Genomic DNA, 57,268 nt, shown 5'->3' on the forward strand with positions numbered 1-57,268 from the left:
TTATCCCGGAGGACGCTCATTTAGACTGGATCAGTTTTCGGGGGGCAGGTCAGTCCCTCCCGAGCATTGTGCACGACTCAACCTGCTCTATAACGTCACTGTTCTGCCATACCACAACGACAGTGGATCACACAGAGAGCTCGTGAGGATATTCGAGGCTCTCTCCAGCTTCATTACCGATCGGCCGGCACCTCGGCAGAGTCCGGAGCTAGATCGCAGGCGGGCACAAAGCTTATACCTGTGGTCGAGGTTCGGGCTCGCGCCAGACGCCGGACCGGCGTACGTCGACTCCATGAAGTCCCTCGTCCTCAATGTGCTACGCGATAGCCCGATGGACTCGGACGGCGTTGAGGGGCAAGTTAGCGAGATTGTGGGCCTTGTGGGCTCGCTCCTGAAGGGTGCGGTGGGCGCGTGCTTGAGGGGCCTATCAAACGACGGCTTGGTGACACGCGACGACGGGCTATACCAGGTGACACCGGCCGCCGCGAGCCTGATCGATAACGCTGCAGCGCAGCACCGACGCCTGTTTGATTTGTTTCGTGATCAAACCCGGCTCGATCTGGAACGAGAGTGGGCTGACGTCGACGAAGCGTCACGAGAAAGGGCAGTCGATACGGCACACGAAGCGCTAATCAGCGTCTTTGACGAGCGCGGGGTCGAGATCGTCAATGCGGTGTTCGGAGTAGCACCGGTGGCGCGGCGCGGTTCGGCTAGTCTCTTCTCGACGCTCGCGGCTGCAGGCTCGACGTTGGGCTCAGATGAGCTACGATATCGATTTGTTGCGTATATGGCACGCCTGTTGACTGACCCTGCACCTTCACAGCGATCGTACGTCGAACATCTCGCCATCTCGTTCTTCAGCATCCATGCGCTCGCCATGGACCCGGAGGGTCACCGGTTTCAGTCCGAGTACCTGAGCGGGAGGACGTTACTGGTGGACTCAAACGTGTTGATCCCTGCCGTGCCCGCATCGGGGACCTTTTCGCCTCAGATGCGCTCGCTGCTAGCGAGCGCCAAGACGCACGGGGTGCCTCTGATCACGATCCAGGGGTTCGTCGATGAGGTCTTCCGTCACGCCATGTGGGCCCATGACTTGGTCGAAGCGTATGGAGATGATTCGGTCGAAGTCTTGCAAGCGGCGCGAGGTGAGGGGTTCCGGCGTAACACATTCTTGGATGGGTTTGTGCTTCACGCTGTCGGCAATCCCAGGCCAAAATTCCGCGCCTACCTCCGGCATTGTCTCGACGGTAACGACTTTACTCGAGAGAACTTGGCGCAATACATACAGGACGTCCTCGGAGTCGCAACGTTCTCGTTTGAGACGATTACAAAATCGCACCACCAAGCCTTCGTTGACCGAGACGAAACCGAGGAGTTCATACGTGAGTCCGCGGCCGAGCGCCTGATTGAGAAGAGCGACGTCCGAATCAAGGCCGAGGCTGAGGCGTACGCCACCGTCGCCAATTGGGACGCGCTCAAGGATGAGAAAGAGGAAGATCCGACTCGGGCGTGGGACATCGCGGTGTTGTCTCAAGGCGGATTCCTGAACCGCGTAGCTCGGTTCGGTCCTCGACCGATCGACCGTTACGTCGTCGTTGCCCCCGACGCGCTCTATGGCTTCCTACTCCGCAGTGGAACGCGACCAAGCTCTCGATCTTCCTTTCGCGAGCTCATCGTGTCACCGTTATTCGACTCAAGCGCACACTTCGTTGACAAGCAAAAGTATCGAGAGTTCTTTGCTCGACTAATTTATGACGCAGACCGAGAGTTCCGAGAGCACCTGAACGAGTTCCAGACAAAGATCGACTCGGAGCTTAAACCCGAATTCTTCGATGAGATCGAGCCGTTGGACAGGCCATACTTCCTGTCGAGTCTGACTGCGCAATCCCAACGAAGAGATCTAGTGGGTACGAATCAGCAACTGGCGGTCGAGCTCGGCGAAGCCCAGCGGACTATCAAGAAACAGGACAAACTGATCCGTAATATCGAGTCCGCCGTGGCGCGAAAACACCGCAAGAAGGCAGCGCGCGAAGCGCTAGCTACCAGGTCCGGAGGCGCCGGCGCCGGCGGTCACGAGAACAAAAGGAAAAAAGGAAGCAAACGTAAGCGGTGAGCCGCACCCCGCGTTCGGGCGGCTGTTCTGCGTCAGTTCGGCGTAGCCGACACGCCTGGAACCGTGTACCACCGGGGATTCAGCCAATCCCCCGGTTATACGCTCGGATTGAAGAGCTCTTTTATCGGCGATACCGCGCAGGAACTGTAACTGACCATCAGCCGGCGGTTCGAACAACGCTGGCGTGAGCGTTCGCTCCGCTGCCTACGCTAGGCATGAATATCGACACGATGTGGCGATAGTACTCACGACATGTGCAGCTTCCGTCGAAGCGCCTCGAATTGGTCTTGGACATGGCCGTACATCCACGCTGCTTCGCGCAACAATTGATCGCGGCTTGGCATGTAGATGGCGTCGTCCCACTCCATCATGCGTTCGAGTAGGTCACGATGCGCGTACTCCTCCTTCCCTTGGATGAGCGTTTGCGCACGTTCGAGGTATCCAGCCAACGTGTCGTTCTCCGCGTCCGCGAACGTTTCGATCGGCGATAGAGGTCGCGGATCGACCACCAACTGTTGATAGAGAGGCTTGTACAGGCCATTGAAGGCCGCAAGGTTCGCCTGGCGAACAAGTTGCCGTTCTTCAGCAGCCTGCCCTACTGCGCGTTTCCAAACCCATCTCACTGGCGCGAACAGGAATGAGGCGATGGTCGCAACCAGACTGGCCAGCGTTTCCAACCTAACCGGCCTCTGCGTTCGAACTAGGCAGCACCTGGACGGCGAGATCTGTACGTATGAGTTCGAACTGCTCCAGCGCTGCACCCAGATCCTCGATGATCTCTGCCGCGATCACGTCGGGCTCCGGCAGATTCGACGCGTCCTCCAGGCTCTCGTCCTTCACCCAGAAGATGTCGAGGTTCGCCTTGTCGCGCTGCGCGATCTCGTCGTAGCTAAACGCCCGCCAGCGGCCTTCCGGCGTTTCCTCCGACCACGTCGGCGTGCGCTCGTGACGATTCTCGGCGTGATAGCACGCGACGAACTCGTCGAGATGCGCCCGCGTGAGCGGGTTCGTCTTCAGCGTCATGTGCACGTTCGTCCGGAAGTCGTAGATCCACAGCGTGCTCGTCGACGGCGTCGCGCTCGCCGCTCTTCGATCGAAGAACAGCACGTTCGCCTTCACGCCCTGCGAGTAGAAGATGCCCGTCGGGAGCCGCAGCAACGTATGTACGTCGCACTCGTGAAGCAGCTTCCGGCGGACCGTCTCGCCGGCCCCGCCCTCGAACAGCACGTTGTCGGGCACGACGACCGCCGCCCGGCCGTTGATCTTCAGCAGCGTCTTCACGTGCTGCACGAAGTTCAACTGCTTGTTGCTCGTCGTCACCCAGAAGTCTTCGCGGACGACGGTCAGGTCTTCGCGCTCCTGCTCGCCCTCCGCGTTGACGATCAGCACGCTCGACTTCCGTCCGAACGGCGGATTGGTCAGCACCACTTCAAAGTGGTCGGAGGGCCCTGTCGCGAGCGCGTCCGCCTTCTCCACCGGCGGCTCGCCCTCTGCCGTCGTCGGGCCGATGCCGTGCAGGTAGAGGTTCATCGCGCACAACCGCACGACGCTGTCGACGATGTCGCCACCGCGCAGGGCGTCGAACTTTAGGTGCCGCCGCTGGTCGGGGTCGAGCTGCGGATGCTTCTCGACGATGTAATCGTGCGCGTTGAGCAGGAACCCGCCCGTCCCGCACGCGGGGTCCGAGATCGTCTCGCCGGGCGCCGGCCGCACGCACTCGACGATCGCCTGGATCAGCGGCCGCGGCGTGAAGTACTGGCCCGCGCCGCTCTTCACGTCCTCCGCATTCTTCGCCAGCAGCCCCTCGTACGCGTCGCCTTTGACGTCCGCTTCCAGCGTCGTCCACGTCTCGCGGTCGATCAGGTCGGCGATCAGCCGCCGCAGCTTCGCCGGGTCCTGGATCTTGTTCTGCGCCTTGCGGAAGATGATCCCGAGCATGCCCGGCTCTTTCGCCAGCTCCTCCAGCAGGTGCCGGTAGTGCGTCTCCAGGTCGTCGCCGTCCCGCCCCGTCAGGCTCGGCCAGTCGAACCCCTCTGGGATGCTCGACGCCCGGTTGTAGGGCGCCAGCGTCTGCTCGTGCGCCATCTTTAGGAACAGCAGGTACGTCAACTGCTCGATGTAATCCAGGTACGAGAGTCCGTCGTCGCGCAACACGTTGCAGTAGTTCCAGAGCTTCTGGACGATCTGCTGCGCGTGATTGTTGCCGTTTCCGTTATTCACGCCCGCGCCTTTCGTCGAATTAGCTTCTTCGATCGAGCGCCGTTCGACGCCCGCGCCGCGCGCTCGGCGCGGATGCGTTCGAGCAGCATCGATGCGGGTGCGTCGTTCGGGTCTTGCGGCACCAGCTCGCCAGCGAAGGCACGCTTGAGGATCGACTGTCGCAGGGCGGCTCCGCGCCTGAGCGCGTCACTGGCAACGGCGTCGAGCTTGTCGGCGAGCGAAAGGCGCCGTTCAACTTCACCGACGATACGGTGCTGTTCGGCGAGCGGTGGGACGGGAACAGGTAGAACCTTCAATGTCTCGATGTTCAGACCGCGGTAAGTGATGCCCTTCGTGTTCGCAACTATCCATCGCTGGAGATGAGGCGACGCGATGAACGTTGCCAGAGTCTGCGCTATCGACGCATTGCGCGCTGGAAGGACCGCTACCTCGCGGGACACGTTGAATCCAGCGACCGATCCAGGTGCGACGACCACCCCACCGAGCGTCCCGCGGACCGTGATGAGAACCTCGCCACCTCGAAGAAAAGTCCTCCGATAGTTCGCCGCTATCGCCGGATCTATCGTCTTGACACGTTCTAGGTTCAGCCTAAGACTCCGAACGTCGCTCGACCGCAGGGTCGCGACTCCGCCTGGGATTCCGTCTCCTAGTTTGATCACGCCGTACGTTATTGACCGCGAACCGTCGCATAGTTCTAGAGGCGTTGACCAAGTCCATCCGATAGGCAGTTCATAAGGGTGTCTCAGTGCTGTGTTAACCGGCTGGCTTGCGTTCGATCGTGCGCCCAATCGAGCGAGCAAACGATCCGCGTCCTCATACTCCCGCTCCTCAGCTCGCGCCAACTCAGCCTCTGTCGGCACCAGCCGTCCCTCGCACGCCGCGGCCAGCGTAGCCGCGCGATAGCGCTTGATGTTCGCCCGCACGCGTTCGAGCGCGGCCATCGCCGCATCCAGCCGCGTGAACTGCTTCTCGATCTCCGCGACGATACGATGCTGTTCTTGGAGCGGTGGCAGCGGCAATGGAATCTCGTGGGCGCTCTTCCCCGAGATCTCTGCAAACGTCGTCCCGCTTGCCAACTCGAGTGCCAGTTCCTTGCCGCGTTGTAGGTAGTAGTAGACGTAGTCGGGGAAGAGTGCTGGGTCTAGAACGAAACTCTTGAAGCCTTGGTTGGTGGAGAGGGCATTCGCGGCGATCGCGACATACCCGATCGGGGCGCGCGAGCTGAACAAGACAGTTCCTGCCGGCATCATCCGCGCGCCAGAACTCATCAAACCGCGCTCGGTGATGGAACGTTTTCCGGTCGAGATGAACTTGTCCCGGTAGCCTGAGAGATCTGCTGGCGTAATCCATGGAACCGTGCCGTTCTCGAAGTTGGCGGAATCGGCCGTCGATGGCGTGCTTCCGCCAATCACCACGGATACCTGGCCCATCCTTGTCCACGACCAGCTTTCGGGAATCTCCCAAGGCTCGTTGCTCAAGCGACCAACACCTCATTCAGCTCATCGAGGAGCTTTGGCAACTCTTCTCCGAAGAGCTCGTACGCCTTGCCGAGTCCGCCTTCCTGCACGAACGGCGAATACTCGAAGTCGTCGGCGGCGATCATTAGACCGCCGGCAACGTGGTCGCGGATGCGCTCAAGCCAGGCGCGCTGTTCCAGCGTGAACGCGTGCCCCGCCACCTCCTGCATCGCTAGCCATCGCTCGAAGCGCGCCTCGACGTCCTCCGCGAACGGCAACAACTCGCCGTCCTGCTGCAGTGCGAACCGCACCAGCGACACGATGTCCGTCAGCATCCGCCCGCCCGCCCCGCGCACCTTCGATTGGTCCAGGATCTCGTACGCCCGCCAGAGCTGCTCCGGCACCCAGTTTCGTGGAGGCGCGCTCAGCGTATCGGCCAGTGCCTTGATGTCCGCGAAGCGCAGCCGCTCCTTGTACGGCCTGCTGTAGAGCACCTGCAGCGCCGTGATCTCGTCCTTATTCTCGCGGATGAACGCCTCGAACGATGTGACGATCGTCCGCGCCCGCTCCCTCGCTTCGTCAGAGAACTCTGCGAACAGCACGAAGTCCTTGCTCACCGTGTCGATTGTCTGTTCGTACCGCTGCTTCATCGCGACGATCTCGTTGCGGAGGCCCGGGTTCGTTGCCAGCGGCGCCGCTGCTGCTCCTAGGAGTCGCCGCGCCGCAGCCTCGATCTGTTCCGGCGATGGCTCAGCATCCTGTGCGAGGCCCGCCTCTGCCCGCGCAACCTCACGCTGCAGATCAGGGTCCAGCGCTTCGACGATCCCCGCCGCGATGTCGCCGGGCTTCTTGCCGTCTGCGAGGTCGGTCAGCTTCTTCCGGTCTTCCGCGCTGATCTGCCGGTCCAGCCGCGCCAGCCGCCCCGCCAGCGTCGACAGTACGTCCGGGTCAGTGCTCCCGAACGATACGGCCTGGATCAGTTTCTGCAACGGCACCGCCGGCTTGCGGTCGAGTGGCCTCGTGTCCGTCAGGTTGCTCTCGCACAGCCCCACCGCGTCGACGATCACGAACCGCGTCTTCGCCTCCGCGTCCGGCGTCACGCCTTTCAACGTATGGCTATCGATCACACGCACTCCGCGGCCCTTCATCTGCTCGAAGAAGATCCGGCTCTTCACTTCCCGCATGAACATCACGACTTCCAGCGGCTTGATGTCCGTGCCCGTCGCCAGCATGTCCACAGTCACCACGATGCGCGGGTAGTAGCTGTTGCGGAACGCGGAGAGCAGGTCTTCCGGCTTTTGGCCGCTCGCCTTGTAGGTCATGGCGCCTGTCTTCGGGTCAACGACCTTGTTGACACTCGTCCTGTACGTGATCTTCTGAGCGAAATCGTTTCCCTTGCCGAACTCCTCCCGCACGATCTGCACGATGTCATCAGCGTGGCTGTCATCCTTGGCATAGATCAGCGTCTTTGGCACTTCCGTGCGCCCCGGGAACATCTCGGAGAACAGCCTGTCGCGGAACGTCTTGACGACGGTCCGAATCTGATCGATCGCCACCACGCTGCGGTCCAGGTCCGTCGAGCCGTACGTCAGGTCATCGTCCAGCAGCGACCACCGCACGGCGCGCGTCAGCCGGTCCCGCCGGTCGACGAAGTAGCCAGCCTCGACGGTCGAGCCCGCCTGTGTGATCTGCGTGCGAATGCGGTACACGTCGAAATCGACGTTGACGCCGTCGGTCACCGCCTGCTCGTGGTTGTACTCCATCACCAGGTTCATGTTGAAGAACCCCAGCGTCTGTTTCGACGGCGTCGCTGTCAATCCGATGATATGCGCATCGAAGTACTCCAGCACTTGCCGCCACAGGTTGTAGATCGAGCGGTGGCACTCGTCCGTGACGATGAAGTCGAACGTCTCGATGGGTATCGCCGCGTTGTACGCCACCGGCGCCGGCTCAGGCATCAACGGCGCGCCGCTGTCCCACTGCGACGCCTCGTCGTTCTCTTCGGGGAACTCCGCTTCGCCCTTAAGCATCGAGTACAGCCGCTGGATCGTCGTGATACACACCCTTGCCACCGGGTCGATCTTGTTCGAGGTCAGGTGCTGCACGTTGTACAGCTCGGTGAACTTGCGTCCGTCATCAGGCGTCGTGTACTGCTGGAACTCACGCAGCGCCTGCTTGCCGAGGTTAGCGCGGTCCACCAGGAACAGGACCCGCTGCGCGCCGCCGAACTTGATCAGTCGATAGATGGCCGTGATCGCCGTGAACGTCTTGCCGCTGCCCGTCGCCATCTGGATCAGCGCCCGCGGCCGGTCCCCGCTCAGCGAATGCTCCAGGTTCTTCACCGCCGTGATCTGCGGCGACCACAAACCCGTCTCGATCAGCGACGGCATGTTCGTCATACGGCTGCGCAACGTCGATGTATGCCTCTCCGCGACCTTCTTCTGCGCCTGGCCTGCCAGGCCCAGCCAGTCGGCAAGGGTCTCCGGTCGATGGAAGCTGAACACACGCCGGCTGCGCGGCTCTGGGTCAAGCAGATTGGTGAACCGCGTCTCGACCCCCGTACTTTCATAGAGGAATGGGAGCGGCCGCGTCGGCGCGGGAATCACATCCGGCAGCCCGGTGCTGTACTTCTCCGATTGCATTTCCACGCCCGTCAGCGTCATGCCCGCTGGCTTCGCTTCGATGGCGCCTACGGCGTAACCGTCCGCGTAGAGCAGGTAATCCGCAAACCCATGCCCAGCCTTCAGCGTAAACTCGCGCACTGCGACGCCGCGTCCGGCGTTCAGGTTCACCGCCTCGCGGTCCTGCACCTGCCACCCGGCCAGGCAGAGCAGCTCATCGATTCGTCGCCGGGCTTCTTCCTCGGGCTTCGGCATGGTGTGAAGAGTATACGTCAGGTGCGAGGTATACGAACCAATCAAGGTTGTCCTTGACATCCATCCAACCCCCAGTGAGGTGCTGGTGAGATAATCTCCCCGACCATGCCCAATGGTGAGACGGAGTTCCTCGAACACGCCGCCATGGTGCGCGACTACGCCTCGATGAATCTCAGCGAGGCGGACACGCGAGCGCACCTCATTGACCCCGTGCTCACCTTGCTCGGGTACCGGGGCGTGGATGCGCTCCGACGCGAGGTGCCTGTCGCGGCGACGCGGGAGTTCATCGACTATGAGCTTCGTGCGGGCGGCGAGCCGCAAGCCCTGGTCGAAGCCAAGGCCGTGCGCCATGCCATCACGGATCAGCACGCTGCCCAGTGTGTTCAATACGCCAGCGTGTTGGGCGTGCGCTGGTGTCTGATCACGAACGGCGTGTCCTGGACAATCTATGACGCTCACGCGAAGGGGGCGCTCGCAGCGAAGCATGTCGCGGCCGTTCGTCTCGACTCGGATGCCCAGGCGGCGGCGAAGGCCTGGGCCGTCCTCTCCCTATTTTCGCGTGATTCTCTTGCCAGATCTTCGCCGCTCACTAAGCTTCTGATCGAGCGAGTGATCGCGGACGAGCTCGCACGGCCGGACTCTCCTGCGATCAACGCGCTGCGTCGCGCGGTCAAAGACCGGTTCGGAGAGACGGTTACGGGACAGGCGGTCCTCGACGTGCTCACCGAAGCCGGCGTAGAGGCAACGACCGCCGATCTCGCAACGAATGAGGATTCTGCGGCGCCAACCGATGTACCAGCCCAAGTGCGAAAGCCTCGGCGTGAAGCTACAGGCGCACGGTCCGGCCTCACCGAACTAGTCGACGCCGGCCTTCTACCTGCGGACGCCGCGCTCGAGTGCACGCTTTACAGGCAGACGTTCGCCGCGCGAGTGCGCGATGGCGGGATCGAACTCCAAGGTAAGTTGTACGCGACGCCCTCGGCTGCGGCCGCCGCCCTTCGAGATGGAAAGGCGTCCAACGGCTGGGTGATCTGGAAATACAAAGGTCGGCTCCTCGCGGATCTGCGCGCGCAGCTGTCCGGGTCCGCGACTCAGCCGTCGTCCGCCGCTGACCCCTCATGACGTCAATCTCGCTGCGAGTTCCGCTCACCAGCGAACAGATCCATGCGGCCACGCGCATTCACGACCGGCTCGTTTCGTGGAAGGCGACTGACGCCGCGCTCGATGAATTGGCACGGAGCATGCCAGGCTTCTCCTTGGGCGAGTGTCTGGTGAAAGCATCGGCAATCAATCAGCTTTACGGGACCAACGTCTATGCACTCGGACGAATGGCCGAGCACATTGAACAGGTGTTGTCGGAGGAACAATCCGTCGATCTCGTGGAGCGGCTGGCTACGTTGAACACCAATGGGAAACCACGCCGCCATCTGAGCTTCGCCTCAAAGTTCGCACACTTCTACATCGACAAGGATCGCTTTCCGATCTTCGGCGGCTATGCGATTGAGCGGCTACGGTTCCATCTGTCGAGCGTCAACCTCCCGACGGACAATCCGCCCCTATTTGCAGACTATGTGGCTGCGCATAGCGCGCTGATCGCGCTCTGCCGTCTCGGCTGTACGGGACGAGAGCTCGATCGGTACCTCTGGCTCGGCGGCCTGTACCGCGCCTGGTCCCGCAACCCCAATGCGCCGATCAACGTGGAGGTACGCACGCTCTTCCTCAAGTCGGATGAAGACGGAACGCTCCGCCACGATCTGAACGAGCTTCAGCCGACTGCTTGACCCCGTTCGACACTACGCCAATATGATGGGCAAGCCGGTCGGCTCTCGATGTAGATACGCGCTATGGGGAGACGAGTGCTAGATCAATTGGGCCGCGCCCAGGCTTCGTCGGAGCCGCTCATACCTCTCACTCCGTTCAGAGCCTGACGTCGACGACGGTCCTAGGAACGGCTCCACCGACTCCTCATAAACTCGCCAAAGCATCTGGCGGAACTCGTTCGCGGAGATCTCCTGCCGGGTCGCAAGAGTGGCGGCCGTCTTGACGATCGTCGCGAGCGGGCGCTTGGGCCGGGACACATAACTCGCGAAGTCGCCCTGGACTTGTGCGCGGGCCTGGCTGCTCGCGGAGATCGCTACGTCCACCTAAGGCTCCTTCTCGTCGGACAGCGGGTGGGTCGTCTCAGGGCTAAGGCATTAGACGGTGGCTCGTCAAGCGGAATCCTCCCACGAGCGAAGGAGCGCTGCCCGGCGTGCCCGACTTGATGTCGTCCGACGATACGCCATCATAGTGCCGCCTTCAATGAAAGGAGCCGCACCATGGTCGCAGAACGAGTCGTGCCCACCGAATCCGATGAGTCTGTCTCAGGCTGGGATCGCGCCCTCTATGCCTTCCTCGCCGAGAAGGAGCGCCGCTCCGGCTCCGGCCGCACGGTCCAGGCGTACGCCAGCATGCTGCACCACTTCTTCGGCGCAACTGGCAAGCCGCCCGACCGCATCGCGAGCGCAGACGTGTTCGCCTGGGCGTACGGCGTTGGGGCGTCTGGCAAGCAACCTTCCGCCACGACGATCGGCGCCCGCGTGGCGTGTCTCAGCAGCTTCTATCGATTCCTCATCCGGCTCGGCGCGACGACATCCAATCCCTGCGATGCGCTCGAACGTCCGCGGAAGGATCAGGCGGTGCCGCGCGGCCTGAGTGCGGACAACGTTCGCCAGTTCCTCGCCGCGATCCCCGACACGCCCGCTGGGCTCCGCGACCGCGCGATCGTCCTTACGCTCGTGCTCACCGGCCGAAGACGCACCGAGGTGCTGTCACTGACGCGAGGCGACCTGATCGAAGACGACAGACGGATCTACTACGCCTACAAAGGCAAAGGTGGAAAGCGCGGCAAGCGCGAGCTTCCTGCACCCGCCTACGAGGCGACTGTCGCGGCGCTGGCGGCACTCGGGAAGGACATGGCGACGATGGCGCCCGACGAGCCGCTGTGGCAAGCACACGCGGACGGGAAGGCCCTCACGAGCGGGACGTTCTACGCTCGGCTGCAGCGGTACTTCGTGGCAGCGGGTCTGCCGCGGGCCGGCGTGCACATCTTCCGGCACTCCGCCGCCAAGCTGCGACGCGACGCCGGCGAGAGCGTCGAGGACGTGAGCCGGTTCCTCGACCACAGCAGCCTCGCGGTCACGACGACATACCTGCGGCGGTTGGAGGGCGAGGCGGACACGGGATGGGCGAAGGTGGCGGAGGCGATCGGAATCAAGAGAGGGAGCCCGTCCGACGAGGAGTAAGAATCGGCGCTCACTGACGGGATACAGTCAGGTGACCGCGGCACTGGACCGCGGTTTTCGTACGCCTGTGCTAATCTAGCCTCAAGGGAGCGTGCCGGGAATGGATCGCTACACCGAGATTGTGCTCCGGGCGCAACAGCTTTCGGGCCGCGACATCCAAGCCTCAGTGTTGGCAGCGGAACGAGCTAGTCGTCGATTAGAGATCTCCGCCTTGTCCACCGGATTTGGGGTGTTCGGAGTCACACAGGCTCTGGTGCACGATTTACAGCAGTCGTGGATGAGCCAACTTGACGAGGTGTCGAGACGCTATTTCATGACCTTCGAGGCTGGATTCAATCGAGGAGGCCTTTCAGACCGGCTGTCGCAGATATCAAGGATCATCCCAGAGAACTTCGCGCAACAGCTAAGCCCGTTCCTTGATTCGTTTTCGGCGGCTATGCGCCGCGCGAGCGAGCAGTGGGCTCAGGATTTCGCGCCGGGGACATTTCTAGGCGATGTCCTTATCGCGGCCGGCGGAGAGAACTCAGCGGACGAACAACTGGCCGCTATCGACCGCCTGAGCGAGAACTGGTTCCGATCGCCCTTGCACCCGGCGCGGTTCCACCATGTGCGACCAGAGTTGCGCGCGCGCGCCGCGGACAACGGGACAACCGCGCGTCAGGAAATGAAGATGTCGGTTCGTCAGAGCCTACCCTTAGCCCTCCAAGAGCACCTGGACGGCACTCCTGTGCCCGATCTCCTCAGGGCCTGCCGTGCTTCGTTGGCGAACTATCTGATGGACGACCTCGCGGGGCCTGGATGGCGCCAGCGCGAACGGGGAGTAATCTACTCCTTAGATCACACTCACGCCGACGTCGAACGAGATCTCACCAGCCAATATGACATGCAGCTAAAGGAACTCCAGCTCAGTTTCTGGGCTGCCGTCGCAGAACTTCCCGAAGCCCAACGGGACGCATTGATCGCCCGGATCTCCGGCGAGCGACCGCTGCGCAACGCGGAGCATCAGGCGGTGTTCCGAGCCCGAGCTTCGTCGTCCATGCGCGCTCTTCTGAAGGACGTCTCGTAGGCGGATCGTAAGAGATCGCCTGTTCGGACGGGTTTTGAGCGAGGGCGTTCGGCTTAGTGGGCGCCTTGATGCCGCTTACATGGAGGACGGACAACGTGGCGACGGTCGATAACAATTCGGCTGAGCAACAGATCGAAATCACCGATCGGTTCCTATCGATCGCGCCAGTGTTGTCCACTGGCGCATTCAGTCCGGCCGAGCTTGAGATGCTGAGCGAGCGGCTTCACATGGAGCGAGCGCGCGACTTCGTATTATCGATCCGGCCTGCCAAGTTCGAGCTAGCTTACTTTCAGCGTATGATTGCCGCTGCGTCGTTGGACAGTCTGTTAAGCACGATCTGGCGAGTCCATACCTTCACGAAAAAAAGAATACATTGGACGCTCAACTTCTTTGATGACCTGATTGCAGATCTTCCTGTTGCTCCGGAGCTAGGTTCGGTGGTCTGGAAGGTCTTCCAGCCCGGCACGTTCCTCGGCGATTGGGCGATCGTAACGAGCGTCGATACGAATCAACAAGAGAAGTGGGAGGCGATCCAGCGCCTGACAGATGAATGGTTCAATCGCCCCATTCATTCCCTCAGGTGGCCGCTTGCAAAGTCCGAGCTGGTACGACGAGCGGGTGATGCAGGGTCCTCCGTTGACGTCGAGTTGCGAAATGCTGTTCTGCAGTGCGTGCTACTCGCGGCGAACGACGTGGCGAGCGAGCAAGCGCCGATAAGTGGAATGTTCCGTTCAACACGCGCCGCTCTCTCGAATCGATTGATGGATGATCTCGCGGGCCCTGGATGGCGACGGAGGCTCGAAGGTCGTGAAGTTGCGTTGAAGGCTGATCAACTCGAGGATCCGCTCGATCTCGCGTACCATGCCGAGATTCGCGCCTTGCACGCGAACTTCTGGCAGAGCCTAGTCGGCATTCCACGTTCTCAACGTGAGGCCCTTCTCGCAAGGATCGAAGGACGTCCTCTCACTAATGCGCAGCATCAAGCTTTGTATCGCCTGCGTGGTTCAGAGCGGTGGCGAAAGCTCGATTCGGAAGTGCGGGTAGCGTAAGATTCCTCGCCGCGCGGCGGGATATGTGAGAGGGCCGCTAGCAAGCGGCTCGTTAGAACTTCCTAGGAGAACTGAGATGAACTCATACGTTGTCGTGTTTAGAGGGGATGCCGTCACTGGCGGCTTCCCGATCGCGATCTCGGGTGACCGTGAATCGGTTCGCGTGGCGCTGAGAGCGGGTCTGAGTGAGGCGTGGGCGTTTGCTCAAGATCACGTCGCCGATCCCGTGATACGCGCTAGGGCAAGGGGAAGCATCGCTGCAATCAACGAGGCGCTGTCTGAAGTGAACGTCGTTTTCCAAGGGGAGTGGTAATCCGATGACCGAGCGAGAAACTCCGCGTGACCTTCCCACACCGGCTGATCGAGCAGGGCGAATTAAACAGGCTATCCAAGAGAAGCTAGAAGAACACGAAGCTCTCTTGGGGCGCTGCCGACTTGGTCGGCTTACGTTCCGCATCGCCGCAGGCGGCAGGATTGAAGTGGAGTTCACGCCCACCGTGTGAGTGGCCTGGCCGTCGTGAGTCGCTCGGAGCGGCGTAGAGGCTCCCGGCGCGCCTGGGAAGGGCGTGCGGGGAGCCTTTGTCGTTGGAGGAAATTGGGAGTGGATACATCGGCGAAGGATATGGCTGTATGTAACCCAGCGGAATCGGACCGCTGGCAAAGATTGAGGGAACTGCTGGTCGCGTCATGGCGAAGTCAACTGCTCGAAGGCAACAAGACCAGCCGCTGAGGGCCGCATTGCTCTTGCGCGTCAGCGACCAGCGCCAGGCCGAGGCCGACGCGTTCTCGCTCGACGCGCAACGCGATGCGGCGCGAGCCCTTTGTCTGCGGCGCGGATTCGTCGTCGTGCGCGAGTACGTCGGCGCCGGTGAGTCGGCCTTCACGCGCGAGATCGACAAGCGCCAGACCGTGCGTTCGCTGCTCGCCGACGCAACTTCAGAGGTGTTCGACGTCCTCGTGGTTCATGACCTCTCCCGATACGCACGTGATGAGGAGCTCGGCCATAGCGTCCTCAACAACCTCCAGATCCTCGGTATCAAGCTGATCAACGCTTCGAACGACGTGGACTACGACACCCCCGAAGGTCGCTTGATGTTCAGCATGGAACTGGGGTTCAGCGCCGCCAGTTCCCGCAAGGCCAGCTTTCACATCAAGAAGTCCAAGCAACGAAAGTTCGACATGGGCCTCCACATCGGCGATGTGCCCTTCGGCTACCGGAAGGGCGCCACGAACAAGGACCCGCTCACTCCCATCCCGGAAGAAGCTGTAGCCATCCGTGAAGCCTTCCGCGACCGCGTCGGCGGGGCCGGTTACCGGGAGATCGCGCGGCGATGGAACGCGATGGGAATGAAGCCTCGCTCCAAGCAGGGGAATCACGTCTTCACGCATTCCGCAATCCAGTCGGTCGTGGAGAACGACTTTTACGCGGGCTTCATACATCACAAGGGCGAGCGCCGCAGAGGCATCCACGATGCGATCATCTCGGAGGAGTTGTTTCTCACCGCGCAGGCACAGGTGAGGAAGCAGCCGAGCCATGCTCGCCGACCGCGGATGCTCGCCGGCATCGCCACGTGTGTCCACTGTGACGGCCCGATCTGGCAATGCAAGTCGGGCAAGCAACTGGAGTACGTCTACTACCGCGAGTCGTCGAGATGCCGCGAGCGAGCATGTGTTGCAGAGGGACGAATGTGGCAAGCCCAGCTCGCCGAACGCGAGGTCGACGAGGCGATCGCGGGCATGGGCATCGACGCCGAGTGGCTCGCCCAGGTGGACGCTGAGGCGCGAAGGATACCACCGGCCGACGACGGGCAAAGGGCGAAGCTGCTGGAGCGCAAGCGGCGCGTGACGAAGGCATTCATGTCCGAGTCGCTCGGCGACGACGAGTGGAGCCAGGAGATCGAAGCGATTAACGACCAGCTTTCACGCATGCCCGCCGTGGTGCCTGCGGCGCTCAGGGTGAGCAAGGAGCGGCTCGTCTCCATGCATCAGGTGTGGCGGGGCATGACGAACGACGAGAAGCGAGAGGCCTGTCGCATTCTGTTCGAGCGCGTGCGCATGGACACGCTTGGGAAGCAACTATGGTTGCACCCGTGGCCCGAGTTTCAGCCACTATTTGCTAACCGGCGTGAGTGGTGTAGGCCTGGTACCCCCGGCAGGACTCGAACCTGCGCACATGGTTTAGGAAACCACTGCTCTATCCTCTGAGCTACGGGGGCGCGCGTTCAGGATAGCGAACAGCCCGCGTCGTGCGCGCCACGCCGTCCGTTTGGGCGAGGCGCCCGCCTGACGTAAGATCACCCTCGTGTCTCGCTCCCCGGTCCGTCTCGCGCTCGCCCTCACGGTTCTCGTCGTCGCCGCGGTAGTCGCCGCAGTTGCCGCGGTCGCCATCGACCGCAGCCTCGACGATGGCGGCGCCGTCGTGGAAACGCTCGGCGCCGCCGTCCAGCCGATGCCACAAGCTACGGGGATCCGACGCGATCCGCCCGTCATCTTCGAGGGGCTGCCGGCCGGCTATCGGATCGAAAACCTGGTCAGCGGCCTCGAAGCTCCCGCCGCGCTCGATGGCGCACCGGACGGCCGCATCTTCTTCGTCGAGCAGGTGTCGGGGCGCGTGCGCGTCATCGAAAACGGCGCCCTGCGCGCTGCGCCGTATTACGTCGTGCCGGACCTCTACGTGCAGACCAGCGAGGCCTTCGTCTCCGAACTGGGACTCGTCGGCGTCACCGTCGATCCCAATACCGACGAGGGTGTCGCCGTCTATATCTACTACTCAGCGCAGTCGAGCGCCGGCGTCCGCACGACGAAGCTCGTGCGCCTGCGCGATGAACGGGGCGCCGGGGTCGATCCGCAGACGATCTTGGAGGTCGCAGCCGCGCCCGAATGCTGTCACATCGCGGGGTCGCTGACGTGGTTGCCTGACGGGACGCTGCTCGTGGGCGTGGGCGATCACGAGACGCCCGATGCGGCGCAGGACGTGGCTTCGCCGCTCGGCAAGCTGCTACGTATCGACCGCAATGGCGGGGCGCCCGCGGACAATCCGTTCACCGGCCGCGAAGGCGCCGATCCGCGCGTCTATGCCGTCGGGCTGCGTAACGCGTTCGGGGTCGCCGTCGATCCGCAGGGACCGATGTTTGTGCTCGACAACGGGGAATTCGGCTTCGACACGATCCATCGCCTCGAGGCCGGCGCCAACTACGGGTGGCCGGCGAGCGCGGTCGACGAGGCGTCGGAGGTGGCGACGCCGCTCCTCACCTATCTTGAATCCAACGGGCTTGCCGGCGCCATTGCCTACCGCGATGGCCCGCTCACCGCCTTCGACGGCATGGTCCTCTTCTGCCAGTTTCACCGCGGCGGCGCGTTGCACCGTTTCGCGCCGCAACCGGCCAGGCTGCAGGCAGACGATGTGATCCTCGCGCCGGGCTGTTCGAGCGGCATCCGCCAATTCGCCGACGGCTATGTCTACTTCCTGGACTACGTCAACGGCGCCCTGCTGCGCATCGCCGACGAGGATGCACCGCCGCTGCGCACGCGCTGACGTGAGGCCATTCCGGATCGTCGGTATCACCGCACGCATACAGGGAATTCCCTGATCGACCGATAACTAAACCAAGTATGTGGAGGACGGCCGCAGGGGTGGGCGACCGCCGGCAACTTGCACGCAAGTTCGGGCCGCTCCTTTTCGGATCCGCTACGTCCGAAGAACGAGACACCCGTTTCCTTCGTGCCGGTTGCCTAGTTAAGACATCGATACCGCCCGCAGTTCTCGCGGTGTCGTTTGAGTTAGCTGCATGAACGCAGAGATGAAGGCGGGTGGGCAATGCTTCGGAGAATAACCAGAGGCGAACGTGCGCAGAGCCTCGTCGAATTCGCGTTCGTCGTGCCCATGCTGCTGATCCTGGTGTTCGGGATCATCGACTTTGGTCTCGGCCTGCGGGCGTACATCAGCGTGTCGTCGGCGACCAGGGAAGGTGCGCGGTACGCGGCGGTCGGCAACCCCGCTGGAACGTTCTCTTCCGGCGGATCCGGCGAGTGCAACGGCTCGACGACGACCACTGTTGTTGGCAAGACCTGCAACACACTCAAGGGCCTCGATCTCGCGAACATCAACGACGTCACGGTCACGTATCCGGCCGGCAAGTCGCCCGGCGAGTCGGTGATCGTCGAGATGGACTACGAGTACAACTACATCACGCCAGTCCAGCGGATCGTCAACTTCATGTCAGGTGGCAGCATCTCCGACAGTCTGACGATCACCGCCCGGACCGACATGCGGCTGGAGTAAGCATATGAAGGCGTTTCGAAGGCTGATCCGAAAGTTAAACGAACGTGGCCAGGTGGCGATGATCGCCGCCGGTCTCTTGCCGGTCCTGCTCGGCATGACGGGATTGGCGATCGATGTCGGCACGTACATGAGCGACCGCCGGCATCTCCAGAACTCCGCCGACAGCATCGCGCTCGCCGGTTCCCAACTTTTGCCAGACGAAGACGCCGCGCGTGATGTTGCCGAAGAATGGGCGGTTAAGAATGACATCGACCTCGCCGACGTCACGATCACGATTGACATCACCGGTGACGTGCCGGAGATCGTGGCCGAGATCAGGCGCCCCCATAATTTCGTCTTCATGAGGGTGCTCGGCGTCGATGAACGTGACGTTGGCGCGCGCGCCGCGGCCGTGAAGGTCTCGTTCGGCGGCGGCTCCGGTATTGTGCCGTGGTCGGTCACGCAGGAGACCGTCGACAGCTCAAACGGTCTGCCCATCGCGATGAAAGTGGACGCAGGCGAATCGGTCACCGGCAACTTCGGGATAATTCGCATCGACGGGCCAGGTGCGGGCGAGTATGAGGATGCCGTGATGTTCGGCAGCGTCACGACCGCATGCGCTCAATCGGCGCCCAACTGCGCACCCGGATCCTGTCCCGGCCAGTATCCCGAAGTCTGCGGAGAGACCGCTCCCGAATGCATTGGCGCCGTTTGTGAGTCGGAGCCCGGCAACGTCATTGGCAAGACCAGGAATGCTGTGTACTTCCGCCTTGACAATACCTGCGACACGTCAAATCCGTGCGGCACACAGTCTTGCGACACGTTTGAGGACACCTTTGGCACGCCGGATGCCAACGGCAAATACAACCTCCACCCTGATTGCAACCCGTGGACGGATGGTCCCGGCCACTGCACGAGCACGACGGATGTCTGCAGCCGGCGCATTATCATCATTCCAATCATCGATGGCACAGGAAACGGCGCCTCAGGGGTGACCATTGAGCGGTTCGCTCTGATGTGGCTTGATGGCTTCGATGAGAACGACTGCCCGAATGGAGACGACTGTGTTGTGCTCGGCCGGTTCGTCAAAGCGGACCTTACGACGAACGCGCTCGCAGGGGTCTTCGACGAGGACGCCTCCATCCACTTCACGAAGCTGAGCGAGTAGCTGCCCGCTCTTGGAAGTTTCTCGAAACCGGGTCCCGACAAGGGACCCGATTTCGTGCTGTCCGTTCAGCGTGCCCGCAGGCTAAGATGGCGCCTGTCAATTCGACGCGGGCGATCAGGCGGGCCATCCGTATTGCCGACACTTATGAGAGGGCATGTCGCCCTCTCTCACGGTTCAGATCGAATCTAGGGCGTATCCTTTTGCACTTCCGAACAGATAAGCCAATGGAGCAGATACAGACGGGCGTACATGACAGCCCGGATGTGCTCGCGAGCGCTGGAGAAGAAGAGCTTGTCGATGCGGCGCGTTCGCTGCGCGAAGATGCATGGGCCGAGATTTACCGGCGCCACGCCGAGCAGGTGTACTCGTACATCTTCTTCCGCTTGGGTGACCAGCACGCTGCCGAAGACCTCAGCGCGGATGTCTTCGTCAAGGCCATCAGCGGGATCAAGGGTTATACATACCGGGGGACGCCGCTTCTCGCCTGGCTGTACCGTATCGCGCACAACGTCACGGCCGACTACCGCAAGTCCGCAACGCGGAGGATGCAGCATCACTCCGCCGATCTCGCGGAAAACATCGAAGAGCGCGAAGACGCGATCAGCCTTCTGCACGAGCGTAGCGACATGTTGAGCGCGATTCGGGGGCTCACAGAGGACCAGCAGCAGGTGATCATCCTGCGTTTCTACCAGGGGATGAGCAACGCCGACGTGGGACGCGTCATGGCCAGGCCGGAAGGCGCCGTGAAGGCGCTCCAGTCACGCGCGCTTCGGTCGCTGCGGCGGATCCTCGACGAAGATGCGAGGCATACAGCATGACCAGGGTCGAGAGCTTCGACGACGTGCTTGACGCCACCATCGACGAGGTGCGCGGCGGCCGCCCGCTAGCCGAGGTGCTCGCCGCGCACCCGGGCCACGCGCAGGCGCTCCGCCCGTTGCTCGAAGTCGCATTGCGGGCCGGCGACACCGCCCGTGGTGCGGGAAGCATGCCCGTCGCACTTGCCGACAACTTTACGATCGTCCGCGCTGCACTGGAGCGCGAACGCATGGCGCAACCGGCACAGCCGCGCCCGCGCGCCGATCAAGGCTCGTCGTGGTGGCAACGCCGCTGGAGCATCGCGTCGTTGTCGGTCCCTGCCGGCGTACTCGCCTTCGCGCTGTTTGCGGCTGCGGGCGGCGCCGCCGCGGCGACCGTCGCCGCGACCAAGAGCGGCGTCGTGACCGGTGTAGCGGCGGCAGTGACTCCCGACTGGGCTGAAGGCGCCGTCCGATCAGCGCTGCGGAATGATGTCGGCAGCGATGGCGGTAAGCAGCCAGGTGCCGGCGGCATCCAACCGACGGCCGTCAGTGCCGGGGCAACGCCCGGAGAGACGGCATCGGTGCCCGGCGACACAACGAAGGCGTCGATCACGCTGAGCGGTGTCATCGCCGACGTGAAGGGCAGCACGTTCACGCTGTCGTCGGGTGACGACCAGTGGAAAGTGCAACACGACGCGAACACGGAGATCTCCGGCGCGATCACGGAAGGCGCAACGGCGACCGTCACCGGCGTGCAAACCGGCATTCAGACGCTGCACGCGGATGAGATCGTCACTGACGCGGCGCCCATCGACGCGCCAGCACCTCATCCGGGCCGAACAGGCGATGGTAACGGCAACGCCGGCAACAACGCCGAGGATGGAGCCCCGGACGACCCGCCGGGAGGTGGTAACTCCGGCAACGGCACCGTTCCCGACGGCAATAGCCCCGGCGGTAACGGCAATGGTCCGGGCGACAGTTCCGGCGGAAACAACAACGGGAACGGCAACGGCCCCGGCGGGGGCAATCCGCACAGCCAGGAGACGCCCGAAGACGCCATCCAGAGTGCCGTCGGCGGCACGGGTCCACCCGGACACGCCAACGGTTCGTCTGGTGCGACCCGGGCGGCAGCGGGAAGCGGTAACGCCGACGGGAGCAGCAACAAGAGCAACAGCAACGGTGGGGGACCGAAGGAGCCCCTGATCGCGGCTCCTGTGCCATTTCCTGGCCCTGCAGCTATTGCCTTAACCTCTCCTTAACCTATCTCGCATCCCCATCGCGGATGATGCGGAAGTGCATTACATAACTGTTGCGCTCGTCCCCTCACGACAAGATCCCCTGACCGGAGCAGCGCGTTGATCCGGTCGGTGCCTCGCGGGGCGGGGTACCGCGCGCTTCTCTCGTTCCGCTCGTATCGTCTGTACTTCGCCTCCAGCACGCTGGGCGCTTTCGCGTCTGCGGTGCAATTCCTGGCGCAAGGCTGGTTGATGGTCGAGATCGGCCCCGCGGCGTGGACGCTGACGGTGTTCCTGGTCGTCCGCATTGGAGTGAAGTCCCTCTTAGCGGTGCCGGCCGGACTGCTCGCTGACCGGATACCCCGCTCGACGCTCTACGCCTGGATGCGCGTGGCATCGGGCGTTGCGTCGATCGTAACAGCGCTCGCGCTCGTTTCGCCGGCACCGCTGGCCGTAGCCATAGCGGGCGCCGTGATCGCCGCCGCCGCGCACGCGATCGATCTTCCCGCGCACCGCGCGCTCATGGGCCAGGTCCAACCGGACGAATACCTGGAGCGAGGGCTGGCATTCGGCACGGGCGGCTTCCACATCGCATCCCTGCTCGCGCCGATCGCCGCATTGCCGCTCGCCGCCGCGTTCGGCGCACCGTTGCCGCTGGTGTTGTCGGGCGCGATGTTCGCGGCCTCCGCGGTCCCCGCATTCCTGATTCCGCCCACCCGTTGCGCACGCGATTCCTCCCGCGCGACGCACGACGTGTCGGCCGCGCTCCGCTTCCTCGCGCAGACTCCGATCGTCGTAGCGCTGTCACTGGCGATCACGTTGCCCTCGGTCATCGACAAGGCAGTGGTGGTCATGTTGCCGTCGCACTCCGGCGACCAGCACGCACAGACGATGGGCTTCGTGCTTGCCGCGCCGGAGCTGGGCGCAATCGCGATCGGATTCCTGCTTGCAGCCGTACGATGGCAATTCGCGCCGTGGATCACGCTGGTGAGCGCCGCTGCCTACGCGACGGGCATCGCGACGGCGTCATTCGCGGGCGTAGCGGTGGGGATTGAAGCAATAGCGGTGGCGCTGTTCTTAGCCGGCTGCGCCAAGACGACGCTGATCACCAGCGCGCTCGCGGGCCTGCAGCGGCACGTGCCGGACCACATGCGCGGCCGCATCATGACGATCTAGCGGGTTAGCCGATGACTCCGCGCTCGCGCAGCTTCGCCGTCGTCGCCTCGTCGTAGCCGATCGACTGCAAGACGGCGTCCGTATGCTGCCCGGGCAGAGGCGCAGTCGATCGGACCTTGCCGGGCGTCTCCGAGAGCTTCGTGCCGATGCCGAGTTGCTTCACCTTGCCCAGCGTCGGGTGGTCTACCTCGACGACCATCTCCCGGGCGAGGTTGTGCGGATCGTTCAGCGCCTCTTCCAGCGAATACACCGGGCCGGCGCAGATGTCCGTCTGCTTCAGCACTTCGAACCATTCGTCTCGCGTCTTCGACTTGAACTGCGACCGAAAATGCTCCGAGATCTCCTCGCGCTTCGATGCGTCCCACTGGTGCGGGATGAAGTCCTCGCGCCCCATCGTCTTGCACAGGTTCACGAAGAAATGCGGCTCCAGGCTGCCGATGCTGATCCAACCACCATCCGCGCATTCGTATACGTTGTAGTGGGGCACGGAGCCGTTGAGGATCGTGGCGCCGCGCGCCGGCGAAGCGCCGCCGGCAAGCACGCCCCCCGTGAGACTCGCGAGCAGATACATCACGCCGTCCGACATGGCGATATCGACGTGTTGCCCCTTGCCCGTGCGCTCGCGCGCCAGGAGCGCCGTGAGAATGCCGAAGGCGGCGTGCAGCCCGCCGCCCGCGAAATCGGCGATGATGTTCATCGGGATCGCGGGCGGCGTGTCGGGCCAGCCGACCATGCCGAGTGCGCCGCCGATCGAGATGTAGTTAATGTCGTGCCCGACGAGTTGGCTGTACGGTCCCGTCTGTCCGAACCCGGACAGCGAGCAGTAGACGATCCGCTCGTTGCGCTGCCGCAGCGTCTCGTAGTCGACGCCCAGGCGTTTCACGACGCCCGGCCGGAATCCCTCGAGCACCACATCGGCGTCCGCGGCAAGCTTGTAGAAGATCTCGCGGGCGTCGTCTTCGCGCAGGTTGAGGACGATGCTCCGCTTGTTGCGCGATAGCGTGTTGTACGCGGCGGCCTTCTCGGCGTCCTGGTTGCGGCCACCGCCGATCGCAGGCGCCAGCTTACCGCCGGCGGGCGCCTCGATGAGCAACACGTCCGCACCCATGTCGCCGAGCAGCATCGAGCAAAACGGGCCGGGGGCTAGCCGTGAAAGGTCCAGGACCTTGATTCCTTCCAGGGGAAGCATGCACCTGCCTTTCCGTGATCGCGTGTTCGCGGGAAGCGTGTCCGAGGGGCGCGACTGCGTCAAGGGGACTACGTGAGGCGCTCGAGCATGATCGTCGCGAGGCCCAGGAAGATCAGGAACCCCATGATATCCGTGATCATCGTGTCGAAGACGCCGGCCGCGGTCGCCGGGTCAAGCTTCAGGCCGTAGCGCAGCGTCATGGGGATCAGCACGCCCGTCACGCTCGCCACGATCATGTTCAGAAACATGGCTGATGCCACGATGAGCGCGAAGGTGCCATTCTGCTGCCAGGCGAACGCGATCGCCCCGATGACCGTGCCGAAGATCATCCCCTTGACGATGCCAAGCTGCACTTCCTTGAACAGCACCCGCACCATATCGCTGATGGTGATCTCCTCTAGCGCCAGCGCGCGCACGATGATCGTCGAGGTCTGCACGCCCGCGTTACCGCCCTGCCCGGCGATCACCGGCATGAACACCGCCAGCGCAGCGACCTCCGCGATCGTGTGCTCGAACCGGCTGACGACGAACGCGGCGACTAGCGCCACCATGCCGTTCACCGCAAGCCAGGGCAATCGCCGCTGCAACGATTCGCTGAGCGGGCTCAATGCCCGCGCCTTCACGCCGATGCCCGCGAGCTTGTAGATGTCCTCGGTCGCTTCTTCCTCCACGACGTCCAACACGTCATCGACGGTGATCACGCCGACGAGGCGGTTCTCCTCATCGACCACCGGCAGCGCCACCAGGTCATAGCGCTGCACGAGCCGCGCCATCTGCTCCTGGTCCATGTCGTCCCGTACAGAGACGACGTCCGGCGACATGATCTGGCCGAGCTGTGCGTCAGGGTTGGCGATGATCAGGTCGCGGAGACTGACGATCCCTTCGAGTTTCCCGTCGCTGTCCACGACGTACAGGTAGTAGGCCGAATCGGCGTCCGGTCGCACGCGGCGCATGTACTGGATGGCACGCTCAGCCGTCCAGCCGCCGTGGAGCGAGACGAACGCGCGCGTCATGTGTCCGCCGGCCGTCTCGTCCGAGTGACCGAGGAGCGGCGCTATCGCGGCGGCCCGCCGCATCGAGCGCAGCGTCTCTTCAGCGCGCTCCCCCGGCATCTGATGCAGGATGTCGACGGCGATGTCGTCGTCGACCTCATCGAGCACCGCCGCGAGTTGCTGTGACTCGAATGCCTCGATGATCTCCTTGCTTGCCGACTCGGGCAGATACTCGACGATGCGAGCGAGCGTGCCGCGCGGAATCACCGCGATGATCTGCTCGCGCTCCTCCCTATCGAGATGCGCGATGGCATCGGCGGCGTCGGCGGGGTGCGCGGCCGCCAGCCGCTCCGCGGCCTCACCCATCCGGCCGGATTGGACGAGTTCGCGGATTTCGGGAGGGGCGAGGATTGCTTCCTCTTCCATGCTCTTACTTCCACTGGTGACGCCGCACATCGCGCGCAGCAAGGCACGCGCCGCGGCCTCGCCGCAATGTAGGCGGGCGCTATCGACAGGTCAACGAGCGTCCGTCAGTTGGAAACGAGGAAGTCGATGATACGCCGCTCGAGGTCCTTGCCGTGCGGGCCCGCGAAGATCGCTGTGCCGTGCGCATCTCCCTCGTAGATGTGCTGTTGCTTTGGCTCACGCGCCAGTTCCCAGAAGGTCTCTTGGGTGCGCGCTTGCGGGACGTCGTCCTCGCTTGTGATGAACAGTTTCGGGGCGGTGATATCCTCCACGGTCATCTCAGCGTCGATCGGCGGGAACTGGCCCGGCGCCGAGATCGAGACCACTCCCGCCACGGGCACGCGTGCGCCGACCACCAGCGATGCGGTACCGCCCATGCTCGACCCGACGAAAAACACCTTGTCGATGTCAAGTTGATCCCGCATGTAGTCGTACGCCGCCCGCAGGTCTGTGTCGATGCGGTCGAACTGCTTGTCGCCGGTCGATTCGCCGAAGCCGCGAAAGTCGAACGTCATGACGGTGTAATCGCCCGTGTCAGCGAGTCGCTGCGCGAATGGATACCACGCCGTCTGTTCATCGAGGCGCATGTGCGAGAGAATGACGCCGACATCGCCCGAGCCGAAGACGCGCCCCTCGAGCACAAGCGGATCCTCGGGCTCATCGGTGGTCGGCGTCGTGCTCGCAGGTGCGGTGATCGTGATCTCGCGTGCCTCGGCCTCCGCAGTAGCGACGACTTCCGGCGAAGGCTCGCTCGTCACGGAATCGCCGCATGCGCCGAATGTCGCCGCGAGTGAGAACAGGAGTGCCAGCAAGAAGAGACGGGATTGCATGAAGACGAGCATCAGGTGCCGGGTTGCTGTTCCGGTCCCGTCCCAAGCTGAAACGGCTCGCTTCCTTCCGCCAGGAGCTGCGCGCGTGCTTGCTGTGATACCGGCAGCCCCCAGATCTTGATGAACCCGACTGCGCTTCCCTGATCGTACTGGTCGCCCCGGTCGTACGTCGCGAGGGCGTAGCTGTACAGGCTGCGCGGCGACTTCTTGCCCACGGCGACGGCTTGCCCCTTGAACAGCCGCATCCTGATCGCACCGGTGACGTGGCGTTGCGTGCTCTGGACGTACGCGGCCAAATCCTGGTGGTGCGCGGTGAACCACAGCCCGTTGTAGATCAGGTCCGCATACTCCTGCCGCAGGGATTGCTTGACGCGCAGCTGGTGTTTTGAGAGCGTGAGCTGTTCCAGCGCCTCGTGCGCGTTGTGCAGCGTCCACGCCGCCGGCGCCTCATACACCTCGCGCGACTTGATGCCGATGAGGCGGTCTTCCACCATGTCGGTTCGCCCGACGCCATGTTCCCCTGCGCAACTATTGAGCGTCTGCACGAGCGTCACTCCGTCCATCTCCTGCCCGTCGAGGCTCACCGGCCTGCCGTGTGCAAAGCCGATCTCCACCTCACGTGGCGTATCGGGTGAGACCGCCGGTGACCGCGTCCACGTGTAAACATCCTCTGGTGGCGCCGTCCACGGATCTTCGAGGACGCCCGCTTCGATACTGCGTCCCCAGAGGTTTTCGTCGGTGCTGTAGGAGCTTTGTTTCGTCACGGGGACCGGTACGTCGCGTGCCGCCGCCCACTCGATCTGCTCTTCGCGGCTCATGCGGTGTTCGCGCACCGGCGCGATGATCTCGAGATCAGGCGCCAGCGACTGGGTGGCAACGTCGAAGCGCACCTGGTCGTTGCCCTTGCCGGTGCAGCCGTGCGCGATCGCCTGCGCGCCCTCTTCGCGCGCCACATCGACGAGCATCTTGGCGATCAGCGGCCGGCCGATCGCGGTCGCGAGCAGGTACTGCCCTTCATAGACGGCGCCCGCCATCAGCGCCGGAAACGCAAAGTAGTCGATGAATGGCTGCTTGCCGTCGCGCACCAGCGCCTTGGCGGCGCCGATCTTCAACGCGCGCGCCTCCACGGTCCGCAGATCCTTCTCGTTGCCGAGGTCGATCGTCAGGGCGATAACGTCGAACCCGCGCTCTTCTTGCAGCCACCGGATCGCGACGGACGTGTCCAGCCCGCCCGAATAGGCGAGCACGACGTTCTTGGCCATGTTGCGTCGCTCCTGTAGCGCCGGGACGGCGGCGGTGCATGCCCCAGCACGCGCCCGAGATGCGATCATTTGTACGGGAAAGCCCTGCACGGTGCAAACGAGCGAAGCGTCACGTCAAAGAGCTCACAACAAGTCCGGTCGGAAGCTTGGGATGGAAGTAGGTCGACTTCTGCGGCATGCGTCCGCCCGCATCGGCGACGGCCAACACCTGTTCGACGGGCGTTGCGTTGAGCAGGAACGCCAGTTGCGCTTCGCCAGCCGCTACGGACCGCAGCGCCTCGCGTTCGTCCTGCGTGTAGCTCACGGACGCGCCTGCCTTCAACCGTGCGTCGTCGATGCCGAATACGTCCTGCAGGATTCCGTATTGGAGCACGTTCACATCGAGCCGCTTCCATGCGTGCGGTTGGTCGCCCGGCATCATCGCCTCAATGGCGCCCCGGTCACGCAGGGTCAGCAGGTACGCGCCTTCCGGCAGCCCGGCGACGACGAACGCCGCGGTCTCCTGTTTCGCTTCCTCCAGCGACAGTATCAGCGTATCGGCGTCTGCGGTATCGACACGGTGCGTATCGAAACGCGCTGCGATGCGGGAAAGTGCATCATCGGGCAACGACGGCAGATGCACCAGACGGTGCGTCGGTAGCACGAGCAGGCCGGGGTCGCTGTGGCGCGTCAGGGCCATCAGCACGAAGTTCTCCGGTTCGTCGCCGGTCCACGGGGCGCTACGCCCGCGCACCTCGTCTCGATAGGCCAGCGCCGTCTCGTAGCGGTGGTGGCCATCCGCGATGTAGACGTCCGACTCCTCGATCAGCCGGGCGAAGTCCGCGATCGCGATCTCGTCGGTGACGCGGTCGATGAGATGACGTTCGCCGCCCCCGTCGATCGCGATCTCCGCATGTTCGGGATGCTCGAACCAGAGCCCGTCCGACTTCCTGGGGCGGAAGACGCTGTACACGGGGCTGACCTGCGCCTGCGTGGCGCGGATCAGGTTCATGCGGTCGGCCTTCGGGTGCGAGAGCGTGTGCTCGTGCGGCTTGACGACGCCAGCCTCCCACTCCTCCAGCCGCACGGCGCCGAAGTACGCGGTGCGCTCGTAGCGAGTGCTGTTCCACTCGAACCGCTGTCGGTACACATAGATCGCCGGCTCCGGATCGAGCGCGAGCACGCCCTTCGAGCGCCAGTCACGCAGCTCCGCGGCCGCGCGTGTGTACCTGTTCGCGGCCTCGCTGTCGCCGGACTGCTCGCGACCGTACTCGATGCGAATGATGTTGTGCGCATCGCGGTCGTAGAGTTCCGTCTGGAGCGCGGGCGAGATCACGTCGTACGGCGGGGCGATCGTGCGCGATGGATCGGCGACAGCCGGGTCGTAACGAAGGGCGCGGAAGGGTCGGACCTCAGCCATGTTGGAGTATAGGTACGCCCGGCGTGAGCCGCACAGTCATCGCACCGGAGCAGCGGGTAGGTCCGAGGCGAGCGAGGCGTCATCCTGAGCGAAGCGAAGGATCTCGTCGTGCAAACGCACCGCCCGCAAGATCTATTCCCGTCCGTGAACCATCTGTCTTCGTCGCAACCTCCGGCTCGTGTCCCTGATCTGGGATCAAGTTGCGAGCGGCCCTATCATGTCGCCGCATGTCGTACTGCGTCTTCTGCGAGATCATCGCCCGGCGAGAGCCTGCTCGTATCGTCCACGAGGATGATGACGTTGTCGTCTTCTGGAACGTCCTCAACTGGGTGCCCGTCATGCTGCTCGCCGTGCCGAAGCAACATATATTGCAGGGCGATCTCTGGTGCTCCGACATTTTTACGAAGGTCACGAAGGCCGCCGTCGAACAGGGCGAGAAGCACTGCCCGCGCGGCTTCCGCATCCTCAGCAATTTCGGTCCTGATGCGATGCAAAGCCAGCCGCACGGTCACGTCCACATCATCGGCGGGACGTTCCTCGGCGAATACGCGTAGACGGGTCTGTCAGTCGTTCGATCTGTCAGTCGGTCGGGTCGCCGGTGTTGGGCGTTGCCTGGCGGCTCTGACAGCGACTGCGGCGGACCCGAGCAGGCTCGTGATCGCCAGCGCCATCAGGATGATCCACACCCAGTCGGGGAGCAGCGGCTCATCGCAGCCGCAGCCGTGACGCAACCAGTCGATGCTCGCGTACAACAGCGACGCGCCCGCGATCGCGAGCACGAGCGCGCCGCCGAGCAGCGTCTTCGGGCCAGCGCCGCGCCGATCGCGATGATCCAGCATGACAGCTATAGCTCGAGGCCGATGCTGGTGAGCGCCGCCCGCTGGACGCCGTTCAACTCGCGGATGCCGCCCGCCGCCAGGTCGACGAGCCGGTCCATCATCGCGCGGTCGAACGGCTCGCCTTCCGCCGTGCCCTGCACCTCGACGAAGGCGCCGGCCTCCGTCATGACGACGTTGAAGTCGACTTCCGCCGACGAATCCTCGACGTAGTCGAGGTCCAGCACGGGCTCGACGCCTACAACCCCGACGCTGACCGCCGCGACGAGCCCGCTCATCGGGACTGCGGCGACGGTGCCGGCCTTCACGAGTTTGTCCAGCGCCTGCGCCAGCGCCACGCAGGATCCCGTGATGGCAGCCGTGCGCGTCCCGCCATCGGCCTTCAGCACGTCGCAGTCGACGATGAAGTTGCGCTCGCCAAGCAGGTCCAGCTTGGTCACGCTGCGCAGCGCCCGTCCGATGAGCCGCTGGATCTCCTGCGAGCGGCCGCTCTGGCGCCCACGTGCGGCTTCTCGCTCAGAGCGTGTGTTCGTCGAGCGCGGGAGCATGCCGTATTCGGCGGTGACCCAGCCGCTGCCGGTGCCGCGCAGAAATTGTGGCACCCGCTCCTCCATGCTGACGGTGCAAACGACCCACGTCTCGCCGAACTTCACCAGCGCCGACCCCTCGGCCTGCGGCATGAAGTTCGGTTCGATGCTCACGAGGCGGAGCTCGTCCTTGCGGCGGCCATCGTGTCGCGCGGTCACAGGCGTCCTTTCGTGCTCGAACGAGCGTAACCCTATCGCGGCCCTGCACGGCGCGGAAGCGCGGCTCGCCTATCGGCGGGGGCCTTGCCCACTTCCAGTCTGTGCCGTGTGGCGAATCTTCGACTCATCCAACTGTCATCGTCCGGCAGGTCGCCACTGCTCGGGGGGTGCGGCGTCGGCCGGCCAGATGCGAATCGCCACGCGCGTGATCTCTCGGTACGCATAGATGAAGAACGCGAGGAACAGCGGGAATCCCAGTGCGCGGCTCGCGACGACATATTGATTCTCCGTCAGCGCATCGAGCAGGAACAGCCGCCCGACGCCCGTCACGAGGTTCACACCGACGTTGATCAGCGTGAGCTTTACGAACACCGCGTGGTCGATCGGCATCACGGGCTTGATCGCCGGCACCATCTCCCGTGCGATTGCGCCGATCATCGGCCGGCCGATGAGCACCGAGCCCAGAAAGATCGCCGAGATCAGAAAGTCGTCGATCAAATTCTGCGCGACAAACGCCTTGCCGCTATCGAATACGAGGCCCACCACTGCCGATACGAACACGACCGTGAACGAGATGATCGTCAGCGCCCGGATGACGCCGTTACCGGGATAGCGCACGACCACGACGGCGGACACCAGGAACGACACGGCGATCGCGATCTGCGTCGAGGTGACCGAGTTCAGCACCAGGAACGCGACGGTAGGGAGGATGCCCACGAACACGTGAAAGTCCGGCCGCAGGTAGCCACGTCGCATCCGGTCTTCGGACATGTCGTCGAACTCGGGTTCGTTGGTCGCCGGGGCTTCGGGCTGCTCCGTCATCCGTAGATCATAGCGGCGCCACAGACGCCGCGGTGGGGCGTACGTAAGCTTCGGACCGACTCTGGGCTTCCGCATCGCGTCGATGCGCTTGATGCAGCCCCGGTATCGAGATTCCGCCTGGGCAAACTATGATCTACTCGATGGAGGACCTCGATCGTCACGCCAACGCACGGCGACTCGATCACCCGCGTCGCCACATCACCCGCAGCGATGCCCGCATCGCGTTTGCGCTTGAAATGCTGCCGTTGCCCGTATTTGGCGCCTTCTACGGTATGGCGCTCGCCGTCGGCGACGGCCCGGAGGCGGGATTCTTCGCCGCGATAGGATTGGTCAGCCTGATAGCGTCGGGCCTCGGCTGGAGCTATCTCGGCGAGTCGGTTACTGCCGCGAAGGTGTTCGTGGCGCGCCTGCTGTGCATCGTCGTTGCGACCGTCGCCGTCATCGGCACGTCGTTCACGCCGCTCGGCGTCATACTTGCCGGCGCCGGCTTCGTCATCGCGCTTACGACGCCGGCGCTCTCCGCGCTCATGCTGTCACTAAGGTGGTGGCCACGCACGAACGAGCCGGTGTGAGGTGGGTGTTGCTCGAATGTCCTGGACGCACCCGGAGCCGCGCGCTAGCAGCCGCCTGTGAACGGCTTGGCCGGCGCCCACATGTTCCAGCGGGCGGCCTGCGCCCAGGTCTGCGACGCGAAGGCCCAGTCGCGGAAGGTCGTGTTGTTGGCGCCCACGTCGGCGGCCTTCGCGAGGCCGACGTAGACCATGAGGACCGCGATGTTGTAGTCGACGCCGTCGTTGCCGCGCCACAGCGGCGCGGCGAGCGTGCGCCCCTGGGCGTCGCCCCTCGTGACGTCGGACCGTAGATACACGGTGCGGCCAGGCGTCAGGAAGATGTAGCGCAGGGCATCGAGCGCCCACTGGCCGCCGCACTGGCCGAGGTCGGGAGCGTCCATCTGGAGCATACGGACCTGGCGCCCGCCAGAGCAGGAGAACGAGTCGCCATCATGGACTTGCGCGATGACGCAGGCCTCGCCGGGAGGGCGGCCTTCGCGCACGGACGCGAGCGCAGCGAGCATGTTGATGCGGCCGGCCCCGGCCCAGTTCGGCGCGCTGCCGGGAATCAGCGGCGTCGCAGAGTTGCGGATGATGTCGGCGACCTGGAAGCCGTTAAGCCCGGGGTTCAGCGAGTAGATGAGCGCGGCGAGTCCGGAGACCTGCGGCGTCGAGAACGAAGTTCCGGCGCTGGATCCGTAGGGCTGGCCGCTCATGCAGGGGATGATGACGCCGCACTTGTTGGCGCCGATCGTCCCTACGATACCCTCGCCGACGGCGACGACGTCGATCTCAGGGCCGTAGCTCGAAAACGCCGCGCGACCATCGCCGCCGACGTTGGCCGCGCCGACCGCCAGCGCCTCCGGGAATGCGGCGGGGAACGCAACCCCGGGCCCGCCGCTGTTACCGGAAGCGGCGATCACGATCGCGCCATGTACGTTCATCGCCTCGATGATGGCGCCGCGCATGACCTCCGCCCGTTCGAAACCGCCCAGGCTGAGATTGATCACCTTGGCGCCGTTGCGTGCGGCGTACAGGATGCCGCGCGCTGCCGCGATGGAGTCCCCCGAGCCATAGCAGTCGAGCACCTTGACCGGCATGATGCGGACGCCGCGCGCTACGCCGATCATGCCCTGCCCATTGCCCGCGGCACCGATGACGCCTGCGACGAACGTCCCGTGGCCGATGTCATCGTGGACGAAACCGTTGGTGATGTTCTGGCAGCCCGGGCTGCCGTCGCTGACGAAGGCGCAGCCGTTGATGTCATCGACGCAGCCGTTGTTGTCGTCATCGCGGCCGTTGTTCGGCACCTCGCGCTGGTTGAGCCATATATTCGTCCGAAGGTCGGGATGCTGCACATCGACGCCGGTGTCGACGACCGCGACGATAACGCTCGGCTTCCCTTTTTCGATGTCCCAGGCAGCCGGCGCGCTCACGCGCTGCAGGTACGACGACTGCAGGCTGTAGAGAGGATCGGTCGGCTGGTCGGCGCTTATCACGCGCGAGACTCGTTCGGCGTAACGTATGCCGTCGATCGCGGCGAGCGTCTCAAGATCCCCGGCTGACGCCGCGACCTCGATGGCGTGGAGATCATCGAAGACGCGGGTGACTGTGAAGTGCGAGCGTTGAAGATTCTCCGTCGCCATCGTCGTTGACGTCGACGGCTCAAGGCCGAGGACGAATCTGACATCCGAGGCGGGCGCGGAAGGCTCAGTCACCAATATGGAGGCTGCTGCGACGGCGGCGAAGAGGGCTAGTCGAACGCTCATGCTACTTTTCGCTCGGAGACGCTTGAAACCTTCAAGGATGAGGCGTATGATACCGCAACCTCGCTAGCGATGCCCCGGCAAATCTCGACGGAGATTCAGCGATCTGGAGCGGACATGAACGTCCCCAAGAAGGTGCAAGGTCTCCGTTTAACTCGCGTCCTATTGCTCACGGTGGTCGTATCACTCGGCGTCGCCGCGATGGGCGCGCGCTGCATCGAAAAGGCATATGTGTATGTCGATGCTGACGGCTACACGCACATCACCGGCAGGATGGTGAACGACACCGACATCCAGGGCGCGCAGTTGATGTTGCGCGGGACGCTGTACGACGCGAACAACAACGTGATCGCGACGAAGGATGCGCCGCCGTGCCCGCCGGACCTGAAGCCGTACAGCGAGATCATCTTCGACATACGCTTCGACAACCCGGGCATACCGCCCCATGCGCGGTTCGACGTGCGGCTCGTCGCAGGCCGCGCGCTGCCGGCGCCCAAGGCCGATCCCAACATCGTGCTGTTTTCGAAGGAAGCGATCAGGTTCACGAACATTCCCTTCGTGCCCGGCATCCTTCCCTTTGACGAGGAAGACGTCTTGTTCGGATTTGAACTCAGAAACCGGACCAATAACTCGTACCCGGTCCAGGGGTGTTCGGCGGTCTTCGATAACCAGGGCAACATCATTCACGCTGAGAGCGTCGAACTGGTGCAGTTCGATGAGGACTTCAATATCTCGCCCGCGGTGTTGCGGCCACAACAGCTGACGTTCGTCACGATGATCGCCGATAACGTGCCGCGTGGACCGGTCCAGGTGCGGGCGTGGCTGTGGTTTGGCAACAAGGGTGAGCCGACATCAGATTGGCAGTACGTCGACACGGGCTATATCACGATTCAGACGATCAACTGGTAACTGACGACGCCGGTCGAGCCTGCCGCGCCCGCGCGCTACTTGTCGAGCCGCAGCACCGCCATGAACGCTTCCTGCGGGATCTCGACGTTGCCGACGCGTTTCATACGCTTCTTGCCTTCGGCCTGCTTCTCCAAGAGCTTGCGCTTGCGGGTCACGTCGCCGCCGTAGCACTTCGCTAGCACGTTCTTGCGCATCGCGCGGATCGTCTCGCGCGCGACGATGCGCCCGCCGATCGCCGCCTGCAGCGGCACATCGAACATTTGGCGCGGGATCAGCGACCGCAGCTTCTCGACGAGCACGCGCCCGGTCACCGCTGCGTTCTCGCGGTGCGTGATCAGCGAGAGCGCATCGACCGGCTGCCCGTTGACGAGAATGTCGAGCTTCACGAGCGCCGCTGCCCGGTACTCGGAGAAGCTGTAATCGAGGCTCGCGTAGCCCTGGGTGCCGGACTTTAGCTGATCGTAGAAATCGACCAGGATCTCCGACAACGGGATGCGGTACTCCAGGAGCACGCGCCCTTCGCCCTTCGTCGTGCCGTCGTCCTGCAACACGCCATGCTGCAGGTACTCCATGCGCTTGAACTCGCCGCGGTTGCCTGTCACAAGCTCCATCACGACGCCGATGTAGCGGTCCGGGCAGACGACCGAGATGTCCATCCACGGCTCGCGGATCTGTTCGATCTCCTGCGGCGGCGGCAACTCGGCCGGGTTATCGATGACGATCTCGTCGCCGCTGGTCTTGGTTACCTGGTATTCGACGCTCGGCGCCGTCGCGAGCAGCGCGAGGTCGTATTCGCGCTCGAGCCGTTCCTGCACGATCTCCATGTGCAGCAGGCCCAAAAAGCCGCAGCGGAACCCGAACCCCAGCGCCGTACTCGACTCCGGCTGGTACACGAGCGACGCGTCGCTGAGTTGCAGCTTGTCGAGCGCGTCGCGGAGCAGCGGGTACTCGTTGCCCTGCTGCGGATACAGCCCGGCGAAGACCATCGGTTTTGCGGGGCGGTAGCCCGGCAGCGGCGCCGATGCCGGCTTGCCGTCGTCGGTGATCGTGTCGCCGACGCGGCAGTCCTTGACGTTCTTCAGCCCGGTCGCGACGTAGCCGACCGCGCCGGCCGTCAACTCCTGCACCGGCGTCAGCGTCGGGCGGAAGACGCCGACCTCCAGCGCTTCGATGCTCATGTCGCGCACCATCAGCCGCAACTTGCGGCGCGTATCGGCGATGCCATCGACGATGCGGACGTAGGCGATGACGCCCTTGTAGGCGTCGTACTTGCTGTCGAAGATCAGCGCCCGCAGCGGCTTCGAAGCGTCGGCCTTCGGTTGCGGCACGCGCTCGACGACGGCCTCCAGGATCTCGTGTGTGCCCTGCCCCTCCTTGGCGGAAGCGAACATGATCTCGTCGCGCGAGAAGCCGAGCGAGTCGACTAACTCCTGCGCGACGCGTTCCGGCTCCGCGGCGGGGAGGTCGATCTTGTTGATGACGGGGATCAGCGTCAGGTCGGCCTCGAGCGCCAGGTAGACGTTCGCCAGCGTCTGCGCCTGGATGCCCTGCGCCGCATCGACGATGAGCAGCGCGCCCTCGCACGCTGCCAGCGCCCGCGACACCTCGTAGCCGAAGTCGACGTGGCCGGGCGTGTCGATAAGGTTCAATTCGTACTCGATGCCGTCCTTCGCGGAGAACGCCATGCGGACGGCCTTTGCCTTGATCGTGACGCCCTTCTCACGCTCGAGGTCCATCGCGTCGAGCACCTGCTCGGACATCTCGCGCTTCGAGATCGTGCCGGTCTGCTCGAGGAACCGGTCAGCGAGCGTCGATTTGCCATGGTCGATGTGGGCGATGATGCAGAAGTTGCGGATCCGCGATGCTTCCATGTGGGTACAGGGTAGCGGTTGGACGCGGGAAGCGAGACGCGGCGAGTGGGGCGGAAAACCGCGCCCCTAGACCACAGCGACGAAATCGGCCACGATCGCACCCCTCGACGTAACGGAAGGATCCGGACGGATGAAGCTTGCGTGGCTGGCTGCGGCATGGATCGCCGGTGTCGCCGCCTATGCCACCTTCGACACTGACGCGTGGCTGATTGCCGCCGCGCTGCTGCTCGCTACCGCCGCGATCGCCGTCGCGCAACGAGATGTGAGGCTCGCGATCTACGCGCTTGCGCTGCCGGCATTGTTCGCCGTCGCGATCGTGCGCGCTGACGCCGCCGAGCCGCGCCTCGCCGAGGACGCGGCGGCGCACTACAACGACGGCGTGGCGATGCGCTTCCGCGGCGTCCTGCGCGACGATCCCGAGACGCGCGACACCTCACAGCGCTTCGCGATCTCGATCAGGGAAGTGCAACTGCTGGGCGAGTGGCGCCCGGCGTCGGGCGGCGCGCTCGTCCGCGTCGGGCTGCTGCCGTCATACCGCGCCGGCGACGTGGTCCAACTCGAAGGCGCGCTCGAAGAGCCGCCCGCGCTCGACGGCTTCGACTACGCCGACTACCTGGCGCGACGCGGCATCCAGAGCGTGATGCAGTACCCGGAGGTGCGTCGCATCGGCCACGAAGGTCTGCCGTGGCATCGCGAGATTACCCTCGATGTTCGCCGCAAGCTTTCGCACGGGCTCCTACTGGCGCTGCCGGAGCCGCAAGCGTCGCTGGCGCAGGGCGTGCTGCTCGGCGAGCGCTCCGCCTTGCCGCCCGATCTGATCGAAGAACTGAACGTCACGAACACGTCGCACCTCGTCGTCGTGTCTGGCTCGAACGTTGTGCTGGTGGCGTCGTACGTCACGCTCGCGCTGGCGTGGATCGTCGGCCGCCGCCGTGCGATGTGGCTTTCGATCGCGGCGGTGCTGGCGTACGCGACGCTCGTCGGCCTGTCGCCGCCGGTCGCCCGCGCGACGATCATGGGGTTGCTGCTTGTCGTCGCGCAGCTCTCCGGTCGCCGCACCGACGGCTTTACGTCGATAGCGCTCGCCGCTGCGCTGATGACCGCGCACGACCCGACGGCAGTCCGCGACGTGTCGTTTCAACTCAGCTTCGCCGCCACGGCGGGCATCGCATCGCTCGCGTCGCCGTTGCGCCACCGGATCATCGCCGCGCTGGCGTGGCTTGCGCGCCGCGACGAACTGCCCCGGTGGACGGCGCCGCTGGTGGCCGAGCCGCTGGCCGTCACGATCGCGGCGATCGTCGCGACGACGCCGCTGCTGGCGCTGAACTTCGAACGCGTGTCGCTCGTCGCGGTGCCGGTGAACATGCTGATCGTGCCGGCGTTCCCGCTGATGCTCTGCTTCTCGGCGCTCGCGGCGGTCGGCGGCCTGATTCCGCACGCGCACCTCGCGCTCGCGACGCCGGCGTACCTGGCGTTGTCCTACTGGCTCGCCGTCGTCGGATGGTTCGCGGATCTGCCAGCCGCGGCCACGTCGATCCGCGGCTACTCAACGCCGATCGCCATAGGTACGTATGCGGCGCTGTTCGCCGCGATCGTCGCCGCCCGGCGCTGGCTGCGAATCACCGCCGTCGCGCGGCTCGAGGAGTCGCGGCCGTTCAGTCTGCGCGGCGTGCGTCCGCTTGCGGCCGTCGCCGTGCCCGCGTGCGTGCTCGTCGCGACGGTCGGCTTCATCGCGCGTCCCGGATCCCCGGACACGCTCTCGGTGACGGTGCTCGACGTCGGTCAGGGCGATGCGATCCTTATCGAGACGCCCGCAGGGCACGACATTCTCGTCGACGGCGGTCCGGGCGCCGCCGTCGTCCGCGCGCTGGGCGAAGAGTTGCCGTGGCATGACCGCTCGATCGACATCGTCGTCGTGACGCACGCGCAGGCGGACCACGCGACGGGGTTGCTCGACGTCTTCGACCGTTACGACGTCCGGCGCGTAATCACCGGCGCGGACGATCAAGACTCGCTCGTGGCGCGCGCGATCACCGACGCGATCCACGACGAACGCGCGATACACGACGTCGTGACGGGCGGCACGACGATCGATCTTGGCGACGGCGTGCTGCTCGAAGTGCTGTCACCTGCCGTTGATGGCGACACGAGCGGGAGCGCGAACGACAGGGCGCTGGTGCTACGCATCGCGTGGGGTGAGGTGAGCTTCCTGCTCGCGTCGGACATCGAGGCGGCGACGGAGCGCGGCCTCGTCGCGTCGGGCGCGCCGCTCGGCTCGACGGTGCTCAAAGTGGCGCATCACGGGAGCGCGACGTCGACCACACGCGAATTCCTCGACGCGGTGCGGCCGGCCGTCGCCGTGATCTCGGCGGGCGCGGACAATTCGTTCGGGCATCCGCACGCCGACGTCCTCGCGCGTCTCGACGATTACGCCGAGACGTACACGACCGCGACGGACGGCACCGTGCGGCTCCGCACGGATGGACGCCGGCTGTGGATCGAGACGGCACGATAGCGGACAGCCGTCGGTCGCTGGTCGTCGGGATCGGAAGGCGACCCGCATAACGTCATCCTGAGCGCACGCGAAGGATCCCCTCACGGCGACCCCGTCACCCCGCACACCACCGCGCCACATACCGTCATGCAGAGCGAAGCGAAGAATCTCTCGCGTGCCAGAGCCAGTCGCGCGCCCTGCCGCCATCACGTAGAGCGAAGGCGGGCAACAACGCAATAGCGCATCGCAACAGCCGAACACAGCCGCACGGACTGAATCCGCGCTCCATCAACCACCTCGCGCCGCCAATCGCTAGTGCCTCGAAACGCTCCGCGTTCGTCAATCGACAAGCGTAAGATCGCCCAATGTCTCTACGAGCTTCCGCAGCCATCCCCATCGTCGAGCCGGCGCGGCGGCCCGGCTGGGCACTCAATCAAAACGACTCAATCAAGATCAGCTTCAAACCAGCCCGTTTTGAAAAGCCAAAACAAAATCAATCAAGCTGTGCGTTCGGGTTCGGTCTCGCGGCCGGCTGGCGCCAGGCGCCCGGCACGTCAGAGATCCCGCGAATGTTTTCACGTGAAACATTTGTTCTGCCGGGGGTTACGCGACCCTGCTGCGCAGCCCGTAGAACACCAGCACCAACCAGAACGCGCCCGGCCCGAAGATCGATGCGAACGCCGCCGCTAGCGACTGCGGGTCCCAGCCCTCGAGCACCAGGTCGCGCTGCCCCTCGATGATGTAGGTCACCGGGTTGATCGTCGCGAGGAACTGCAGCCAATCGGCGAACACCTCCTTCGGCGCGAAGGCCGGCGAGAGGAACAACAGCGGGAAGAACAGCAGGAAGCTCATCTGCGCCGCCTGCGCGCTGCCCGTCTTCAGCGCGATCGCTACGCCGATGCACGAGTACGCGAGCCCGAAGAGCGCGCTCATCAGCAGGATCACCAGGATGCCCGCCGGACCGGACTCCATGCCGGAGCCTGTCACAAGACCGGCGACCAGGATGATCGTCGAGAGGACGGTCAGGCGTATCGCATCCGACGTCAGGCGGCCGAGTACGAGCGACAGGCGCGGCGCTGGCGTGAGCAGCAGCTTGTCGAAGTATCCGCGCTCGATGTCGGTGACCAGCGCCAGGCCGGAACTGCCGGCCGCGCCCGCGACGCCCTGCAAGATCGCGACGGGCAGTTGAAACGCCACGTAGTTGTCGACGCCGAAGCCGCGGCTCGCGACGTTGCCGATTGCACCCACCGTCACCGCGAAGAAGAAGATGGGAATGAACAGGTTCCCGAACTCCAGGACCGCCTGGCGGGAACTCTCACGCAGCGAGCGGCCTGTCAGCCAGTAGGTATCGATCATCAGCCGTCTCATCGGTGCCCTCCGGTTGCGGCTTGTGCGTCGCCGCCTTCGCTTGTCAGGTGGCGCCCCGTCGCGCGCAGGAATACGTCGTCCAGCGTCGGCCGCGCCAGCGTCACTTCGCGCGTCCGCACGCCGGCGTCGTTGAGGATCAGCACGATCCGTGGCAGAGCGGCGCTGCCGTCAGGGACGTAAACAACGAGCGAGTCCTCGACGACGCGCACATCCGCGACGCCTTCGATGCCGCGCACGGCGTGCTCTGCCCTGGCAAGCGCATCGACGTGTTCGAAGCGCACCGTCACGACGTCGGTGCCGATGCCGGCCTTTAGCTCGGCCGGCGATCCCTGTGCGACGATGCGCCCGGCGCTCATGATGGCGACGTCGTGCGCGAGACGGTCGGCTTCCTCCAGGTATTGCGTCGTGAGGAAGAACGTGACGCCTTCGCGCCTGTTTAGCTCACCCACGTATCGCCAGATCGCTTCGCGGCTGATCGGGTCGAGGCCCGTCGTCGGCTCGTCGAGAAAGACGATACGCGGGCGGTGGACGAGCGACGCGGCAAGGTCGAGGCGGCGCTTCATGCCGCCGGAATACGTCTTCACGCGGCGGTCCGCGGCCTCCTCGAGATCGACGACGCGCAGGAGGTGCCGGACCCGGTCGCTGACTTCGCGCGGCGGCACCTGATACAGCCGCGCCTGGAGTTGCAGCAACTCGCGTCCGGTCTGGACGTCGTCGAGGCCGGCCTCCTGCAACGCGGCGCCGATGCTCGTCCGTACGGCGTGCGCCTCGCGGACGACGTCATGGCCGGCGACCACCGCCCGCCCGGACGTCGGCCGCAGGAGCGTCGTGAGCATGCGGACGGTTGTCGTCTTGCCGGAGCCGTTGGCGCCGAGGAACGCAAAGATGGCGCCCTCATCGATCGAGAGGTCGATGCCGTCTACGGCGCGAATATCCGGGGGGAAGTGCTTGGTGAGCGACTCTGCGAGAATAGCGGGCAATTAGCACCTCCTGGTGACGATCGTATGCCAACGCGCGCCTGACCGCATCCACGGCCGCTTGCGAGTGTATGTGGTGCAGCCACGGGCACGATATTCCGCCGGGATGCGGAATTCGCAATTGCTGGTGGGGCGTGGGGCCGGGATTCTCCTGCTTGTCAGGTTCCCCCCAGATTCCCTATACTGGGGCAGAACTCTGAAACTAAACGTTCAGAAGTGGGCCGCCGCCCACTTTTTCGTTCGTTTGGTGACTACGACGGAGAGCCCATGAAGAACGAATTCATCACAGCCATCAGCGCGCTCGCGGCAGAAAAGAACCTGCCGCGGGACGTCGTGTTCGAAGCGGTCGAGGTCGCGCTTGCCTCTGCGTATAAAAAGGACAACCTGGCCCAGTCCAACGTCGTGGTGAAAATCAACGCCGAAGACGGGAGCATGAAGGTCTACACGCAGAAGTCCGTCGTCGACGAGATCGAAGACGAACACATCGAGATGACAGTCGACGAAGCGCGGCGGTTCAAGCCCGATGCGAACGTCGGCGACGTGTTGAGCTTCGAGGCGACGCCCGCAAACGCCGGCCGCATCGCCGCGCAGACGGCGAAGCAGGTGGTCTTGCAGCGACTGCGCGAGGCCGAGCGGGAGGTGGTGTTCGAGGAGTACTCGGGCAAGGAAGGCGACATCGTCTCGGGCGTTGTGCAGCGCATGGAGGGCCGCAACGTCATCGTCGACCTCGGCAAGACCGAAGCGGTGCTGCCGCCGCCAGAGCAGGTGCGCACGGAGCACTACCGGCCGCAGCAGCGCGTCAAGGTGCTCCTAGCAGAAGTGCACAAAGCGGCCAAGGGCCCGCAGGTCGTTGTTTCGCGGACGCACAAGGACTTGCTGCGGCGGCTCTTCGAGCTGGAAGTGCCGGAGATCTTCAAGGGCATCGTCGAAATCAAGTCGATCGCGCGCGAGGCGGGCTACCGCTCCAAGGTGGCGGTGTGGTCGCGCCAGGAAGGCGTCGATCCCGTCGGCGCCTGCGTCGGCATGCGCGGCATTCGCATCCAGAACGTCGTGAACGAGCTGAACGGCGAGCGCATCGACGTGGTGCAGTGGGATCCGGAGCCGTCGCGATTCGTGGCGAACGCGCTGAGCCCCGCGCAGGTCGTGAGCGTCGATACGCGCGAGGTCGAGAACACGGCGGAGGTCGTCGTGCCGGACCGGCAACTCTCGCTGGCGATCGGCAAGGAAGGCCAGAACGCGCGTCTGGCAGCAAAGCTCACGGGCTGGCGCATCGACATCAAGAGTCAGTCGGCGTACGAGCAGGAGCTGGCCGAAAAGGGTTTGACGCTCGAGCAGGTGCAAGCGGCACAACGCGAAGAGACGCTCCAGCGAGCGCGCGACGCCGCTGCAGTTGCCGAGGAACAGCGAGCCGCCGCCGTCGCGGCTGCGTCGACGCGGGCGCTGACGCCGGAAGAAGAGATCGCGCTGCAGTACGCGGAGCAACCGGAGCCGGTGCCCGCCGCCGCGGAAGTCGCCGAGGCGCTGCCGTCGCAAGAGCCCGCCCCTGCCGTCGCCGGCGGCCCTGCACGGCCGCAGATCCGCTTTGCGGAGGAGCTGGTGCGGCAGCCGTTGGAGGAATTGAAGCCGGCCGCCAAGAAGAAGGGTGCGGGCCCTCCCGGGCGGCGTCGCACCGACGAGGAAGAGGCTGCTCGCCTGGCGGCACAGCGTGCCAAGAAGAAGGGCGGTGCGCGCCGCATCCTGCCCGACGAGGAAGACGACGAGGAAGACGAGTACACGGACCTGATTCGGTAAGATGGCGACGAAGGCGAAGGGCGGACCTCGTCCCAGGCACGTTCCGCAACGGACCTGCATCGCTTGCCGTTCGACCCAGGCCAAGCGCGGCCTCGTGAGGGTCGTCCGAACGCCTGAGGGCCGCGTCGAGATCGATCCGACGGGCAAGAAGAACGGGCGCGGCGCCTACGTGCATGAGACGCGGGCCTGCTGGGACGAAGCGCTAAAGCGGGACCGTCTCGCTCGCGCGCTCAAAGTGACGATAGAACAAAGCGACTATGAAGGGCTCAAGGCGCATGCCGATGCGCTGGCCACGGAAAACGGAAACGAGATTACATGACGACGAACGCTGCTGAGACCAAGACCATCGAGGTGCCGCGAGTCCTCTCCGTGAAGGAGTTGGGCGACTTGATGGGCGTCTCGCCGGTCGAGGTCATCAAGGAGCTGATGAAAAACGGCGTCATGGCTTCGATCAACCAGGTGATCGACTTCGAGACGGCCGCGATCGTCGCGTCGGACATGGGGTTCGATGCCGTCGAGGTGCGGGCCGCGGAGCAGGCCGAAGTGCCGGTCGATACCGAAACCGGCGGATTCAAGGTCGTGGAGGAAGACGGCGCGACGCTCACGGCGCGTCCGCCCGTCGTGACGATCATGGGGCACGTCGACCATGGCAAGACGAGCCTGCTCGATGCGATCCGCGAGACGAAGGTAGCTTCGGGCGAGGCCGGCGGGATAACGCAGCACATCGGCGCCTACCAGGTGCGCGTGAACGACCAGAACATCACGTTCCTGGATACGCCGGGCCACGAGGCGTTCACCGCGATGCGCGCGCGAGGCGCCCAGGTCACCGACGTCGCCGTGCTCGTCGTGGCGGCCGATGACGGCGTGATGCCGCAGACGAAGGAAGCGATCGACCACGCGAAGGCGGCCGGCGTCCCGATCGTCGTGGCGATGAACAAGATGGACCTGGAGAGCGCGAACCCGGACCGCGTCAAGACGGAACTCTCCGAGAACGGCGTCGTGATCGAGGAGTGGGGCGGCGACACGCCGCTGGTGCCCGTATCGGCGCGCACGCGCGCCGGCCTCGACGACCTCCTGAGCAACATCCTGGTCGTGTCGGAAGTGCTTGATCTGCGCGCAAATCCGGACCGGGCGGCGATCGGCATCGTCGTCGAGGCCGAGATGAGCAAGACGCGGGGACCGCTGGCGACCGTGCTGGTGAAGACGGGCACGCTCAACGTGGGGGACCATGTCGTCGTCGGTGAGACGACGGGCCGTATCAAGGCGATGCTCAACGACCACGGCAAGCGCATCAAGACGGCGGGCCCATCGGAGCCTGCCGAGATCCTGGGCCTGGACGCCGTGCCGCGAGCGGGCGAGATCGTGACCGTCGCGCCCGACGAGAAGACCGCTCGCGCGACCGTGCTGGAGCGAGTGCGCAGCCGCGAAGCGGCAGCGATGCACCAGCAGCAACACGTTTCGCTCGACACGCTGTTCGGCGAGATCAGCGCCGGCAAGCTCAAAGAACTCAATCTCATCGTAAAGACCGACGTGCAGGGCTCGATCGAGCCGATTCGCACGTCGCTTGAGCGCCTCTCCAACGAGCAGGTGAAGGTGAAGATCATTCACACCGGCACCGGCGGCGTCACCGAATCCGACGTCATGCTCGCCGTCGCGTCGAAGGGTGTGATCATCGCCTTCAACACGGGCGAAGAGGGCGGCGCGCAAAGGCTGGCCGCCGATGAGAAGGTGGATATCCGGCACTACAGCGTGATCTACAACATCGTCGAGGACGTCGATAAGGCGCTGAAGGGCATGCTCGAGCCGACCTTCAAGGAGGTCGTTACCGCGCACGCGGAGGTGCGGCAGGTGTTCCGCGTCGCGCGCCGCAACTCGATCGCCGGGTGCTTCGTGCGGGACGGGTCCGTGAACCGCAACGACACGGCACGCCTCATGCGTGGCAGCGAGATGCTCCACGAAGGCAAGCTCACGAGCCTGAAGCGCTTCCAGGAGGACGTCCGCGACGTCGGGACGAACTTCGAATGTGGCGTGCAGATAGAAGGCTTCGACAACTTCCAGGAGGGCGACGTCATCGAGTTCTTCCGCATGGAACGCGAGACGTAGCGCCAGCCGTAGCCAGAGGCGAACACCATGTCCCGAAGGACCGAACGGGTGAGCGATCTCCTGCGAGACGAGATTAGCAACCTCGTACGCAACGAACTGCAGGACCCGCGTCTCGCCGGGCTCGTAACGATCACCGACGTCGATGTGTCGCCGGATCTCCGGCGCGCGGATACCTACGTGAGCGTGCTCGGCAGCGACGAGGAACGGGCTTCGACCATGGAGGCGCTCGAACACGCGCGGCCGTTCATCAAGCGCGAGCTGTCACGCCGGCTCAAGCTTCGCTACACGCCGGACGTGCGCTTCGTCAGCGACAAGTCCATCGAACGCGCGCAGGCGGTGACGGACATCCTGCGCAGGACCGCGGCTGAGCGCGGCGAGAGCCTCTAGCCATGGCATGGATCGCCGGCGACCGCGTCGTCCTGCGTGCCTGGGAGCGCGAGGATGTGCAGGCGCGCTGGGAAGCCGATCAGACCGCCGACGCGACGGAGATGCGTCTCCGCGACTGGCACGAACCGCCGCGCTCGCTCGCCTATCGCGAGCAGGAGTTCGAAACGGCGATCGCGGAGCCCGACGAGCACGTCGTAGCGCTGATCATCGAAGCTGAGGGCCGCGCGGTGGGCGACATCAACCTGTTCGAGATTGACGCACGCAACCGGCGCGCCTCCGTCGGACTCAGCATCTGGCGGCCGGACGACCGCAACAAGGGCCACAGCACCGACGCGATGCGGGCGCTTCTGCGATGGGCCTTCGGCGAATACAACCTTCATCGCGTCGAACTGTCGGTCGATCCGGCGAACGCCGCCGCCATCCGCGTGTACGAGAAGCTGGGCTTCGTGCGGGAAGGGTGCCGTCGCGAGGCGCACTTCGGCGGCGGCGGCTTCGTGGACGACCTGATGATGGGGCTGTTGCGGCCAGATTTCCGGGAGTAGGGTCGACATTCTCATCCGAGATTGCCGCGGGAAGTAGGCGGACGGGGCGAATGGCAATGGGGCACGGCGGACATGGCGGGAACGTCTCCGCGGGGGGCGATCGGAGAGCGCTTGTCCTCGCAGGCATCCTGACCGGAGTCTACTTTGGCGTCGAGCTGGGGCTCGGGTTGTGGACGGGTTCGGTGGCGGTCACGTCCGATGCGTTTCACACGTTCTCGGCGGTCGGAGGCGTGCTCATCGCGCTGGTAGCGCAACGGCTCGGCGAACGGCCGGCGTCGGAACAGCATACGTTCGGGTGGTTCCGCGCGGAGATCATCGGCGCCCTGTTCAACGGCGTGTTCTTGGTCGTCATGGCCGCGTACGTGTTCTGGATGGGCGCGATGCGGCTCATGGACCCGCATCAGCTTTCGACGAATGTGATGTTGCTTGCGGCGTTCGGCGGGATCGCGACCGAGGTCGTCGCCTTCTGGCTGCTCTACGAGCGCCAGAAGGGCAATCTCAACATGAAGGGCGCGTTCTGGCACGTCATTCAAACGTTCGTTGGGAGTCTGATCATCATCGTGTCGGCGCTCGTGGTCCGGTACACCGGCTTCCTGGAGATCGATCCCATTCTCGGGATGGCCTTCGGCGTGGTCCTGTTTTGGGCGTCATGGAGCATCATCGGTTCCTCGCTGCGCGTCTTGCTGCAGGGCACGCCGGAGGGCTTCGACCTCCGGGCTGCCATCGAGGCGCTGGAAGGTATCGAGGGGGTCGAGGATGTCCACCACGTGCACGCATGGAGCCTGACTTCAGGTCAAAACGTATTTTCGGCGCACCTGCGCGTCCGCGACTACGGTGCGAACGGAGAGCGCATCCTGCGCGAGGCGAGCGACGATCTCAAACACCGATTCGGCGTGTACTTCTCTACGGTCCAGGTCGAGGAGAAATGTCTCTCCAGCGAACGTGATGCCGCCGCCATCGACATCACCGGGAAGGCCGTCTGACGCGTGGGTCCCCTCGACGCGTTCGTGGTGATCGACAAGCCATCTGGGGTCACGTCGTTCTCGATGGTGTCGACGATGCGGCGGCTCACCGGCGTCCGCCGCATCGGGCACGCGGGCACGCTCGACCCGCTGGCGACGGGCGTGCTGCCGCTCGCGATTGGCCGGGCGACGCGTTTCATCCAGTATCTCGACGATGAAGCCAAGACGTACGTCGCGAAGGTGCGCTTCGGCGTCACTACCGACACCTACGACGCCGACGGGGAGGTGACGTCACGTGCCGATGCTTCGCGCCTTACCCGCGATGCGATCGAAGGCGCACTGGCCACGTGCGCTGGCGCCATCGAGCAGGTGCCGCCGGTGTATAGCGCGATCAAGGTCGCCGGCAAACCGCTCTATCGCTACGCCCGAGAAGGGGCCGCCATCGAAGTCGCGCCTCGTGTCGTGCGCATCGATGCGATTCGGCTGCTCAGCTTAGCCCCAGACCGCGCGGAAGCGGAGATCGAAGTCAACTGTGGCAAGGGCACGTACATCCGGTCGCTCGCGCATGACCTTGGCCAGCGCGTGGGCTGCGGGGCGCACCTGACGGCGCTGCGACGCACACGCAGCGGCGGCTTCGGCATCCACGAGGCGCATGCCGTGCCTGAGATTGAGGCAGCCGCGCGCGAAGGCTGGCTCGAGGACCTGCTTCTGGCGCCCGACCGCGCGGTCGAACGGCGGCCGGCGGCGATCTTCTCCGAGGCACGGGAGCGCGACGTGGTTGCGGGCCGCGTCGTCGCCAGCGAGCGGTCGTCGGCGGCAGATTTGTGCCGGGCGTACTCGGTCGATGGCTCATTCCTGGGGTTGCTCCGGAATCTGGACGGGCGTCAGTGGCATCCTGAAAAGGTGCTTGGGAGGGGCTGAAACGGCTCAAAAGGCTCTATTTTCCAGATTCGGCACAGATTCAGACCAGATAGCGGTCAGATTCGCTTGACATCCCTTGGGAGCGGTCTATTATGCGAACGACCACGCTCAAACCCAAAGAACTGCTTAATGGTGTAAGCGGTAAAGGGATGAGGACGCGAGCATCGCTCGGACGACTGCCATAGGAGGGATTCGGGATATGGAAGCCTACTGCCTGAAGTGCAGGACGCAGCGGGAAATGCAGAACCCGACGCCTGTCACGATGAAGAACGGCAAGCCGGCCACGAAGGGCGTCTGCCCGGTGTGCGGCACGGGCATGTACAAGATCGGCAAGGCCTCGTAAGAAGGCCCGGGACAAGTGAAACGCGAAGGGGCGGCACCGTGTACCGCCCCTTTTTCGTTGCCGTCTGCGCTTCGGTCCGAATCCGACGCTAACGTGCCTGGCTGCGCCCCCGAACTGCTTCCCCACGGTCAACCGTCGCCGCGCTCGACCGCGTGGGCCTTTTCTGCCGCCGCTTTCAGACGGTTGAACCTGTCGCGCCTCAACATCCGGTGGCGCTAACGCGTCGCTCGTGGGACCATCGCGGACGTTCTCGAATGTTAAGCCGTGCGCGTTAACCTTTCGCGCTCGCGGCGCGTTGATCCGATCGAAGCTCGAACGGAATCGCATGTGACTCGAAGCAGGATCTTCCGCGTGATCGCGGCGGCGGCAGTCCTCTCGGCCGGATTCACTGCCGCCGCCTTCTCGCTGCGCGCCTACGGGCCCGAGGAGTCGTGGAACGTCTTCGCGGCGGCGACGCCCACGTTCACATCGACCCCCACGCACACGCCCACGTTCACGCCGACCTTCACCAACACGCCCACACCTACGGTGACGCTGACGCCTACGCCGACGTTCACGCCAACGCCCTCGGTGCCGGCGCCGAACCCGCCGCCCGTCCCCGGACCGGAGGTCGCCGGTGAGCGCTGGATCCTCGTCGACATCGCCCGCCAGACGACGACGGCGATGATCGGCGAGACAGCGCTCTACACCGCGCTCGTCACGACCGGCAAGGAAGGGTGGGAGACGCCGCGCGGTTCGTTCCGCATCCAGTACCGCGTCGAAAACGAAACGATGACGTCGGCGGCGATTGGCGCGGAGGAGTACTACGTGCTGGAAGACGTGCTCTGGACGCAGTACTTCACGAACGCCGGGCACGCGCTGCACCTCAACTACTGGCGCGACGAGTACTACTTCGGGTCGATCCCTTCGAGCCATGGCTGCGTCGGCATGCGGTACGCGGACGCCGAGTTCTTCTGGCGCTTCGCGAGGAATGGCACGCGGGTGGAGATCATCTAGTCGCTGGTCGCTGGTGACGCGGGGGGCGACCCTAGCCGTGCCGGCCGAATCCACGCGCCAGTGGCCAGTTTGACGCGAAGGACCGCCGCGGAGGCGGAGGAGGCGCGCAGCTGATCGTTGCCGCGACGAGGTATCCGGCAGACGCGACGACGGCCACCACGAGTCCGAATCCCGCCTCGATAACGCCGCATGGATCGCTGAAGCAGTTGATGAGCATGCCGTCGTACACCGGATCCGCATCACCAACGACAGTCATCCGAAACCAGAGGCTCGCTATTAGCATCACTCCGCCGGCTGTGAGCGCCCAGCGAGCGAAGGCCTGGCGTCCAATGCCGCCGCCGGCGCCCAGTGCCGCCACGAGCGCGGCGTTGATAGCCGCGACGAGCACGATCAGCCCTTCGATCCGCTCGACGCCGAGTTCCGACCATCGAAATCCGGTCGCCCAGGGCATGAATGTGCTCGCGATACCGGTCATCGCGCAGGCGAGCGCAATCAATGCGAACGGGCGGCGGATCTCGCTACTCGAACCAGACATCGGTCTGCTCGCCCGCGGGCACGCCGAGAATCAGCACATCCATCTCGCCGTCTGACGTGTGCCAGACGCCCGGCTTGATCACGACGAGGTCGCCGGCGGTGATCTCCTTCTTCTCGTCATCGAGTGTGATCGTGCCGCCGCCACTGAGGACGTAGTAGAACTCGGTCATCTCGCGGTGGTAGTGATAGCGGCTGTCTTCGATGCGCAGGTGCGAGACGTTGGCGACCGGCGTATCGTCGTGCGTCACGAGTGTGCGCCGCCAGCCGCAGACGCCACGTTCGGTCTCGATCTCGCTCAGGCGGCGGATGAAGTACTTGGCGTTCGTATCTGTGGTCATCGCGTGAGCTCCTTATGAAGACATCATACGCTGGTCGTCGGTCGTCGGTCGTCGGTCGTCGGTGGGCGGTGGGCGGTGATCGGTCGTCGGTACGCTGCTCCGGCTTCTTGTCCGCTAGAGCAGGGTCGCTGACGCCGGGTTGGCGTACTCGTCGAAGCGGCCGCTGACGTTGGCTTCGGCTGAATACTGCTGGTGGATGTACAGCCGGTGGCGCAGCGTCCACGTCTCGCCGCGCTCGAGCGTCAGCGGGCCGTCGAAGTACGGCAGGTTGGTGCCGACCGGGCCGTAGCCTCGCACGAACCACGCGTTCGGGTGATTCCTGTTCGACGGATGGTCAAGCATGGCGATGCCGAAGATCTCCTCGTCGCGCCCGACGGCTCGCGTGAACGGACCGGAGACGTCGACCCACTCGGCGCGCTGGGCGTGACAGTCCGGCGAGCCTTTGGCGCCGTTCGAGCTTGTCATCGTGCCGCCGTCCCACTCGTCGATGATGTCGGCGACGCGAAACAACGGCAGCGCGTTCTCGTTCGTCTGGCCGAAAGTCACCGCGTCTGCGTGCGGCGTGAATTCGGCTTCGATATCCCAGAGTCGCAGGCGGCCGCGCAGCCGGTACATGCGGAAGCGCCTCACATCGTCCAGCAGTACGGAGCCGCCTGGCGCCACCCACTGCGCGCGTTGCTGGAAGCCGCCCCATACGGGACCGGAGACGATCCAGTCGAACGAGCGGTGCACGATGCGTCCGTAACCGGTCCCGACGTGCGGGCCGTAGCCTTCCTGCATCGCCGCCGGTTCCAGGTAGAAGTCGACGCCGTTGAGGTCGCCGCACGCGTACCAGAGCGAACGGTGCCACGAGTGGTCGGGCGGGCCGTCGTCGGTGATCGACTTCGGCTGCGAGCCGTCCGTCGTGCCGACGCCGGAGTCGGGGCGGCCGCTCGGCGCGACGTTCGGCCAGAAGTACGGACGGTAGTTCGGCAAGCCATAGTGGTAGATCGTCTGCAGCAGGCCGCCGTAGTACACGACGATGCGTCCGTTTTCCTCCTGGTGGTGCAGCGCGACGCCGCGCGACTCGGCCTGCGCGGCGGGCCGCAGCGTGTACGGTCGCTTCTCGCCTGGCGCCAGTTCCTTCACGTGCCACGATGCGCGGGGAGCGCCCGTGACGACATCGATCTGAGCCGGCGTGGCGTCGCCGGATTCCTCGTCGATGGCATCCCAGGCGTTGTCCGACCAGCCGCCGTCGGGCAGGGCACACTCCGCGATGAAGTTCTCTCGCGGCGCGGTCACGGGGCCGAGCTGGATTGCGAATGGCATGGTGCTTAGCGTACGCGCGGAGCGGGCGAGTGGCTAGCGCTAGCGGACGAGGACGATCTCGATGCCGATGTCGACGCTCGCCCACTTGCGATCGGCCGTCATCACGGGCAAGCCACGGAGCACCGCGAGCGCGAGGCACGCACGGTCGCCGAGGGAGAGGCCTTGCCTCACGGTGAGGGGATGGAGCCTCGCTGCTTCGAGGGCTTGTTCCATGTTGAAGTCGATGGTGGGTAGTGCGAACGAAGAGAGCACGGACTTGATTTCGTCCAGCGACACACCGGACTTGGCGAGGTGGGATGCTACCTCGGCGAAGTTTACGGAGGAGATGATCGCCGTCTGGATGGCCGCGATCGCGCGTTGGTAGCCGGGCTCTCGTTTGATTGCCGCCAGGACAGTTGACGCATCGACCACGCACTCACGTCCCGGCGTCGTCATTTTTCTCTCCCCATTCCGCTCGTCGATCACGTAGGAAGGCATCCGTCCAAGACGTCTCACCGGGCACGTCGTAAGCCCGGAGGATCTCGTGCGCTCTTCGGAAACCAGCCTGCGGGCTCATGAGTACAAGCTCGTCGTCTTCGACGCGCCACGGGACGATGCCACCGCGGCGCAGGTGCAGGTGTTCGATCACGTGGCCCGGGATCTGGATGCGGCCGTTTTCATCCATCTCCATCTGCCCGAAGAGCTCGGGTTCGCCCGACTCGGCTTCGGGATCGTCGGGCGTCCTGCGTTCCACAGCTTCCTTAGCTTCCTCCTCGCGCGTGAGGACGTTGCGCACGTGCTGGTAGCTAATGCCCAGAAACGCGGCGATTTGCGAGCGCGTGTAGCCCGCCGTACCGAGGGCGCGAATCTTGGCGGCCTTGGTGGGAAGCGCTTGCGTGAGCCTCAACATACGGTCGCGTTCGTCGGGCGTGGGTCCGTGCGCAAGCGCCATCCGGAGCATCCTTTGGCACTGACTGAACTGACTGACTGACTAACAGAGTCAGTTATGATTGTGACTATAGACCTTGGGAAGGCACGACGTCAAACCCGTCCGCTGGAATCTGCGAGTACCAGGGGTCGTCGCCGGCAATCGGGAACGTGACGCGCTGGCCGGTCATCGCAGACTTGTACATGCCGGTGATCAGCTCCATCGAACGGCGGCATTCGTCGATGCCGACGAGCGGCGGTGCGCCGTCGATCGCGTCGATGAAGTCCGCGATCATCGGAACGTGCAGGTGCTTCGGGGTCTCCGGGTACAGCTCGGTTGCTTCGCGCGCGGCCGCTTCTGCCACCGGGACGTCGAGAGAGCGCAGCAGGAAGGGTTCGCGCGTCGGGTCGTAGGGCGATTCGCTCGACACCGCCTGCAGGTCATCGCCGAAGATCTCGAGCCGGCTGCGATTGTCGTGCGCATTGACGGTGACGATGATCTGGCCGACGGCGCCGTTTCGGAAGCGCACCGTCGCGAGGGACGTGTCTTCAACCTTGATGTCGAGCTTGGCCGTCACCGCTTCCGCGATCACCGACTCGGGCTCGCCCATGAACCACAGCAGCATGTCGATGCTATGGATGCCGTGGCCCATCGTGACGCCGCCGCACTCCTGCGCCCACGTCCCGCGCCACCAGACGTCGTAATACTCCTGCGAGCGTTGCCACAGCGTCTCCGACAGTCCGAACCGCAGGCGGCCGAAACGGCCGGCGTCGAGCAGCGCCTTCACCTGGCGCGCGCCCTGGCCGACGCGATGCTGGAATACGCCCTCGAAGACCGTCCCCGATGCCCGCTGCGCCTCGGCGATCGCGTCGATACCGGCGAGGGTCGGCGCGACGGGCTTTTCGCAGATGACGTGCTTGCCTGCGCTCAGCGCCCCGACCGACTGCTCGACGTGGAGGAACGGCGGCGTGCAGATGCTGACGGCCTGCACATCGGGGCGGTTCAGCATCTCGCGCCAGTCGGTGAAGACATGCTCGATGTCGTAGGTTTCGGCCTGCTTGCGCGCCGCGACTTCCGAGATGTCGGCGATGGCGATCACGCGGGCCCGGTCGCGATTGGCGCGGCCGCGATAGGCCAGCAGATGCGAGTGGGAGATGCCACCGGCGCCGATCACGCCGACGCCGATTGGTTCTCGCAGGTCAAACGGCCGCGCCACGGGGGAGGGAGCCGGCTGCGCGGTGGTCATCGGGCGGGTGCAGGCGCGGCGAGCTGCACGGCGGCGAGCGCGCGGCGCACGGCTTCGCATTCCTGCGCATCGAGGTCGAGTAGGGGCGGGCGCATGTGCGCGTTGGGGATGACGCCGAGTTGCCGCAGGGCTTCCTTCAGCCGCGCTCGATAATTTCGCACGGGCGGCGCGAACAGCGCGTCGGCGAGCGGCTGCACGACTTCATCGTTGATACGCTGCGCATCTTCGTAACGGCGCGCGGCGATAAGACGAAACATCTCGACCTGTTCGGCGATCGCGATCGTCCCGAAGCCGATGAGGGCTCCCTCGGCGCCCAGCACGAACGACTCGAGGATGAAGTTGTCGTTCCCGGTCAGGAGCTGGATGCGCCGCGGTGCTTCGTCGAGGATGCGGCGCGTCTGCACGAACTTCACTGCATCAAACGATGCTTCCTTGATGGCGACGACGTTCGGGATCTCGATCAGGCGCAGGAGCGTCTCGCGCGAGAACAGCACGCCGGCGAGCGCGGGCTGGAGCTGGAACAGCACCATAGGCAGCGGCGTCGCATCTGCGATCGCGCGGTGGTACTCGTATGGCACCTCGGGCGGCAGCGGGTCGCCGGCGAACGCCGCGATCGGGAATACGACGATGCCATCGGCGCCCGCCGTTTCTGCATCGCGCGTGAGTTCGACGGCCTCGGCCGTGTATCGGGCGCCGATACCGGCGAGCACGGGCACCCGGCCGGCGACCTCTGCGGCGTAGATGTCGAGTACGCGCCGCTTCTCGTCGCGCGAGAGATGCGGCGCTTCTCCGGTATCCATGTTCACGGCGACGGCCGTCAGTCCGTCGAAGCCGATGAGCCACCGGATGTAGGTGCGGAGCGCCGCCTCGTCGATCTGGTGATCGGCGGTCAGCGGAAGGAGCGTCGCCGGAATGAGGCCGCCAAGGTCGAGGTCACGCATGGTCTGCTTGCTCTCCGATGCAGGGTGATTGTAACAGCGCGTCGTGAACTGTTCATGCCGAGTTAGCGCGCCTTTAACAAGCGGTGCGTAGAGTAGGCGTCGCAAGGGTCAATCGAGACAACGCTCCCCCGTCTCGATCGATCCTGATGATCGAGCCGGCGCGCCAAACCCCGCATGGATGCGCGCCCGGCTCCTTCTGCGCTAGCGCGCCGCATCGCGTGCCGCGCGGAACAGCGAGACCAGGTCAGGGTACTTCTGCAACGTCGCGCCGCCGTCGGCGTAGAAGATCTCGCCGGTGATGAAGGAGGCGGCGTCCGACGCCACCAGCACCGATAGCCCGACCAGGTCCGCCGGCTGCCCGACGCGCGCGAGCGGCGTCTCGGCGACGATCGCTTCGCCGACGCCGGGCAACTTCATCCATTCGGTCATGCGCGTCTCGATGGCCCCGGGACCGATCGCGTTGACACGTATCCCATGCTCCGCCAGTTCGAGCGCAGCGACCTTCGTCATCATGTTGACGGCGGCCTTGGAGCCGCAGTAGGCGGCCATCGCCTTCGCTGGCATCTTCGCGCTCGCGGACGAAACGTTGATGATTGAGCCACCGCCGCGGACGCGCATGGCGCGCGACTCGTGCTTCATCGATGCGAGCACGCCGAGCACGTTCGTGCGCCAGATCGCCTCCGCCACCGCCAGGTCGTTGTTGCGTATCGTGGACGTCATGCCGCCGGTGCCGGCGGCGTTGTACGCGACGTCGAGGCCGCCGAAGCGGTCGACCGCAGACTGCACCGCCGCCTCGATGTCCGCCTCGACCGTGACGTCCGTGCGATGTGTCGCGCAGGCGTCGCCGATCTCGGCGGCGATCGACGCCAGCGCCGCTTCGTCGCGGCCGCAGGCGACCACCTGTGCACCTTCGGCGGCGAATGCAACGGCGATCGCCCGGCCGATGCCGTGCGTAGCTCCGGTGACCAACGCAACTTTGCCTGCGAGCGCACTCATGCTTTGCCTCCTATCCGGGCGTGAAGACGTTCTTGCCGTCCGAGGACTGTGTCACATGTCCCTTCGTGCCGATGAATTCGCGTTGTGTCATCGACTCGAGCAGCGACACGTCGTGGGGCGTGTTCGCGATGAACCGGCGCCCACGCGCCCCACGGCCGATGACGATACCGAGGCCCGGCGCGCCTTCTCGTTCGAAGACGACGGTATACGTCTCGACGGTCGCCGCGCCCTCAGGGTCAGCGATGAACTCGGGGTGCGGCTCCGCGTCAATCGTCGCCTGGTCGAGCGTCGGGTCCGTGCGACGCCATTCGTTGCGAGGCGGCTGCGCGGACCAGACGGCGACAGAGTGCTTCGTGACGTACCATCCGTTGCCCGTCGTGAGGCCGATGGCCGCGCGGTCGCCGCGCAGCCGCTGCGTCATGGCGGCGATGCCGTGCGTGACATAGTTGTTCCCCGGGCCGCCCGCGTACGGCAGTCCGCCGGTCTGCGTCAACGGACGCGGGTCGCCGGGCGCGATGCCCAGCGCGTCGCGGCCGATCTGCACCGCCGAAGGGAAGCAGGAGTACAGGTCGAAGTGACCGATGTCATCGATCGCGACGCCGGCCATCGATAGCGCACGTTCACCCGCGACGCGGATTGCCGGCGACGAGTGGTAGTTAACGCGCTCGGTGACGAACCAGTGGTCGGTCGCGTCTCCGCAGCCCCAGAGATAGACCCACTTCTCCTCCGAGACGCCCAGCCTTCGCGCGCCGGCGACGCTCGTCATGATCAGCGCCGCACCCTGGTCGACGTTCATGATCGCGTTCATGTACTTGGGGTAGGGAAAGCTGATGTAGCGGTTGGTCTCGCTCGGCGTAGCGATCTCCTCGGCGAGCCGCTTCTCCTGGAACCACGCATGTTCGTTCCTCGCCGCTACCGCCGAGAACTTCGCCATCAGTTCGCCGATCGCGCGCTGATGTTCGTCGATACTGCGGCCGTAGTGCGCTCGGAGCGCATTCTCGAACAGGGGGTAGATGCGCGTGGGGATCGTCGCGCCGTGCGCGGCTTCGATCTCATTGACGCCGTTGCGCGTGTCGCCGACTTCGGGCGGCGGGTTGCCGCGCGCTGACCAGCCGAGGTCGACGCCCATCGCTCGTGCCTTGCGCGCGGAGTACATCGACTCGGCGCCGGCGATCAGCGCCAGGTCGATGCCGCCTTCGTGGATCGCTTCGGCGACCTCGTTGACGATCCACTGCGGCGTGTTGCCGCCGACGGCCGTGTAGATCGCCTCGCGTGGGGCGACACGCAGGGCCTTCGCCAGGTCGAGCGCGGGCGCCTTCGACGGCCACGACAGGACGTTGATCGCGCGAAGGGCATCGAGCGAGGTGAGCAGTTCAGGCGTGGCGCTGTCGGCTTCGGCGGCGCGCGCCGCGGCGGCCATCAGGCCAAGTGGTTCGAGTGGCCGTTCGGCGCCGGGGCGCTGCGTAATCTGCCCCACGCCAACGACGATCGGTAGACGGTCGTCCATGACACCTCCGGGCGTCATGGAACCACAAATTGATGTTACGGTCGCTGGTCGTTTGTCATTGGTCGTTTTCGAACCGACTACTAGCATCGACTACCAGCACCATCGACCAGCGACCAGCTTGATATACTTCGGGCGATCGCGGCGCCATCGTCTAGAGGCCCAGGACGCCGCCCTTTCAAGGCGGAGATCGCGGGTTCGAATCCCGCTGGCGCTACCACTTGTCTGCCATCGGACCATGTAGGTGGTCCGTCCCGAGAACGAGGTCTG

The 57,268-nt window shown here is 64.7% G+C and carries 52 protein-coding genes and 2 tRNA genes; 27 read left to right on the forward strand and 27 right to left on the reverse strand.

The features are described from left to right. Positions 1 to 292 precede the first annotated feature (292 nt). Complete coding sequence (locus WEB52_11710) at positions 293 to 2,113, forward strand: hypothetical protein (protein ID MEX2227102.1); 1,821 nt, start codon at positions 293 to 295, stop codon at positions 2,111 to 2,113. Between the two features lie 245 nt (positions 2,114 to 2,358). Here the strand turns inward: WEB52_11710 and WEB52_11715 are convergent, their stop codons facing one another. The 4 genes from WEB52_11715 to WEB52_11730 are packed head-to-tail and all read right to left on the reverse strand — an operon-like array spanning position 2,359 to position 8,666. Then, entirely contained in the window at positions 2,359 to 2,790 is a 432-nt protein-coding gene (locus WEB52_11715; protein ID MEX2227103.1) for a hypothetical protein, read from the reverse strand. A gap of 1 nt (position 2,791) precedes the next feature. Next, the gene (locus WEB52_11720; GenBank protein ID MEX2227104.1) at positions 2,792 to 4,333 is read right to left on the reverse strand and encodes a class I SAM-dependent DNA methyltransferase; all 1,542 of its coding nucleotides are present in this window, start codon (positions 4,331 to 4,333) and stop codon (positions 2,792 to 2,794) included. Continuing rightward, positions 4,330 to 5,811: a restriction endonuclease subunit S gene (locus tag WEB52_11725; GenBank protein MEX2227105.1), complete on the reverse strand. Its 1,482-nt coding sequence runs from the start codon at positions 5,809 to 5,811 to the stop codon at positions 4,330 to 4,332. Before WEB52_11725 ends, WEB52_11720 begins: the two co-directional genes overlap by 4 nt. Further along, positions 5,808 to 8,666 carry a type I restriction-modification enzyme R subunit C-terminal domain-containing protein gene (locus tag WEB52_11730; GenBank protein MEX2227106.1) on the reverse strand — a complete coding sequence of 953 codons (2,859 nt, stop codon included), beginning with the start codon at positions 8,664 to 8,666 and terminating at the stop codon, positions 5,808 to 5,810. The genes WEB52_11725 and WEB52_11730 overlap by 4 nt, the downstream gene beginning before the upstream one ends. Positions 8,667 to 8,810: 144 nt before the next feature. Here WEB52_11730 and WEB52_11735 point away from each other — a divergent pair, with 144 nt between their 5' ends. From WEB52_11735 to WEB52_11760, 6 genes are all read left to right on the forward strand, one after another. Further along, the gene (locus tag WEB52_11735) at positions 8,811 to 9,788 is read left to right on the forward strand and encodes a type I restriction enzyme HsdR N-terminal domain-containing protein (GenBank protein MEX2227107.1); all 978 of its coding nucleotides are present in this window, start codon (positions 8,811 to 8,813) and stop codon (positions 9,786 to 9,788) included. Further along, complete coding sequence (locus WEB52_11740) at positions 9,785 to 10,447, forward strand: hypothetical protein (GenBank protein MEX2227108.1); 663 nt, start codon at positions 9,785 to 9,787, stop codon at positions 10,445 to 10,447. The genes WEB52_11735 and WEB52_11740 overlap by 4 nt, the downstream gene beginning before the upstream one ends. A 537-nt stretch (positions 10,448 to 10,984) precedes the next feature. After that, positions 10,985 to 11,950: a tyrosine-type recombinase/integrase gene (locus WEB52_11745; protein ID MEX2227109.1), complete on the forward strand. Its 966-nt coding sequence runs from the start codon at positions 10,985 to 10,987 to the stop codon at positions 11,948 to 11,950. Between the two features lie 100 nt (positions 11,951 to 12,050). After that, positions 12,051 to 13,016, forward strand: coding sequence for a hypothetical protein (locus WEB52_11750; GenBank protein ID MEX2227110.1), 966 nt, complete (start codon positions 12,051 to 12,053; stop codon positions 13,014 to 13,016). Between the two features lie 95 nt (positions 13,017 to 13,111). Then, positions 13,112 to 14,065 carry a hypothetical protein gene (locus WEB52_11755; GenBank protein ID MEX2227111.1) on the forward strand — a complete coding sequence of 318 codons (954 nt, stop codon included), beginning with the start codon at positions 13,112 to 13,114 and terminating at the stop codon, positions 14,063 to 14,065. A gap of 76 nt (positions 14,066 to 14,141) precedes the next feature. Further along, on the forward strand, positions 14,142 to 14,378 hold the full coding sequence (locus WEB52_11760) for a hypothetical protein (GenBank protein MEX2227112.1): 237 nt from the start codon (positions 14,142 to 14,144) through the stop codon (positions 14,376 to 14,378). A gap of 623 nt (positions 14,379 to 15,001) precedes the next feature. Here WEB52_11760 and WEB52_11765 read toward each other — a convergent pair. After that, positions 15,002 to 15,877 carry a hypothetical protein gene (locus tag WEB52_11765; protein ID MEX2227113.1) on the reverse strand — a complete coding sequence of 292 codons (876 nt, stop codon included), beginning with the start codon at positions 15,875 to 15,877 and terminating at the stop codon, positions 15,002 to 15,004. A gap of 329 nt (positions 15,878 to 16,206) precedes the next feature. Further along, positions 16,207 to 16,281: transfer RNA gene (locus WEB52_11770), tRNA-Arg, on the reverse strand. 86 nt (positions 16,282 to 16,367) lie between these two features. Here WEB52_11770 and WEB52_11775 point away from each other — a divergent pair. The 6 genes from WEB52_11775 (at position 16,368) to WEB52_11800 (ending at position 22,702) form a co-directional block, all read left to right on the forward strand. Beyond that, a complete protein-coding gene (locus WEB52_11775; GenBank protein MEX2227114.1) occupies positions 16,368 to 17,600 on the forward strand; it encodes a PQQ-dependent sugar dehydrogenase in 1,233 nt (410 codons plus the stop codon). Positions 17,601 to 17,882: 282 nt separating this feature from the next. After that, positions 17,883 to 18,347 (forward strand): TadE family protein, encoded by a 465-nt coding sequence (locus WEB52_11780; protein ID MEX2227115.1) that lies wholly within the window; start codon positions 17,883 to 17,885, stop codon positions 18,345 to 18,347. Positions 18,348 to 18,351: 4 nt separating this feature from the next. Further along, positions 18,352 to 19,494: a TadE/TadG family type IV pilus assembly protein gene (locus WEB52_11785; GenBank protein ID MEX2227116.1), complete on the forward strand. Its 1,143-nt coding sequence runs from the start codon at positions 18,352 to 18,354 to the stop codon at positions 19,492 to 19,494. A gap of 224 nt (positions 19,495 to 19,718) precedes the next feature. Beyond that, on the forward strand, positions 19,719 to 20,312 hold the full coding sequence (locus tag WEB52_11790) for a sigma-70 family RNA polymerase sigma factor (GenBank protein ID MEX2227117.1): 594 nt from the start codon (positions 19,719 to 19,721) through the stop codon (positions 20,310 to 20,312). Continuing rightward, positions 20,309 to 21,550, forward strand: a complete 1,242-nt coding sequence (locus tag WEB52_11795; protein ID MEX2227118.1) for a hypothetical protein — start codon at positions 20,309 to 20,311, stop codon at positions 21,548 to 21,550. Before WEB52_11790 ends, WEB52_11795 begins: the two co-directional genes overlap by 4 nt. Positions 21,551 to 21,658: 108 nt before the next feature. Next, complete coding sequence (locus WEB52_11800) at positions 21,659 to 22,702, forward strand: MFS transporter (GenBank protein ID MEX2227119.1); 1,044 nt, start codon at positions 21,659 to 21,661, stop codon at positions 22,700 to 22,702. A 4-nt stretch (positions 22,703 to 22,706) separates the two neighbouring features. Here WEB52_11800 and WEB52_11805 read toward each other — a convergent pair whose 3' ends face one another. The 5 genes from WEB52_11805 to WEB52_11825 all read right to left on the reverse strand — a co-directional run bounded on the left by WEB52_11805 (position 22,707) and on the right by WEB52_11825 (position 28,839). Next, positions 22,707 to 23,891, reverse strand: a complete 1,185-nt coding sequence (locus WEB52_11805; GenBank protein MEX2227120.1) for a CaiB/BaiF CoA-transferase family protein — start codon at positions 23,889 to 23,891, stop codon at positions 22,707 to 22,709. A gap of 68 nt (positions 23,892 to 23,959) precedes the next feature. Continuing rightward, a complete protein-coding gene (mgtE, locus tag WEB52_11810) occupies positions 23,960 to 25,309 on the reverse strand; it encodes a magnesium transporter (GenBank protein ID MEX2227121.1) in 1,350 nt (449 codons plus the stop codon). A 104-nt stretch (positions 25,310 to 25,413) separates the two neighbouring features. Beyond that, positions 25,414 to 26,178 carry an alpha/beta fold hydrolase gene (locus WEB52_11815; GenBank protein MEX2227122.1) on the reverse strand — a complete coding sequence of 255 codons (765 nt, stop codon included), beginning with the start codon at positions 26,176 to 26,178 and terminating at the stop codon, positions 25,414 to 25,416. A gap of 11 nt (positions 26,179 to 26,189) precedes the next feature. After that, complete coding sequence (locus WEB52_11820) at positions 26,190 to 27,440, reverse strand: argininosuccinate synthase (protein ID MEX2227123.1); 1,251 nt, start codon at positions 27,438 to 27,440, stop codon at positions 26,190 to 26,192. A 109-nt stretch (positions 27,441 to 27,549) separates the two neighbouring features. Then, positions 27,550 to 28,839: a DUF1015 domain-containing protein gene (locus tag WEB52_11825; GenBank protein MEX2227124.1), complete on the reverse strand. Its 1,290-nt coding sequence runs from the start codon at positions 28,837 to 28,839 to the stop codon at positions 27,550 to 27,552. A gap of 227 nt (positions 28,840 to 29,066) precedes the next feature. Here WEB52_11825 and WEB52_11830 point away from each other — a divergent pair, with 227 nt between their 5' ends. Then, entirely contained in the window at positions 29,067 to 29,393 is a 327-nt protein-coding gene (locus WEB52_11830; protein ID MEX2227125.1) for an HIT domain-containing protein, read from the forward strand. 9 nt (positions 29,394 to 29,402) lie between these two features. On the opposite strand, the gene WEB52_11835 is transcribed toward WEB52_11830, so the two are convergent. The 3 genes from WEB52_11835 to WEB52_11845 all read right to left on the reverse strand — a co-directional run bounded on the left by WEB52_11835 (position 29,403) and on the right by WEB52_11845 (position 31,243). Next, positions 29,403 to 29,678: a hypothetical protein gene (locus WEB52_11835; protein MEX2227126.1), complete on the reverse strand. Its 276-nt coding sequence runs from the start codon at positions 29,676 to 29,678 to the stop codon at positions 29,403 to 29,405. A gap of 5 nt (positions 29,679 to 29,683) precedes the next feature. Next, positions 29,684 to 30,421 carry a ribonuclease PH gene (gene rph, locus WEB52_11840; GenBank protein MEX2227127.1) on the reverse strand — a complete coding sequence of 246 codons (738 nt, stop codon included), beginning with the start codon at positions 30,419 to 30,421 and terminating at the stop codon, positions 29,684 to 29,686. A gap of 135 nt (positions 30,422 to 30,556) precedes the next feature. Further along, positions 30,557 to 31,243 carry a hypothetical protein gene (locus tag WEB52_11845; GenBank protein ID MEX2227128.1) on the reverse strand — a complete coding sequence of 229 codons (687 nt, stop codon included), beginning with the start codon at positions 31,241 to 31,243 and terminating at the stop codon, positions 30,557 to 30,559. A 140-nt stretch (positions 31,244 to 31,383) separates the two neighbouring features. On the opposite strand from WEB52_11845, the gene WEB52_11850 reads away from it, so the two are divergent. Beyond that, positions 31,384 to 31,815, forward strand: a complete 432-nt coding sequence (locus tag WEB52_11850) for a hypothetical protein (GenBank protein ID MEX2227129.1) — start codon at positions 31,384 to 31,386, stop codon at positions 31,813 to 31,815. A gap of 44 nt (positions 31,816 to 31,859) precedes the next feature. Here the strand turns inward: WEB52_11850 and WEB52_11855 are convergent, their stop codons facing one another. Further along, complete coding sequence (locus WEB52_11855) at positions 31,860 to 33,563, reverse strand: S8 family serine peptidase (protein ID MEX2227130.1); 1,704 nt, start codon at positions 33,561 to 33,563, stop codon at positions 31,860 to 31,862. A gap of 114 nt (positions 33,564 to 33,677) precedes the next feature. Between WEB52_11855 and WEB52_11860 the strand changes: the two genes are divergently transcribed. Next, a complete protein-coding gene (locus tag WEB52_11860; protein MEX2227131.1) occupies positions 33,678 to 34,469 on the forward strand; it encodes a hypothetical protein in 792 nt (263 codons plus the stop codon). Between the two features lie 35 nt (positions 34,470 to 34,504). Here WEB52_11860 and lepA read toward each other — a convergent pair whose 3' ends face one another. Continuing rightward, positions 34,505 to 36,340, reverse strand: coding sequence for a translation elongation factor 4 (lepA, locus tag WEB52_11865; protein ID MEX2227132.1), 1,836 nt, complete (start codon positions 36,338 to 36,340; stop codon positions 34,505 to 34,507). Positions 36,341 to 36,470: 130 nt separating this feature from the next. On the opposite strand from lepA, the gene WEB52_11870 reads away from it, so the two are divergent. Further along, on the forward strand, positions 36,471 to 38,855 hold the full coding sequence (locus WEB52_11870) for a DNA internalization-related competence protein ComEC/Rec2 (protein ID MEX2227133.1): 2,385 nt from the start codon (positions 36,471 to 36,473) through the stop codon (positions 38,853 to 38,855). Between the two features lie 582 nt (positions 38,856 to 39,437). Here the strand turns inward: WEB52_11870 and WEB52_11875 are convergent. Continuing rightward, the gene (locus WEB52_11875; protein ID MEX2227134.1) at positions 39,438 to 40,202 is read right to left on the reverse strand and encodes an ABC transporter permease; all 765 of its coding nucleotides are present in this window, start codon (positions 40,200 to 40,202) and stop codon (positions 39,438 to 39,440) included. Next, positions 40,199 to 41,182, reverse strand: coding sequence for an ATP-binding cassette domain-containing protein (locus tag WEB52_11880; protein MEX2227135.1), 984 nt, complete (start codon positions 41,180 to 41,182; stop codon positions 40,199 to 40,201). Before WEB52_11880 ends, WEB52_11875 begins: the two co-directional genes overlap by 4 nt. Positions 41,183 to 41,446: 264 nt before the next feature. Here WEB52_11880 and nusA point away from each other — a divergent pair, with 264 nt between their 5' ends. The 9 genes from nusA to WEB52_11925 all read left to right on the forward strand — a co-directional run bounded on the left by nusA (position 41,447) and on the right by WEB52_11925 (position 49,224). Next, positions 41,447 to 42,970: a transcription termination factor NusA gene (gene nusA, locus WEB52_11885; protein MEX2227136.1), complete on the forward strand. Its 1,524-nt coding sequence runs from the start codon at positions 41,447 to 41,449 to the stop codon at positions 42,968 to 42,970. Between the two features lies 1 nt (position 42,971). Further along, the gene (locus tag WEB52_11890; protein MEX2227137.1) at positions 42,972 to 43,289 is read left to right on the forward strand and encodes a YlxR family protein; all 318 of its coding nucleotides are present in this window, start codon (positions 42,972 to 42,974) and stop codon (positions 43,287 to 43,289) included. Further along, complete coding sequence (infB, locus tag WEB52_11895) at positions 43,286 to 45,073, forward strand: translation initiation factor IF-2 (GenBank protein MEX2227138.1); 1,788 nt, start codon at positions 43,286 to 43,288, stop codon at positions 45,071 to 45,073. The genes WEB52_11890 and infB overlap by 4 nt, the downstream gene beginning before the upstream one ends. A 27-nt stretch (positions 45,074 to 45,100) precedes the next feature. After that, positions 45,101 to 45,460, forward strand: a complete 360-nt coding sequence (gene rbfA, locus WEB52_11900) for a 30S ribosome-binding factor RbfA (GenBank protein ID MEX2227139.1) — start codon at positions 45,101 to 45,103, stop codon at positions 45,458 to 45,460. A 2-nt stretch (positions 45,461 to 45,462) separates the two neighbouring features. Next, a complete protein-coding gene (locus WEB52_11905; protein MEX2227140.1) occupies positions 45,463 to 46,002 on the forward strand; it encodes a GNAT family protein in 540 nt (179 codons plus the stop codon). Positions 46,003 to 46,052: 50 nt separating this feature from the next. Next, positions 46,053 to 46,985, forward strand: coding sequence for a cation diffusion facilitator family transporter (locus WEB52_11910; protein ID MEX2227141.1), 933 nt, complete (start codon positions 46,053 to 46,055; stop codon positions 46,983 to 46,985). 3 nt (positions 46,986 to 46,988) lie between these two features. Then, a complete protein-coding gene (truB, locus tag WEB52_11915; protein ID MEX2227142.1) occupies positions 46,989 to 47,885 on the forward strand; it encodes a tRNA pseudouridine(55) synthase TruB in 897 nt (298 codons plus the stop codon). Positions 47,886 to 48,084: 199 nt separating this feature from the next. Then, positions 48,085 to 48,228 carry a DUF5679 domain-containing protein gene (locus tag WEB52_11920; protein ID MEX2227143.1) on the forward strand — a complete coding sequence of 48 codons (144 nt, stop codon included), beginning with the start codon at positions 48,085 to 48,087 and terminating at the stop codon, positions 48,226 to 48,228. A gap of 327 nt (positions 48,229 to 48,555) precedes the next feature. Then, positions 48,556 to 49,224 carry a L,D-transpeptidase gene (locus WEB52_11925; protein ID MEX2227144.1) on the forward strand — a complete coding sequence of 223 codons (669 nt, stop codon included), beginning with the start codon at positions 48,556 to 48,558 and terminating at the stop codon, positions 49,222 to 49,224. Positions 49,225 to 49,255: 31 nt separating this feature from the next. Here WEB52_11925 and WEB52_11930 read toward each other — a convergent pair whose 3' ends face one another. From WEB52_11930 to WEB52_11970, 9 genes are all read right to left on the reverse strand, one after another. Next, the gene (locus tag WEB52_11930) at positions 49,256 to 49,759 is read right to left on the reverse strand and encodes a hypothetical protein (protein ID MEX2227145.1); all 504 of its coding nucleotides are present in this window, start codon (positions 49,757 to 49,759) and stop codon (positions 49,256 to 49,258) included. Then, positions 49,743 to 50,096: a cupin domain-containing protein gene (locus WEB52_11935; protein MEX2227146.1), complete on the reverse strand. Its 354-nt coding sequence runs from the start codon at positions 50,094 to 50,096 to the stop codon at positions 49,743 to 49,745. The genes WEB52_11930 and WEB52_11935 overlap by 17 nt, the downstream gene beginning before the upstream one ends. A gap of 114 nt (positions 50,097 to 50,210) precedes the next feature. Then, complete coding sequence (locus WEB52_11940) at positions 50,211 to 51,404, reverse strand: PmoA family protein (GenBank protein MEX2227147.1); 1,194 nt, start codon at positions 51,402 to 51,404, stop codon at positions 50,211 to 50,213. Between the two features lie 39 nt (positions 51,405 to 51,443). Continuing rightward, positions 51,444 to 51,839, reverse strand: coding sequence for a type II toxin-antitoxin system VapC family toxin (locus WEB52_11945; protein MEX2227148.1), 396 nt, complete (start codon positions 51,837 to 51,839; stop codon positions 51,444 to 51,446). Next, entirely contained in the window at positions 51,820 to 52,335 is a 516-nt protein-coding gene (locus WEB52_11950) for a hypothetical protein (protein ID MEX2227149.1), read from the reverse strand. The genes WEB52_11945 and WEB52_11950 overlap by 20 nt, the downstream gene beginning before the upstream one ends. Positions 52,336 to 52,399: 64 nt before the next feature. Further along, positions 52,400 to 53,557, reverse strand: coding sequence for a Gfo/Idh/MocA family oxidoreductase (locus tag WEB52_11955; GenBank protein MEX2227150.1), 1,158 nt, complete (start codon positions 53,555 to 53,557; stop codon positions 52,400 to 52,402). Further along, positions 53,554 to 54,498 (reverse strand): dihydrodipicolinate synthase family protein, encoded by a 945-nt coding sequence (locus WEB52_11960; protein ID MEX2227151.1) that lies wholly within the window; start codon positions 54,496 to 54,498, stop codon positions 53,554 to 53,556. The genes WEB52_11955 and WEB52_11960 overlap by 4 nt, the downstream gene beginning before the upstream one ends. A 201-nt stretch (positions 54,499 to 54,699) precedes the next feature. Beyond that, entirely contained in the window at positions 54,700 to 55,494 is a 795-nt protein-coding gene (locus tag WEB52_11965; protein ID MEX2227152.1) for an SDR family oxidoreductase, read from the reverse strand. A gap of 10 nt (positions 55,495 to 55,504) precedes the next feature. Continuing rightward, on the reverse strand, positions 55,505 to 57,001 hold the full coding sequence (locus WEB52_11970; protein ID MEX2227153.1) for an acetyl-CoA acetyltransferase: 1,497 nt from the start codon (positions 56,999 to 57,001) through the stop codon (positions 55,505 to 55,507). Positions 57,002 to 57,141: 140 nt separating this feature from the next. On the opposite strand from WEB52_11970, the gene WEB52_11975 reads away from it, so the two are divergent. After that, positions 57,142 to 57,218: transfer RNA gene (locus tag WEB52_11975), tRNA-Glu, on the forward strand. Positions 57,219 to 57,268: the final 50 nt, after the last annotated feature.

The sequence above is a fragment of the Dehalococcoidia bacterium genome (assembly GCA_040902535.1).
Classification (GTDB): Bacteria; Chloroflexota; Dehalococcoidia; order DSTF01; family JACRBR01; genus JBBDXD01.

Bases quoted from the DNA above. Each gene is read 5' to 3' on its own strand.
- WEB52_11710 (MEX2227102.1), top strand. From the start codon at position 293: ATGAAGTCCCTCGTCCTCAATGTGCTACGCGATAGCCCGATGGACTCG.
- WEB52_11730 (MEX2227106.1), bottom strand. From the start codon at position 8,666: ATGCCGAAGCCCGAGGAAGAAGCCCGGCGACGAATCGATGAGCTGCTC.
- WEB52_11735 (MEX2227107.1), top strand. From the start codon at position 8,811: ATGGTGCGCGACTACGCCTCGATGAATCTCAGCGAGGCGGACACGCGA.
- WEB52_11740 (MEX2227108.1), top strand. From the start codon at position 9,785: ATGACGTCAATCTCGCTGCGAGTTCCGCTCACCAGCGAACAGATCCAT.
- WEB52_11745 (MEX2227109.1), top strand. From the start codon at position 10,985: ATGGTCGCAGAACGAGTCGTGCCCACCGAATCCGATGAGTCTGTCTCA.
- WEB52_11750 (MEX2227110.1), top strand. From the start codon at position 12,051: ATGGATCGCTACACCGAGATTGTGCTCCGGGCGCAACAGCTTTCGGGC.
- WEB52_11760 (MEX2227112.1), top strand. From the start codon at position 14,142: ATGAACTCATACGTTGTCGTGTTTAGAGGGGATGCCGTCACTGGCGGC.
- WEB52_11780 (MEX2227115.1), top strand. From the start codon at position 17,883: ATGCTTCGGAGAATAACCAGAGGCGAACGTGCGCAGAGCCTCGTCGAA.
- WEB52_11785 (MEX2227116.1), top strand. From the start codon at position 18,352: ATGAAGGCGTTTCGAAGGCTGATCCGAAAGTTAAACGAACGTGGCCAG.
- WEB52_11790 (MEX2227117.1), top strand. From the start codon at position 19,719: ATGGAGCAGATACAGACGGGCGTACATGACAGCCCGGATGTGCTCGCG.
- WEB52_11795 (MEX2227118.1), top strand. From the start codon at position 20,309: ATGACCAGGGTCGAGAGCTTCGACGACGTGCTTGACGCCACCATCGAC.
- WEB52_11805 (MEX2227120.1), bottom strand. From the start codon at position 23,891: ATGCTTCCCCTGGAAGGAATCAAGGTCCTGGACCTTTCACGGCTAGCC.
- mgtE (MEX2227121.1), bottom strand. From the start codon at position 25,309: ATGGAAGAGGAAGCAATCCTCGCCCCTCCCGAAATCCGCGAACTCGTC.
- WEB52_11815 (MEX2227122.1), bottom strand. From the start codon at position 26,178: ATGCAATCCCGTCTCTTCTTGCTGGCACTCCTGTTCTCACTCGCGGCG.
- WEB52_11820 (MEX2227123.1), bottom strand. From the start codon at position 27,440: ATGGCCAAGAACGTCGTGCTCGCCTATTCGGGCGGGCTGGACACGTCC.
- WEB52_11825 (MEX2227124.1), bottom strand. From the start codon at position 28,839: ATGGCTGAGGTCCGACCCTTCCGCGCCCTTCGTTACGACCCGGCTGTC.
- WEB52_11830 (MEX2227125.1), top strand. From the start codon at position 29,067: ATGTCGTACTGCGTCTTCTGCGAGATCATCGCCCGGCGAGAGCCTGCT.
- WEB52_11835 (MEX2227126.1), bottom strand. From the start codon at position 29,678: ATGCTGGATCATCGCGATCGGCGCGGCGCTGGCCCGAAGACGCTGCTC.
- WEB52_11845 (MEX2227128.1), bottom strand. From the start codon at position 31,243: ATGACGGAGCAGCCCGAAGCCCCGGCGACCAACGAACCCGAGTTCGAC.
- WEB52_11850 (MEX2227129.1), top strand. From the start codon at position 31,384: ATGGAGGACCTCGATCGTCACGCCAACGCACGGCGACTCGATCACCCG.
- WEB52_11855 (MEX2227130.1), bottom strand. From the start codon at position 33,563: ATGAGCGTTCGACTAGCCCTCTTCGCCGCCGTCGCAGCAGCCTCCATA.
- WEB52_11860 (MEX2227131.1), top strand. From the start codon at position 33,678: ATGAACGTCCCCAAGAAGGTGCAAGGTCTCCGTTTAACTCGCGTCCTA.
- lepA (MEX2227132.1), bottom strand. From the start codon at position 36,340: ATGGAAGCATCGCGGATCCGCAACTTCTGCATCATCGCCCACATCGAC.
- WEB52_11870 (MEX2227133.1), top strand. From the start codon at position 36,471: ATGAAGCTTGCGTGGCTGGCTGCGGCATGGATCGCCGGTGTCGCCGCC.
- WEB52_11875 (MEX2227134.1), bottom strand. From the start codon at position 40,202: ATGAGACGGCTGATGATCGATACCTACTGGCTGACAGGCCGCTCGCTG.
- nusA (MEX2227136.1), top strand. From the start codon at position 41,447: ATGAAGAACGAATTCATCACAGCCATCAGCGCGCTCGCGGCAGAAAAG.
- WEB52_11890 (MEX2227137.1), top strand. From the start codon at position 42,972: ATGGCGACGAAGGCGAAGGGCGGACCTCGTCCCAGGCACGTTCCGCAA.
- infB (MEX2227138.1), top strand. From the start codon at position 43,286: ATGACGACGAACGCTGCTGAGACCAAGACCATCGAGGTGCCGCGAGTC.
- rbfA (MEX2227139.1), top strand. From the start codon at position 45,101: ATGTCCCGAAGGACCGAACGGGTGAGCGATCTCCTGCGAGACGAGATT.
- WEB52_11905 (MEX2227140.1), top strand. From the start codon at position 45,463: ATGGCATGGATCGCCGGCGACCGCGTCGTCCTGCGTGCCTGGGAGCGC.
- WEB52_11910 (MEX2227141.1), top strand. From the start codon at position 46,053: ATGGCAATGGGGCACGGCGGACATGGCGGGAACGTCTCCGCGGGGGGC.
- WEB52_11920 (MEX2227143.1), top strand. From the start codon at position 48,085: ATGGAAGCCTACTGCCTGAAGTGCAGGACGCAGCGGGAAATGCAGAAC.
- WEB52_11930 (MEX2227145.1), bottom strand. From the start codon at position 49,759: ATGTCTGGTTCGAGTAGCGAGATCCGCCGCCCGTTCGCATTGATTGCG.
- WEB52_11935 (MEX2227146.1), bottom strand. From the start codon at position 50,096: ATGACCACAGATACGAACGCCAAGTACTTCATCCGCCGCCTGAGCGAG.
- WEB52_11940 (MEX2227147.1), bottom strand. From the start codon at position 51,404: ATGCCATTCGCAATCCAGCTCGGCCCCGTGACCGCGCCGCGAGAGAAC.
- WEB52_11945 (MEX2227148.1), bottom strand. From the start codon at position 51,839: ATGACGACGCCGGGACGTGAGTGCGTGGTCGATGCGTCAACTGTCCTG.
- WEB52_11950 (MEX2227149.1), bottom strand. From the start codon at position 52,335: ATGGCGCTTGCGCACGGACCCACGCCCGACGAACGCGACCGTATGTTG.
- WEB52_11955 (MEX2227150.1), bottom strand. From the start codon at position 53,557: ATGACCACCGCGCAGCCGGCTCCCTCCCCCGTGGCGCGGCCGTTTGAC.
- WEB52_11960 (MEX2227151.1), bottom strand. From the start codon at position 54,498: ATGCGTGACCTCGACCTTGGCGGCCTCATTCCGGCGACGCTCCTTCCG.
- WEB52_11965 (MEX2227152.1), bottom strand. From the start codon at position 55,494: ATGAGTGCGCTCGCAGGCAAAGTTGCGTTGGTCACCGGAGCTACGCAC.
- WEB52_11970 (MEX2227153.1), bottom strand. From the start codon at position 57,001: ATGGACGACCGTCTACCGATCGTCGTTGGCGTGGGGCAGATTACGCAG.